Annotated in this window: 52 protein-coding genes and 1 tRNA gene (2 of these 53 running past the window's edge); 34 read left to right on the top strand and 19 right to left on the bottom strand. The window is 67.3% G+C overall.

The genetic code is table 11. The features are described from left to right. The 3 genes from UC32_RS02390 to UC32_RS02400 form a co-directional block, all read right to left on the bottom strand. Positions 1-1447 carry the 5' portion of a formate--tetrahydrofolate ligase gene (locus UC32_RS02390; RefSeq protein WP_045729620.1) on the bottom strand. It extends 230 nt beyond the left edge of the window, so only the first 1447 of its 1677 coding nucleotides appear in the window; its start codon is at positions 1445-1447; the stop codon falls past the left edge of the window. A 4-nt stretch (positions 1448-1451) separates the two neighbouring features. Then, complete coding sequence (mshA, locus tag UC32_RS02395; protein WP_045729621.1) at positions 1452-2714, bottom strand: D-inositol-3-phosphate glycosyltransferase; 1263 nt, start codon at positions 2712-2714, stop codon at positions 1452-1454. An 87-nt stretch (positions 2715-2801) separates the two neighbouring features. Continuing rightward, positions 2802-4199 carry a family 4 glycosyl hydrolase gene (locus UC32_RS02400; protein WP_045729622.1) on the bottom strand — a complete coding sequence of 466 codons (1398 nt, stop codon included), beginning with the start codon at positions 4197-4199 and terminating at the stop codon, positions 2802-2804. A 70-nt stretch (positions 4200-4269) separates the two neighbouring features. On the opposite strand from UC32_RS02400, the gene UC32_RS02405 reads away from it, so the two are divergent. From UC32_RS02405 to tsaD, 6 genes are all read left to right on the top strand, one after another. Then, positions 4270-5361: a carbohydrate kinase family protein gene (locus tag UC32_RS02405; RefSeq protein WP_045729868.1), complete on the top strand. Its 1092-nt coding sequence runs from the start codon at positions 4270-4272 to the stop codon at positions 5359-5361. A gap of 106 nt (positions 5362-5467) precedes the next feature. Next, positions 5468-6700, top strand: a complete 1233-nt coding sequence (gene alr, locus UC32_RS02410; protein WP_045729623.1) for an alanine racemase — start codon at positions 5468-5470, stop codon at positions 6698-6700. Then, positions 6697-7350 (top strand): tRNA (adenosine(37)-N6)-threonylcarbamoyltransferase complex ATPase subunit type 1 TsaE, encoded by a 654-nt coding sequence (tsaE, locus tag UC32_RS02415; RefSeq protein ID WP_045729624.1) that lies wholly within the window; start codon positions 6697-6699, stop codon positions 7348-7350. The genes alr and tsaE overlap by 4 nt, the downstream gene beginning before the upstream one ends. Further along, the gene (gene tsaB / locus UC32_RS02420) at positions 7344-8015 is read left to right on the top strand and encodes a tRNA (adenosine(37)-N6)-threonylcarbamoyltransferase complex dimerization subunit type 1 TsaB (RefSeq protein WP_045729625.1); all 672 of its coding nucleotides are present in this window, start codon (positions 7344-7346) and stop codon (positions 8013-8015) included. The genes tsaE and tsaB overlap by 7 nt, the downstream gene beginning before the upstream one ends. A gap of 68 nt (positions 8016-8083) precedes the next feature. After that, positions 8084-8551, top strand: a complete 468-nt coding sequence (gene rimI / locus UC32_RS02425; RefSeq protein ID WP_045729869.1) for a ribosomal protein S18-alanine N-acetyltransferase — start codon at positions 8084-8086, stop codon at positions 8549-8551. After that, positions 8548-9639 (top strand): tRNA (adenosine(37)-N6)-threonylcarbamoyltransferase complex transferase subunit TsaD, encoded by a 1092-nt coding sequence (tsaD, locus tag UC32_RS02430; RefSeq protein WP_045729626.1) that lies wholly within the window; start codon positions 8548-8550, stop codon positions 9637-9639. The genes rimI and tsaD overlap by 4 nt, the downstream gene beginning before the upstream one ends. Positions 9640-9742: 103 nt before the next feature. Here the strand turns inward: tsaD and UC32_RS02435 are convergent, their stop codons facing one another. Next, complete coding sequence (locus tag UC32_RS02435) at positions 9743-10894, bottom strand: glutamate--cysteine ligase (protein WP_045729627.1); 1152 nt, start codon at positions 10892-10894, stop codon at positions 9743-9745. Positions 10895-11082: 188 nt separating this feature from the next. On the opposite strand from UC32_RS02435, the gene UC32_RS20680 reads away from it, so the two are divergent. From UC32_RS20680 to UC32_RS02445, 3 genes are all read left to right on the top strand, one after another. Continuing rightward, entirely contained in the window at positions 11083-11220 is a 138-nt protein-coding gene (locus UC32_RS20680) for a hypothetical protein (protein ID WP_161797255.1), read from the top strand. Between the two features lie 73 nt (positions 11221-11293). Beyond that, positions 11294-12724 (top strand): glycoside hydrolase family 3 N-terminal domain-containing protein, encoded by a 1431-nt coding sequence (locus tag UC32_RS02440; RefSeq protein ID WP_045729870.1) that lies wholly within the window; start codon positions 11294-11296, stop codon positions 12722-12724. Between the two features lie 27 nt (positions 12725-12751). Continuing rightward, entirely contained in the window at positions 12752-13570 is an 819-nt protein-coding gene (locus tag UC32_RS02445; RefSeq protein WP_268747940.1) for a shikimate 5-dehydrogenase, read from the top strand. 3 nt (positions 13571-13573) lie between these two features. Here the strand turns inward: UC32_RS02445 and UC32_RS02450 are convergent, their stop codons facing one another. Next, on the bottom strand, positions 13574-14809 hold the full coding sequence (locus tag UC32_RS02450; RefSeq protein WP_045729629.1) for a class I SAM-dependent methyltransferase: 1236 nt from the start codon (positions 14807-14809) through the stop codon (positions 13574-13576). Positions 14810-14862: 53 nt separating this feature from the next. Between UC32_RS02450 and UC32_RS02455 the strand changes: the two genes are divergently transcribed. Then, the gene (locus UC32_RS02455) at positions 14863-15240 is read left to right on the top strand and encodes a hypothetical protein (protein ID WP_045729630.1); all 378 of its coding nucleotides are present in this window, start codon (positions 14863-14865) and stop codon (positions 15238-15240) included. Here the strand turns inward: UC32_RS02455 and UC32_RS02460 are convergent. Further along, positions 15168-16097 carry a DMT family transporter gene (locus UC32_RS02460; RefSeq protein ID WP_045729631.1) on the bottom strand — a complete coding sequence of 310 codons (930 nt, stop codon included), beginning with the start codon at positions 16095-16097 and terminating at the stop codon, positions 15168-15170. The two genes, UC32_RS02455 and UC32_RS02460, sit on opposite strands and share 73 nt — an antisense overlap. Before the next feature lie 225 nt (positions 16098-16322). On the opposite strand from UC32_RS02460, the gene groES reads away from it, so the two are divergent. Both groES and groL read left to right on the top strand, forming a co-directional pair. Then, positions 16323-16616 (top strand): co-chaperone GroES, encoded by a 294-nt coding sequence (groES, locus tag UC32_RS02465; RefSeq protein WP_003805290.1) that lies wholly within the window; start codon positions 16323-16325, stop codon positions 16614-16616. A 79-nt stretch (positions 16617-16695) separates the two neighbouring features. Then, positions 16696-18306 (top strand): chaperonin GroEL, encoded by a 1611-nt coding sequence (groL, locus tag UC32_RS02470; RefSeq protein WP_045729632.1) that lies wholly within the window; start codon positions 16696-16698, stop codon positions 18304-18306. 73 nt (positions 18307-18379) lie between these two features. Here groL and UC32_RS02475 read toward each other — a convergent pair whose 3' ends face one another. Continuing rightward, positions 18380-18979, bottom strand: a complete 600-nt coding sequence (locus UC32_RS02475) for a dihydrofolate reductase family protein (protein ID WP_045729633.1) — start codon at positions 18977-18979, stop codon at positions 18380-18382. A 63-nt stretch (positions 18980-19042) separates the two neighbouring features. Between UC32_RS02475 and UC32_RS02480 the strand changes: the two genes are divergently transcribed. The 7 genes from UC32_RS02480 to UC32_RS02510 all read left to right on the top strand — a co-directional run bounded on the left by UC32_RS02480 (position 19043) and on the right by UC32_RS02510 (position 31487). Beyond that, a complete protein-coding gene (locus UC32_RS02480) occupies positions 19043-20566 on the top strand; it encodes an ATP-dependent DNA ligase (RefSeq protein ID WP_045729871.1) in 1524 nt (507 codons plus the stop codon). Positions 20567-20703: 137 nt separating this feature from the next. Continuing rightward, the gene (locus UC32_RS02485) at positions 20704-22350 is read left to right on the top strand and encodes a response regulator transcription factor (RefSeq protein ID WP_045729634.1); all 1647 of its coding nucleotides are present in this window, start codon (positions 20704-20706) and stop codon (positions 22348-22350) included. A 93-nt stretch (positions 22351-22443) separates the two neighbouring features. Continuing rightward, positions 22444-23580: a flavin-containing monooxygenase gene (locus UC32_RS02490; RefSeq protein WP_045729635.1), complete on the top strand. Its 1137-nt coding sequence runs from the start codon at positions 22444-22446 to the stop codon at positions 23578-23580. Between the two features lie 37 nt (positions 23581-23617). Next, positions 23618-25681 (top strand): acyltransferase family protein, encoded by a 2064-nt coding sequence (locus UC32_RS02495; protein ID WP_082071872.1) that lies wholly within the window; start codon positions 23618-23620, stop codon positions 25679-25681. Continuing rightward, positions 25678-27738: an acyltransferase family protein gene (locus UC32_RS02500; protein ID WP_045729636.1), complete on the top strand. Its 2061-nt coding sequence runs from the start codon at positions 25678-25680 to the stop codon at positions 27736-27738. Before UC32_RS02495 ends, UC32_RS02500 begins: the two co-directional genes overlap by 4 nt. 246 nt (positions 27739-27984) lie before the next feature. Next, on the top strand, positions 27985-29496 hold the full coding sequence (guaB, locus tag UC32_RS02505) for an IMP dehydrogenase (RefSeq protein WP_015937762.1): 1512 nt from the start codon (positions 27985-27987) through the stop codon (positions 29494-29496). Between the two features lie 89 nt (positions 29497-29585). Beyond that, entirely contained in the window at positions 29586-31487 is a 1902-nt protein-coding gene (locus UC32_RS02510) for an ABC transporter ATP-binding protein (RefSeq protein ID WP_045729637.1), read from the top strand. A gap of 2 nt (positions 31488-31489) precedes the next feature. Here the strand turns inward: UC32_RS02510 and UC32_RS02515 are convergent, their stop codons facing one another. The 5 genes from UC32_RS02515 to UC32_RS02535 all read right to left on the bottom strand — a co-directional run bounded on the left by UC32_RS02515 (position 31490) and on the right by UC32_RS02535 (position 35051). Then, positions 31490-32014, bottom strand: a complete 525-nt coding sequence (locus tag UC32_RS02515; protein WP_045729638.1) for a hypothetical protein — start codon at positions 32012-32014, stop codon at positions 31490-31492. Continuing rightward, positions 32011-32661 carry a hypothetical protein gene (locus UC32_RS02520; RefSeq protein WP_045729639.1) on the bottom strand — a complete coding sequence of 217 codons (651 nt, stop codon included), beginning with the start codon at positions 32659-32661 and terminating at the stop codon, positions 32011-32013. The genes UC32_RS02515 and UC32_RS02520 overlap by 4 nt, the downstream gene beginning before the upstream one ends. A gap of 50 nt (positions 32662-32711) precedes the next feature. Beyond that, entirely contained in the window at positions 32712-33608 is an 897-nt protein-coding gene (locus tag UC32_RS20005; RefSeq protein ID WP_152642531.1) for a hypothetical protein, read from the bottom strand. 83 nt (positions 33609-33691) lie between these two features. Next, a complete protein-coding gene (locus UC32_RS02530) occupies positions 33692-34309 on the bottom strand; it encodes a hypothetical protein (RefSeq protein ID WP_045729640.1) in 618 nt (205 codons plus the stop codon). Positions 34310-34334: 25 nt separating this feature from the next. Next, positions 34335-35051: a hypothetical protein gene (locus UC32_RS02535; protein ID WP_082071875.1), complete on the bottom strand. Its 717-nt coding sequence runs from the start codon at positions 35049-35051 to the stop codon at positions 34335-34337. 80 nt (positions 35052-35131) lie between these two features. Here UC32_RS02535 and UC32_RS02540 point away from each other — a divergent pair, with 80 nt between their 5' ends. The 7 genes from UC32_RS02540 (at position 35132) to UC32_RS02570 (ending at position 46179) form a co-directional block, all read left to right on the top strand. Beyond that, positions 35132-36268 carry a GuaB3 family IMP dehydrogenase-related protein gene (locus UC32_RS02540; RefSeq protein ID WP_045729641.1) on the top strand — a complete coding sequence of 379 codons (1137 nt, stop codon included), beginning with the start codon at positions 35132-35134 and terminating at the stop codon, positions 36266-36268. Between the two features lie 104 nt (positions 36269-36372). Further along, entirely contained in the window at positions 36373-38112 is a 1740-nt protein-coding gene (locus UC32_RS02545) for a glycerol-3-phosphate dehydrogenase/oxidase (RefSeq protein WP_045729642.1), read from the top strand. A 39-nt stretch (positions 38113-38151) separates the two neighbouring features. Continuing rightward, positions 38152-38640, top strand: a complete 489-nt coding sequence (locus UC32_RS02550) for a PTS sugar transporter subunit IIA (protein WP_015937754.1) — start codon at positions 38152-38154, stop codon at positions 38638-38640. A gap of 70 nt (positions 38641-38710) precedes the next feature. Beyond that, complete coding sequence (locus tag UC32_RS02555) at positions 38711-39574, top strand: SURF1 family protein (RefSeq protein WP_045729643.1); 864 nt, start codon at positions 38711-38713, stop codon at positions 39572-39574. After that, positions 39571-40074 (top strand): DUF3817 domain-containing protein, encoded by a 504-nt coding sequence (locus UC32_RS02560; RefSeq protein ID WP_045729644.1) that lies wholly within the window; start codon positions 39571-39573, stop codon positions 40072-40074. Before UC32_RS02555 ends, UC32_RS02560 begins: the two co-directional genes overlap by 4 nt. A gap of 132 nt (positions 40075-40206) precedes the next feature. Further along, entirely contained in the window at positions 40207-41796 is a 1590-nt protein-coding gene (gene guaA / locus UC32_RS02565; protein ID WP_045729645.1) for a glutamine-hydrolyzing GMP synthase, read from the top strand. A 129-nt stretch (positions 41797-41925) separates the two neighbouring features. Continuing rightward, entirely contained in the window at positions 41926-46179 is a 4254-nt protein-coding gene (locus tag UC32_RS02570) for a DUF4011 domain-containing protein (protein ID WP_045729646.1), read from the top strand. Positions 46180-46235: 56 nt separating this feature from the next. Here the strand turns inward: UC32_RS02570 and cpaB are convergent, their stop codons facing one another. The 3 genes from cpaB to UC32_RS02585 all read right to left on the bottom strand — a co-directional run bounded on the left by cpaB (position 46236) and on the right by UC32_RS02585 (position 48097). Beyond that, positions 46236-46964: a Flp pilus assembly protein CpaB gene (cpaB, locus tag UC32_RS02575; protein WP_045729647.1), complete on the bottom strand. Its 729-nt coding sequence runs from the start codon at positions 46962-46964 to the stop codon at positions 46236-46238. A 129-nt stretch (positions 46965-47093) separates the two neighbouring features. Further along, positions 47094-47354, bottom strand: a complete 261-nt coding sequence (locus tag UC32_RS02580) for an FmdB family zinc ribbon protein (protein WP_015937748.1) — start codon at positions 47352-47354, stop codon at positions 47094-47096. Between the two features lie 122 nt (positions 47355-47476). Continuing rightward, positions 47477-48097, bottom strand: coding sequence for a 5-formyltetrahydrofolate cyclo-ligase (locus UC32_RS02585; RefSeq protein WP_045729648.1), 621 nt, complete (start codon positions 48095-48097; stop codon positions 47477-47479). Between the two features lie 103 nt (positions 48098-48200). Here UC32_RS02585 and galU point away from each other — a divergent pair, with 103 nt between their 5' ends. From galU to UC32_RS02620, 7 genes are all read left to right on the top strand, one after another. Further along, positions 48201-49106, top strand: coding sequence for a UTP--glucose-1-phosphate uridylyltransferase GalU (gene galU / locus UC32_RS02590; RefSeq protein ID WP_045729649.1), 906 nt, complete (start codon positions 48201-48203; stop codon positions 49104-49106). Between the two features lie 4 nt (positions 49107-49110). Then, positions 49111-49731: a GNAT family N-acetyltransferase gene (locus UC32_RS02595; RefSeq protein ID WP_045729650.1), complete on the top strand. Its 621-nt coding sequence runs from the start codon at positions 49111-49113 to the stop codon at positions 49729-49731. Positions 49732-49836: 105 nt separating this feature from the next. Further along, positions 49837-50739 carry a hypothetical protein gene (locus UC32_RS02600; protein WP_045729651.1) on the top strand — a complete coding sequence of 301 codons (903 nt, stop codon included), beginning with the start codon at positions 49837-49839 and terminating at the stop codon, positions 50737-50739. A 135-nt stretch (positions 50740-50874) separates the two neighbouring features. Next, positions 50875-50947 (top strand) — tRNA-Ala (locus tag UC32_RS02605). A gap of 168 nt (positions 50948-51115) precedes the next feature. Next, entirely contained in the window at positions 51116-51778 is a 663-nt protein-coding gene (pnuC, locus tag UC32_RS02610) for a nicotinamide riboside transporter PnuC (RefSeq protein WP_045729652.1), read from the top strand. Positions 51779-51780: 2 nt separating this feature from the next. After that, positions 51781-52887, top strand: a complete 1107-nt coding sequence (locus UC32_RS02615; RefSeq protein WP_045729653.1) for an AAA family ATPase — start codon at positions 51781-51783, stop codon at positions 52885-52887. Beyond that, positions 52884-53639: an NUDIX hydrolase gene (locus tag UC32_RS02620; RefSeq protein ID WP_045729654.1), complete on the top strand. Its 756-nt coding sequence runs from the start codon at positions 52884-52886 to the stop codon at positions 53637-53639. Before UC32_RS02615 ends, UC32_RS02620 begins: the two co-directional genes overlap by 4 nt. Before the next feature lie 39 nt (positions 53640-53678). Here the strand turns inward: UC32_RS02620 and corA are convergent, their stop codons facing one another. Further along, entirely contained in the window at positions 53679-54674 is a 996-nt protein-coding gene (corA, locus tag UC32_RS02625; protein ID WP_045729655.1) for a magnesium/cobalt transporter CorA, read from the bottom strand. A gap of 10 nt (positions 54675-54684) precedes the next feature. Then, entirely contained in the window at positions 54685-55170 is a 486-nt protein-coding gene (locus UC32_RS02630) for an Lrp/AsnC family transcriptional regulator (protein ID WP_235423566.1), read from the bottom strand. 167 nt (positions 55171-55337) lie between these two features. On the opposite strand from UC32_RS02630, the gene UC32_RS02635 reads away from it, so the two are divergent. Then, positions 55338-56576: an MFS transporter gene (locus UC32_RS02635; RefSeq protein ID WP_045729657.1), complete on the top strand. Its 1239-nt coding sequence runs from the start codon at positions 55338-55340 to the stop codon at positions 56574-56576. A gap of 13 nt (positions 56577-56589) precedes the next feature. Here the strand turns inward: UC32_RS02635 and UC32_RS02640 are convergent, their stop codons facing one another. Together UC32_RS02640 and UC32_RS02645 are read right to left on the bottom strand one after the other, a co-directional pair. Further along, a complete protein-coding gene (locus UC32_RS02640) occupies positions 56590-57087 on the bottom strand; it encodes an Lrp/AsnC family transcriptional regulator (protein WP_045729875.1) in 498 nt (165 codons plus the stop codon). Between the two features lie 156 nt (positions 57088-57243). Further along, on the bottom strand, positions 57244-57671 hold the 3' portion of the coding sequence (locus UC32_RS02645) for an MFS transporter (protein ID WP_045729658.1). 817 nt of this gene lie beyond the right edge of the window; the window shows 428 of its 1245 coding nt (coding positions 818-1245); the start codon falls outside the window, past its right edge; the stop codon is at positions 57244-57246.

Genomic DNA, 57671 nt, shown 5'->3' on the forward strand with positions numbered 1-57671 from the left:
CGCCCCAGCCGTTGCGCTCAATATCGGCCAGCCGTTTCAGGGCCGGGACGGAGAAGTCCACGCCGTCGGCCCCGTAGATCTCCTGAGCGATGGTGCGGATCTTGTCCTCCACAGAGAGCTCCAGGGGGTACAGGTGTCGAAACCGGCCGGGCGCCTCCAGAGCGCGGGCCACCAGCGCGGCGAGCTCGTCCCCGCCGTCACCGCCGCCGCCCCGGCCCCACACATCGGCCACGGCAGCTGGAACACCTTCCGCGGCACACCACGCCAGCAGCCAGTCCAGTTCCTCGGCCGTATCAGTGGCAAACCTGTTGATGGCCACCACAGGCGTCACACCGAACTTCTCCACGTTGTGCACGTGCCGGCGCAGGTTTTCAACGCCGGCCTCCAGCGCTGCCACGTCCGGCCGGGTCAGCTGGTCCTTGGCTACGCCACCCTGCATTTTCAGTGCGCGCACGGTGGCCACCACCACGACGGCGGACGGGGCCAGCCCGCCAATCCGCGCCTTGATGTCCATGAACTTTTCGGCACCCAGGTCGGCCCCGAAACCGGCCTCGGTGACCACGATGTCCGCCAGCCGCCGTGCGGTCTGGGTGGCGATGAGGGAGTTGCAGCCGTGGGCGATGTTGGCGAACGGGCCGCCGTGGACCAGCGCGGGTGTGCCGGCGATGGTCTGCACCAGGTTGGGTTTTATTGCTTCCTTGAGCAGCAGGGCCAGCGCTCCCTGTACTCCCAGGTCCGCCACCGTCACCGGGCTGCGTTCATAGGTGTATCCGAAGGTGATCCTGCCCAGGCGCTCGCGGAGGTCGGCCAGGTCCGTGGCCAGGCAGAATACGGCCATGATCTCGGAAGCCACGGTAATGTCGAACCCGTCCTGCCGCGGTACGCCCTGCGCCGGCCCGCCGAGGCCGATCACCACCTCCCGCAGGGCCCGGTCATTCATGTCCAGGACGCGTTTGAACGTCATGCGCCGCGGATCGATGTTCAAGGCGTTGCCCTGGTAGATGTGGTTGTCCACCAGTGCCATCAGGGCGTTGTTGGCAGAGGTAATGGCGTGGAAATCGCCGGTGAAATGCAGGTTGATCTCGTCCATTGGCAGCACCTGCGAGGAGCCTCCGCCGGTGGCGCCGCCCTTCATCCCCAGGACCGGGCCCAGCGAGGGCTCACGCAGGGCGATCATCACTTTGTGGCCCGCCCGCGCCAGGGAATCAGCCAGCCCCACGGTGGTGGTGGACTTTCCTTCCCCGGCCGGCGTGGGGGACATGGCCGAGACCAGCACCAGCTTGCCGTGCGGGGGCGGTGCGTCCAGGCGGGCGGGATCGATCTTGGCTTTGTAACGCCCGTACTGTTCCAGCGCTGCGGCGTTCACCCCTGCGGCAGCGGCAATGTCTTCGATGGGCCTGATGCGTGCTGCCCGTGCTATCTCGAGGTCGCTGGGAACGCCGGTCATGGCGTCAGGTTACAGGAACGGCCGGCACAAGGTGGCCCACGTGCCGGTCGACGGCGGCGTGGTAGCTTTCGAGCGTGATGGCGGCCGTGCGGGACCAGCCGGAGTTCTGGGCGCGGATTGCGGCGGCCCGGCCCATGTCTTCCCGCGTGCCGGGATCGTCGTAGAGGGCCTCGAAGGCGTCCGCCCAGTCTGCCGCGTGGTGGCCGTCCACCAGCAGCCCGGTCCGGCCGTGGAAGATGGCGCGGGAGAGTCCGCCCACCCGGGTGGCCACCACCGGGGTGCCGCAGGCCTGGGCTTCCAGGGCCACCAGGCCGAAGGATTCGCTGAAGGATGGCATCACCACGACGTCGGCCGCGCGGAACCAGGCCGCAAGCTCAGGCGCCGTGACGGGCGGAAGCTGCGTGACGACGTCGTCCATCTCCGCGTCTGCCACGAGCTTGCGAAGGTTGAACTCCTTGTTGCCGCTGAGCTCGCCCAGGACGGTGAGCCGCAGATCGATGTCCGGACGCCGCTGCCGCAGCAGGGCAGCGGCCTTGATCAGCACCTGGGGGCCTTTGAGCCGCTGGATCCGGCCGGCGAACAGGAGATGGAACGTCCCCGGATCGATCCCGTGGTCCTTGCGCGCTTTGGTCCGGAAAGCCGGGGTGAAGGTGGCCAGGTCCACGCCCGGGGGAGCGATGTCGATCCGGTCGTAGTCCGCACCGTAATGCGACACGAGCTCTGCGGCCTCGGAGCTGGTGTTGGCGATCAGGCGTGCCGCGCCGTCCACGATGTGGTGCTCGCCCACCTCGCGCCGCCTCGGCTCGGGCTGTTCGCCGGATTCGAGCAGGAGGTTCTTGACCTTGGCCATGGTGTGCATGGTGTGGACCAGCGGCACGCCCCACAGTTCTGAGAGCTCCAACCCGGCGATGCCGGACACCCAGTAGTGCGAATGGATCACGTCATAGCGGCCGTGCGGCTGGCGGCGGCGGATCTGTTCGATCTCCTCGACCATGCTGTGCAGCAGGCCCGGCAGTTCTTCCTTGGGAATCTTCTTCGGCGGTCCGGCCAGGACGTTGTGCACGCAGACGCCGGGGTCCGGATGTTCGACGGCGGGCTGGCCGGCCGAGGTGGCACGCGTGAAGATCTCGACTTCGACGCCGGCCTCGGCCAGGGCAGAGGCCAGTTCACGGATGTAGACGTTCATGCCACCGGCATCGCCGGAACCCGGCTGTTCCATGGGCGAGGTGTGGAGTGACAGCAGGGCCACCCTGCGGATCAATGCCAAGGGACCTCCTTCCGGCCGCCGGCGCGTGTTTCGGGCGCACCTTTTCCGGGTAGCCGGTCGGTGCGCGCTCGGTAAAACATTACTCCTTCAGGCAACCGGAGCCGCAGCCGCCCCGTCACCGCGCCACAATGCCCGCAGTTCCGGAAATGCTTCCTCATAGCCGGACAGGAGCCGGCCGGCCAGTTCCTCCGATTCCACCAGCGGATGCTGCGCGAAGGCAGCAAGGGCGGCGCCCCGGTCGCCGGCAGTGGCAGCCTGGACCGTGAGCCGCTCCACCTCTTTTACCTGCCGCAGCAACCGGAGCTGTGGCGCGGGGGGAGCCTGCTGCGGAAGCGGCAGCGCGCCGTCGGCCGTCACCCTGCAGGGAAGTTCGACGACGGCGTCCGCGGGCAGTCCCGGAATGGCCGGTTCGTGGGTTCTTGGGTCCAAGGCGTTGCGGGTGTTCAGGATCAGCTGCGTCCCGCCGGCCCCGGAGAGCGCCCGCATGGCGGCGAGCGCCACGCGTTCGTACCCGCCGCCGGCGAGGTCGTCTTCGTCCCGTTGCGCGCCTTCCGGGCGTGCCTCGGCCAGGTAGCCCTCCTCGCGGGAGCGGCGGGCTGCATCCCACAAACCGAATGCGTCCTTCCCGGCGCCCGTGAGGCGTGGATAGAGGTCCTGCTGCTGTTCGTGGATGCTCTCGCCGCGGGTCTGGCGCATTGACTGCATGGCAAGCCGGGCGGCGTCGCGCCGGTAGTAGTAGTACAGGTACTCGTTGGGCAGCATGCCGAGCCTTGCCAGGAACGGCTGGTCGAACAGCCGGCCCTCCTCGAAGGAGGCCAGGGCGGCGGGATCGGCCAGGAGCCCCGGCAGCAGGTTACGGCCGCCGGACTCCAGCCGGTACAGCCAGCCCAGGTGGTTCAGCCCGAAGTAGCCCACGCCGTCGAGCCTTCCCTCCGGCAGGTTAGCTCCTGCGGCGTGTGCTGCGCGCTGTACCAGGGCGCCTGCGGAGTCGCAGATGCCCACCACCCTGTTCCCCAGCACGGGAACGAGGGCCTCGGTGACCATGCCTGCCGGGTTGGTGAAGTTGATCAGGCGGGCTCCGGGGCAGTGCCTGGCCATCAGGCCGGCCAGGTGCACCATGTGCGGAATGGTCCGCAGCGCATAGGAGATACCGCCCGCGCCCGTGGTTTCCTGCCCCAGCAGCCCCAAATCCTGGGCCACCTTCTCGTCCGCGATCCGCCCGGCTGTTCCGCCCGGACGGATGGCAGCAAACACCATGTCCGTTCCGGGAAGGGCGTGGGCCAGATCGGTGGTGGCCCGGACCGTAAGCCGGGGGCCGGGGCCGGCCGGCATGCTGTGCAGCACGGTGGTGACGGCCGCCAGGCGGGCGGGATCGACGTCGTACAGCACCAGTTCGGTGACCAGCCCGGCAAAGCGGCCCGAAACCAGCGCCCGGTAGATGAGCGGCACCCGGAAACCCCCGCCGCCGGCAATCAGAAGCCGCATACCCAGCAGTCTAGGGTGGGCCCGGGCGCTGCTCTACCGGATGTCCGTGGCAGGGCGTAGTGTGCCGGACATGGACGCGATGCCGGCACGCCCTTTTGATCCGCTGGCCTCGGTCCGGAAACACTCCGGGCCCGGGTTCGATCTCCTCCTGGCCGGAACCGTCTTCCAGGACATCATTTTCACCGGGCTGCCGCACGGCCCTGAACCGGGTACGGAAATCTGGAGCGACGGCATGGGCAGCTGCCCGGGCGGGGTGGCGAACCAGGCCATCGCCGCCGCCCGGCTGGGGCTGCGGACCGGCCTGGCCGCGGTCTTCGGCGACGACGGCTACGGGGACTTCAACTGGAAGATCCTCGCCGGCCAAGAACGCGTGGACCTGAGCCTGTCCCGCCGGGTGGAGGGGTGGCACTCGCCGGTGACGGTGTCGCTGTGCGTAGAGAAGGACCGGTCCATGATCACCCACGGGCATGCCGCCCCGGTCACATCCTCTGAGCTCATCGGCGAGCCGCCGCCCACCCTTGCCGGCATCGCGGAGGTGGGCCTGGAAGTGGAACCCTGGGCACGCGCCGCCCACGGTGCCGGCGTCAAGCTCTTCGGTGACGTGGGCTGGGACCCCACCGGCGAATGGGCGCCGGTCCGGCTGGAAAACCTGCAGTACTTCCACGCGTTCCTGCCCAACCAGCGTGAGGCCATGGCGTTGACCGGGAAGGACAACGCCTGGTCTGCCCTGTACGCGCTCGCGGACCGGGTCCCCGTGGCCGTGGTGACCCTGGGGCCCCAGGGGGCGCTCGCTGTCGATTCGGAAACGGGGGAGGAGGAGTGGGTACCGTCCCTGCCCGTCAAGGCGCTCGACCCCACCGGAGCAGGCGACTGCTTTGACGCCGCGTTTATTGTGGGCACGCTGGCCGGCTGGCCGCTGGGCAACCGGCTGAGGTTCGCCAACCTGTGCGCCTCCTTGGCGGTGCAGGAAGTGGGCGGCTCGCTGGCTGCCCCCGGTTGGGGGGACATTGCCGACTGGTGGAAGCGCGCCAACGCCCGGCCGGAGCGCCAAATGAGCCAGTGGCTGCGCCGCTTCGGGTTCCTGGAAGAGATCATCCAGGACGTCCCGCAGGCTGCCCAGCGCAGGGCCTCAGCCACCATCGCCCACCTCTCGGACGCCTGAGCAGCTGCTACGAACAGTCCCTGGCGCTTCAACAGTGCCGTCCGGCATTCCGCGGCGCCGGGCGTCCGATTATTCGGCCGCAGGCACCCCTACTAGAATCACTACCGTGACTTACCCCGCCCCAACCGGTGAAATCAGCGCTGCCTCAGTGAACGATCCCCACTACGAGCGATCTGCCGTGATCGACCTGGACGCCATTCGGCACAATGTCCGCCGGCTCGCGGCCGCTGCCTCACCGGCCAAGGTCATGGCCGTGGTCAAGGCCGACGCCTACGGTCACGGTGCCGTCCCGGTTGCCCGGGCCGCGCTGGAGGCCGGCGCCGCCTGGTTGGGAGTGGCGCACATCTCCGAGGCGCTCGCCCTGCGGGCTGCCGGGATCGACGCGCCGCTGCTGGCATGGCTGCACACCACGGACAGCAACTTCGGCGCGGCAGTGGCGGCCGGCGTCGACATTGGCTGCTCAGGGTGGGAACTCGAACGGATTGTTGCCGCAGCCCGCGAACAGGAACGCCCGGCGAGGATCCACCTCAAGGTGGATACCGGGCTGGGCCGCAACGGTGCCACGCTTGAGTATTGGGACACCCTGGTGGGCGAAGCGATGGAATACCAGGACCAGGGCCTGCTCCGGGTAGTGGGCATCTTCTCCCACCTCGCTGTCGCCGACGAACCCGAACGCCCCGAAACCGACCACCAGCTGGCAGCCTTCCGCGACGCGATTGCGGTGGCCGAGGACGCCGGGGTGGATGCCGAAGTCCGGCACCTGGCCAACACCCCCGCCACCCTGTCCCGGCCGGACACCCACTTCGACCTTGTGCGCGTGGGCCTGGGCGTCTACGGGCTTTCGCCCTTCGACGGGCAGACCTCCGCGGAACTCGGCCTGCGGCCGGCGATGGCGCTGCGGACCAAAGTTTCCCAGTGCAAAGCCGTCCCCGCCGGGCAGGGAGTTTCGTACGGGCTCCATTACCGGACTGCCGGTGCCAGCACCCTGGGCCTGATCCCGCTGGGCTACGCCGACGGCATCCCCCGGGTTGCCACGGGCGGCCCGGTCCGGGTGGCCGGAACCACCTACCCGGTGGTGGGCCGCATCGCCATGGACCAGATGGTCATCGATCTCGGCCCGGGCGTCCAGGCGGCTGTTTTGCTGGGTGCCGAGGCTGAGCTTTTCGGCAGCGGTGCCGACGGCGGTCCCACGGCTGATGACTGGGCGCGCGCCGCCGGGACCATCAACTATGAGATCGTCACCCGGATCAGTCCGCGCGTGCCGCGCCGCTTCATCAACGAACAGGACACATCCGGCGGCGGAAATGCGTCTGCCGCCGGCAAGGAGGGGGCCCTGTGAGCGCCGCGAACCACACGCCCGGCCAGCCGGCGGAGGCCAACTGGGAAAAGATTTATACGGCCACGACGGCGGACCAGACCCATGCGCTTGGCACTGGGCTGGCGCAGATCCTGGACGCCGGGGACCTGGTGGTGCTCTCCGGTGAGCTGGGTGCGGGGAAGACCACGCTGACTCAGGGGCTTGGGGAGGGACTGGGAGTGCGCTCCGGCATCATTTCCCCCACCTTCGTGCTGGTCCGCATCCACCCCAACCTCCCTGACGGTCCCCGCCCCGGCGGACCGGACCTCGTCCACGTGGACGCCTACCGCCTCGGATCCGCGGCTGAAGTGGACGACATCGACCTTGAGAACACCATGGACACTTCCGTGACAGTGGTGGAGTGGGGCCACGACCGGGTGGAACACCTGAGCGAGAACCGGCTGGAGATCGACCTGCACCGTGCCATTGGCCTTGGCGGCGGGTTCGGCCGTGGGTCCGTTGCCACCGGGACAGGTGATGCTTCGAACGCCGGACCGGACGGCGCACCCGAAAGCCTTGATTTCGATACGGACGACACCGACGAGCCACGCACCATCGTGATGCGCGGATACGGCCCACGGTGGGCGGACGCCCCGGAACTGGACGCGGCAGGGGGGATCAACCAATGCTGATCCTCGCCATCGACACCTCGGCCGTGGCCAGCGCAGCCCTGGTCTCCGATGATGCCCCGGAAGGCGTCGTTGCCAACTTCTCCACCGAAGACACCCGCAGCCACGCCGAGGTGCTGGCCCCGGGCATCGCCGGAATGCTGGCCGACGCCGGCGTCGCGGGCGAAGACATCGACGCCCTGGTGGTGGGCGTGGGACCGGGCCCGTTCACCGGCCTGCGGTCCGGCATCGCCACCGCACGCACCCTGGCCTTCGTCTGGGGCAAGCCCCTGCACGGCCTGATGAGCCTCGATGCGGTAGCCCTGGAGGTCGCCGAATCGACGGCGGCTTCCCCCGAGTTCCTGGTGGTTACCGACGCGCGCCGCAAGGAGGTGTACTGGGCCCGCTACAGCCTGGCGGAAGGTCAGTTGCCGGTGCTCGAAGACGGGCCGCATGTCGGTTTCGCCGCGGACCTGCCGGACCTGCCGTCCTACGGTGCAGGCGCCGGACTGTACGCGGACGCCCTCCGGGCGGACCCCGAGTTCGCCGGTGAGCAGCCGGACGCCCTGTACCTGGGGCAGTTTGCCCTGGCCAGGCTGGCTTCCGGCGCGGGGCTCCTGGACTCCACGCCCCTGTACCTTCGGGAATCCGACGCCCAGGTTCCGGGGCCGCGGAAGAGGGCACTGTGAGCGCCGCCGGGCCGGATGGGATTCCGGAGACCCGGCCCGGCTCCCGGGAAGGTATCGCCATCCGGGAGATGACGGAGGCCGACATCCCCGCCGTCAGCGCCCTCGAGCAGGAGTTGTTTCCGGTGGACGCCTGGCCGGTGCAGATGTTCTTCGACGAACTGGCCCAGCCGGAAACCCGCCGCTACCTGGTGGCCGAGGGGCCGGACGGCATCGTCGGTTATGCCGGGCTCATGTGCATTGAACCCATCGCGGACGTCCAGACGATAGCCGTCGTGCCGCACCGCGAGGGGCGTGGCATCGGCAGCACCCTCCTCACCGAACTGATCGAGGAGGCCCGCAGGCGGCGTGCCGCGGACGTCCTGCTGGAAGTGCGCGCCGACAACCCGCGGGCCCAGCGGCTGTACCTCCGCTTTGGTTTCCAACAAATCCATGTCCGCCCCCGGTACTACCGCGACGGCGTGGACGCCCTGATCATGCGGCTGGCGCTGGTGCCGGAGGCAGAAACAGAATCCCCAAGCAAAGGAATCCGGCCATGAACCGCACGCAGCCACTGGTGCTGGGCATCGAATCCTCCTGCGACGAAACCGGCGTCGGCGTTGTCCGGGGAACCACGCTCCTGGCCAACACGGTGTCCTCATCAATGGACGAGCATGTCCGGTTCGGCGGCGTCATCCCCGAAATCGCCTCCCGCGCGCACCTTGATGCCTTCGTCCCCACCCTGGAACAGGCCCTCGCTGAGGCCGGCACAACCCTGGATGACATCGATGCCATCGCCGTGACTTCAGGCCCGGGCCTGGCGGGAGCGCTGATGGTGGGGGTCTGCGCCGCGAAGGCCCTGGCCGTGGCCACCGGCAAACCGCTGTACGCCATCAATCACCTGGTGGCCCACGTGGGCGTGGGGCTCCTGGACGACCGGGCAACCGGGAAACAACAGGCTCTGCCCGAGAATCTCGGCGCCCTCTTGGTCTCCGGCGGCCACACCGAAATCCTCCGGATCAACAGCATCACCAGCGACGTGGAACTGCTGGGCTCCACCATCGATGACGCCGCCGGTGAGGCCTACGACAAGGTGGCCCGCATCCTGGGCCTCGGCTACCCGGGCGGCCCCGCCATCGACAAAGTGGCCCGTACCGGCAACCCGAAGGCAATCCGCTTTCCGCGCGGCCTCAGCCAGCCCAAGTACATGGGAACGGCCGAAGAACCGGGTAAACACCGCTACGACTGGTCCTTCAGCGGGCTGAAGACCGCCGTGGCCCGGTGCGTGGAACAGTTTGAAGCACGAGGGGAAGAAATCCCGGTGGCTGACATCGCCGCGGCCTTCCAGGAAGCTGTGGTGGACGTGATTTCGTCAAAGGCCGTGCTGGCCTGCCGGGAGTACGGCATCAAGGATGTGCTGCTGGGCGGCGGCGTAGCCGCCAACTCAAGGCTGCGGGAACTGACCGGGCAGCGCTGCGCGTCCGCCGGGATCCGGCTGCACGTCCCGCCGCTGGACCTGTGCACGGACAACGGTGCCATGGTGGCCGCGCTGGGGGCACAGCTGGTCATGGCAGGTGCCGAACCCAGTGGGATCGGCTTCGCACCGGACTCCTCGATGCCCGTTACCTCGGTCTCCCTCCCGGCCTGACCACCCGGCAAACCCATTGATGCTCTATCAGATAAGGCTCCTAAACCACTGGTTTAGGAGCCTTATCTGATAGGGCAACTGTGTTTTTGGGTGAAGCTGTCAGTCAGGCGGTGGGGCCGCTGCGCATCTGCTTGACCAGGTCCAGGACCACGGCCTGCAGGTTGCCGCCGTTGTCCTCCGCTACGCGCCGCTGCCTCTGGTACCCGGCGCCGCGGCGGATAATCTTCTCGACGTCGGCCAGCTCATCCTGGCAGCCCAGCTTCGCCGCCACGGGCTCCAGCCGGTTCAGCGTTTCCAGCAGGTGGTCCGTGACCAGCTGCTCCTTGCCCGCGGCGTCCAGGATGATGATGGCGTCCATGCCGTAGCGTGCGGCGCGCCACTTGTTTTCCTGGACGTGCCACGGCGGCATGGTGGGGATAGTGCCGCCGTTGTCCAGGGTGGTGGAGAACTCGTCCACCAGGCACTGGGTAAGGGCCGCGATGGCCCCTACTTCCTCCAGGGTGGCCAGGCCGTCGCAGATGCGCATTTCGATGGTTCCCAGGGCCGGCACCGGCCGGATGTCCCAGCGGATCTCTGAGATGGTGTCGATCACCCCCGTGGTGAACATGTCCTGGACATAGGACTCGTATTCGGACCAGGAGGGGAACTGGAACGGCAGCCCCGCGGTGGGCAGCTGCTGGAACATCAAGGCACGGTGCGAGGCGTAGCCGGTGTCCTCGCCGCCCCAGAACGGGCTGGACGCGGACAGCGCCTGGAAGTGCGGGAAGTAGTTGACCAGCCCGTCGAGCACCGGGAGGGCCTTCTCCCGGCGGTCAAGGCCCACGTGGACGTGCACGCCATAGATGACCATCTGGCGGCCCCACCACTGCGTCCGGTCAATGAGCTTGGCGTAGCGGGCCTTGTCCGTCACGGGCTGCAGCTGCGGCGGACTGAACGGGTGGCTTCCGGCGCAGAAGAGCTCCACGCCCATGGGATCGGTGATCTCCCGGACGGCGGCGACGGAACGGCCGAGGTCTTCCTTCGCTTCGGCTGCGGTCTCGCAGATCCCCGTGACCAGTTCCACCGTGTTCAGCAGCAGTTCCTGCTTGATGTGGGGGTGTTCGTCATCCTCGTTCAGCTCGGGATGGCGGGAGGCAACACCGCGGAGCACCTCATTGGCGACGGACGCGAGTTCGCCGGTGCGGCCGTCCACCAGCGCCAGTTCCCACTCAACACCAAGGGTTGATTGCCTCGATGGTGCGAAGTCGATCTTCACGCATTTCCTCACTGTCCGGGATGCCGCTGGCTGGTGCCGCTTCCGGGACGTGCCGGCAAACGAACGGGTGTTTCAAGTCTATAGCGCAGGGGTAGCATCATAATGATGTCCCCGTTCCAACGCCTGCGTGACAGTACCCACAAAACCCTCCCCCTGATCGCGGCCCTGTCCGTCGTTGCCCTGGCCTCGTGCACGGCTGGGCCGTCCGCTCCTGCGCCCTCAACGCCGGCATCATCGCCGTCGGCTTCCGCGTCGGCGCCGGCCGGCGCGTCCCCGTCAGTACCGCGTACGACGCCGGCACCAACCACGGCGTCTCCGTCACCTGATCCGGGTTCCCGGCCCTTGGGCTGGGGCCCCCAGCAGCGCGACCAGGACGCGGCGGCGGCCGCGGTGGCAGCCATGGCACCCGAGCAAAAGGCCGGCCAGGTCCTGCTCCCGTCCTACGGCGGGCAGCAGGTGGAAGCGCAGGCAGCCGCCATCGAACGGCTGCACCTGGCCGGCAGCATCATCATGGGCGACAACGTTCCCCGCGACCCGCAGGGGAAAGTGGACGTTGCCGCCATGACGGCAGCCAACCAGCGGCTCTCCCGGGCAACCACCGCCGATGGTGACCAATGGCCGGGCATCGTCGGCGTGGACCAGGAAGGTGGGATCGTAGCCAGGCTGGGAACGCCGCTGACCGAATGGCCTACGCCGATGAGCTACGGTGCCGCGGGGAACGCGGCCCTCACGCGGGACGCCGGGCATGGCGTCGCGGGGGAGCTGGCCCCGTTGGGCTTCAACCTGGACTTCGCCCCGGACGCGGATGTCACCATCGGCCCTAAAGACCCCACCATCGGCGCCCGGTCCATGTCCGGTGACCCGTCAGCTGCGGCGACGCAGAGCGTGTCATTCGCCCAGGGCATGCTTGCCGCCGGGGTGCTCCCCACCGTCAAGCACTTTCCCGGCCACGGTTCGGTCACCGCCGATTCGCACCTGAGCCTCCCGCTCCAGAACGCCGGCGTGGAGGAGTTGCGCGGCCGGGACTGGAAGCCCTTCCAGGCTGCCGTCGATTCCGGCTTGCCGATGGTGATGACCGGGCACATCGCCGTGCCTGCGCTGGAACCCGGCGTGCCGGCGTCGCTCTCATCCAAGACTTACGCCGCGCTGCGTGGCCTCGGCTTCAAGGGTGTAGCGGTAACCGATGCCCTGAATATGGGGGCCGTCACCAAGCAGTACCCGGCCGGTTCCGCCGCCGTTTCTGCCCTTGCCGCCGGTGCCGACCTGCTGCTCATGCCGGCCGACGCCGCGCAGGCGCACGCCGCAATAGTCCAGGCTGTGGCCTCCGGGGCCCTGCCGAAGGAACGGCTGGATGAGGCCGCCACACGGGTAGCCACCATGATGATCTGGCAAGGGCGAAGGGGTTCCGCCCCTGCTCCCGCAGGGAGTGGCGCGGCACTGTCCGCCAAGGTCTCCGGCTCCGCCGTCACTATCCTGGCCGGCAGCTGCAGCGGACCGCTGGTCCCCGGAGCTGTCCGGGTAGCCGGCGGGGGACCTGGGGACAAGGAACGGTTCGAAGGGGCGGCCGCCCGGGCAGGCATTGCCGTGGGCTCCGGACCCCTGGTCAGCCTCATCGGATACGGCGGAGCCCCCGCCGGCGGCGACATCGCCGTCACCCTGGATGCCCCCTGGCCGCTGCAGGGTTCCCCGGCGCCGGTCAAGATCGCGCTCTACGGCCGGACCGACGCCGCTTTCGATGCCCTGGCCGCCGTGCTGGCCGGAAAGGCGGCGGCCCCCGGAAAGCTGCCGGCCGCCGTCGGGCCCTATCCTGCCGGCAGCGGCTGCCCCTAACCTCGCCGGGCCGCGTTTAATGGACAGGTGCCTATCCTCAATAAAGACATGACCCTCTGCATCTCCCTCTCGGCCCGGCCCAGCAACAACGGGACGCGCTTCCACAACCACCTGTACGGGCAGCTGGACCTGAACTGGATTTACAAGGCCTTCGCGCCCACCAATCTGGAACAGGCCATCGCCGGTGTCCGGGGCCTCGGTATCCGCGGCTGCGCCGTTTCCATGCCCTATAAGGAGGACGTGATCGCGCTGGTGGACGAGATGGACCCCTCAGCCAAGGCCATCGATTCGGTCAACACCATCGTGAACACGGACGGGCACCTCAAGGCCTACAACACCGACTACACGGCCATCGAGCAGTTGCTGGCCACCAACGCGGTGCCCACGGACTACTCTGTCCTGGTCCAGGGCGCCGGCGGCATGGCTAAAGCAACCGTGGCGGCGCTCCGGGATGCCGGCTTCAGGGACGTCACCGTGATCGCGCGGAATGAGACCACGGGGCGGGCGCTCGCCGAACAGTATGGCTTTAGCTGGCGGGCAGCGCTCGACGGCGGCACGGCGGATTTGATTGTCAACGTCACCCCGGTTGGTATGGCCGGCGGGCCGGAAGCGGATTCGCTGTCCTTCCCGGCGGAGGCGATCGACGCCGCCAGGATGGTTTTCGACGTCGTGGCACTGCCTGCCGAGACCCCGCTGGTCCGGGCGGCGCGCGCCGCCGGCAAGCCGGTGATCACGGGGGCGGAAGTGGCGACCATCCAGGCCCTGGAACAATTCGTCCTCTACACCGGGGTGCGGCCGACGGCCGAGCAGGTGCAGGCCGCCGAGGAATTCACGCGCGCGCAGTAATGCCTACGCGGACTTGACCGGTTCCACCTCGATGGCCACCCGGTCCTCGCCGATGCGCGTGAGGACCAGGGTGGCGGTCCTGCCGCCCTTCCTGCTGCCTGCGCCCTTCCCGCCCAGCAACTGCTTGCGGAGTTCCTCGGGCGTTACGGCGGTGCCGCGTTTCTTGATGTCCAGGACAGTGATGTTTTCCTGCTTCACCCAGGACTTCAGCGCCTTGACGTTGTAGGGCATCACCCGCAGGACCTTGTAGGCGCGGGCGAAGGGGGTGTCGGCGAGGGCGGGCGCGCAGATGTAGGCGATGTGCTCGTCCAGCAGGTGCCCGCGCAGTTCGAGGGCGAGGTCGGCCACCAGGCCGGCCCGGATGACCGCCCCGTCCGGCTCATACAAGTAACCTTCAGCCGGGCCAACCGGAGCCTCGGGGCTTTGCCCGAAATCCTTCCCGCTGGTCAGTTCGGCGGCTCCCTGCGGCCCCAGGAGCAGGGCTGCGCGGCGGATCCCCGGGCGGCTGACGCTGTTGAACCACAGGCCCACTTCGGTGACATCCCCGCCCACGGACACCCACTGCGCCTCGCAGCCCTGCGGCACCGAGTCGTGGGGCATGCCCGGTCCCATTTTGACGCCCACGGCCTTCCCGGACGCGGCAAGGGACTCCACGAAGGACAACGGGGGAGAGAACGCCTCAGGGTCCCAGATGCGCCTGGTGCCCGAGGTGGAGGTGACCCTGCGCGCCGGGTCCAGCCAGACGCCGTCCACCCCGTCCAGGGGGACCGAGGTGGCATCGGCGTGGACAACCGCAGCGTGGGGGAAGGGAATGAGGTTCACTGTGGCGCACGCGGCCGTGGTTTCGTCGAGTTCCACTGCCGTTACGGCGATGTCCAGGGAGGCGAGGGCCAGGGAATCGGCGCCGAGCCCGCAGCCCAGGTCCGCCACGTGGCTGACACCGGCTGCTGCGAACCGCTGGGCGTGCCGGGCGGCAACATTCAGCCGGGTGGCCTGTTCGAGCCCCGCCTGGGTGAAAAGCATCTGGCGGGCGAACTCGCCGAATTTCGCCTCGGCCTTCGTGCGGAGCCTGGACTGGGTAAGCACGGCGGACACCAGTTCGGGGCTGTGGCCGGCCTTCCGCAGTTCACCGTTCAGGGCAAAGGACCCGTCCTCGGTGTAGGCGCCCAGCGACGCCAGCAAATCCCATCCTTCGGGGGTCAGCAGAGGTGCAATCTGGTCCTGGGGAGCGTGAGCCATGCGTTCCAGCCTAGTGCCACGGGCTGCTGCGGGATGCCGATAGTGTTGAACCCATGGTTGACAGCGCAGGTCCCGAACAGTCCGGAGAACGGCAGCCCCCGGTGCAGGGCCTGGCCAGGTACGCGCGGCCCGCGTTGATCGTCGCTGCGGTACTGGCTGTGGTGTGCCTGGCGCTGCTGGTCATCATTTTCTTCCTGGATACGTTCAACGCCACCGTGTATTCGGTGGGCGGCAACAACGTCCAGGACAACACGCAGGAAGCACAGGATATCCGCGGCCTGTATTCCGGTGCGCGGGCGGGAGGGATCGCCCTGTTGGTGGCATCGCTGCTGGTGGTGCTCGCGTCCTCCGTGGTCCTCTACCGGGCCCGTAACGGGGGCAACGCCTCCGACGGCGGCGAGGACGTGGACTTCGACGATTTGGGCCGCTGAGGCCGCTGGCCCGCGCCCGTCAGCAGGACCCCCGAAATCACCAGGACGCCGCCTGCAACCTGGGCCGCTGTGATGGGCTGGCCGAGAACTACGGTGGTGATCGCAGTGAAGACCGCGATGAGGTTGAGGTAGTTGCCGGCATTGGCCGCACTGGTGCGCTTCAGCGCCAGGTTCCACAGCAGGTAGGAGCCCAGCGAGGGGAAGACGGCGATGAATGCCAGGGGCCAGGCCCCGGACTGGGTGGACGGGAAGCCTGCCCCCGTTACGGCGGCCACCGGAGCGAGGGCAACGGCCGCCATGGCCGCCTGCAGGGCCGTGGAGGTGACGGCGGGGACCGCCACGCGCCGGGCCAGGACCGTATAGAGCGCCCAGACGGTGATGGCCGCCAGGATCAGCAGTTCGCCGGCGCCGAGCGAAAAGGTCAGGAGCCGCTGCAACTGCCCGCCGGTGAGGACCAGCAGGACGCCCGCTAAACCAAGGGCCAGGCCGATCCAGCCCAAGGGCCGCGGTTTGTCCTTCAGTAGCACCGCGGCAAGCACCAGGATCAGGACAGGGTTTGCGGAAGTCACCAGGGAAGCATTCAGGGCTGACGTGTGCTGGAGGGCGCTGTAGAGCAGCAGGGTGTAGGCGGTCATGCCCAGTGTGCTGAGCAACAGGAGCGCGGGCCAGCGGCGGAGCACTGCCCGCCAGTCGGGGCGGTCCACCAAGTGCGCGAGGAACAACAGCGGCAGGGCGGCCAAGGTCCAGCGCCAGAACGTCAGCTGCAGCGGGGCCATGGACTGGACGGCGGCCTGGCCCACCACGAAGTTGCCGGCCCAGAACAGGGTGGCAAGGATCAGCAGGAAAGCGGCACGCACCGGTTCAATCTACAGGCGAAGTGTTCTCCGATGACGAAATGGCTGGCACTCGCCTTGACCGAGTGCTAACCCCCGCCTAGAGTTTCCATTAGCACTCTCCCTAGGAGGGTGCTAATACATGAAGAGCTGCCAGCCTGGCTGCTGCCGGCACCGCGACGACGGTTGCCAGCCACGGCAAAACGGCTTTCAAGTCCACGAATTTGCTGACGAAAAGGAGAGGTCCGAGTGTCGGTCTCTATTAAGCCTCTTGAGGATCGTATTGTTGTCCGCCCGCTCGAAGCCGAGCAGACCACGGCTTCCGGCCTGGTAATCCCGGACTCCGCGCAGGAGAAGCCGCAGGAAGGCGAAGTTGTCGCAGTTGGCCCCGGCCGCTTCGAAGACGGCAACCGCGTCCCTGTCGACGTAGCTGTTGGCGACGTAGTCATCTACTCCAAGTACGGCGGAACCGAAGTCAAGACCGGTGGCACCGAGTACCTCGTGCTGTCCGCCCGCGACGTCCTGGCGATCGTCGTAAAGTAATCCTCCGGATCCCCGCGCCGCTGGTCATGCCTTGATGCTGGCCGGCTGCGCGGGGTTTCTGTCTTGAAAGGACACAACCATGGCAAAGCAGCTTGCGTTTAACGACGCTGCCCGCCGGTCCCTCGAAGCCGGCATCGACAAGCTCGCCAACACTGTCAAGGTGACGCTCGGCCCCCGCGGCCGCAACGTCGTCCTGGACAAGAAGTGGGGCGCGCCCACCATCACGAACGACGGCGTCACCATCGCCCGCGAAGTCGAGCTGGACGACCCCTACGAAAACCTTGGCGCACAGCTCGCGAAGGAAGTTGCCACCAAGACCAACGATGTTGCCGGTGACGGCACCACCACCGCAACGGTCCTGGCCCAGGCACTGGTCAAGGAAGGCCTCCGCAACGTGGCCGCCGGCGCTGCTCCCGGACAGATCAAGCGCGGCATCGAGGTTTCGGTTGAGGCCGTGGCCGCCCGCCTGCTCGAGAACGCCCGTCCGGTCGAAGGCACCCAGGTTGCCAACGTGGCATCCATCTCCGCCCAGAGCGACGAGGTGGGCGAACTGCTCGCCGAGGCGTTCGGCAAGGTGGGCAAGGATGGTGTGATCACCATCGAGGAATCCTCCACCACGCAGACCGAGCTGGTCCTGACCGAAGGCATGCAGTTCGACAAGGGCTACCTGTCCCCGTACTTCGTCACCGACGCAGAGCGCCAGGAAGCAGTCCTCGAGGACGCCCTCATCCTGATCAACCAGGGCAAGATCTCCTCCGTGCAGGAATTCCTGCCGCTGCTGGAGAAGGCGCTGCAGAGCTCCAAGCCCCTGTTCATCATCGCCGAGGACATCGACGGCGAAGCCCTGTCCACGCTGATCGTCAACCGCATCCGCGGCACCCTCAACGTCGTGGCCGTCAAGGCTCCCGGCTTTGGCGACCGCCGCAAGGCCATGCTGCAGGACATCGCCACCCTCACCGGTGCGCAGGTTGTTTCCCCCGAGCTGGGCCTGAGCCTGGACACGGTTGGCCTCGAGGTGCTCGGTACTGCCCGCCGCATCACCGTCACCAAGGACAACACCACCATCGTGGACGGCGCCGGCACGGCAGAGGATGTCTCCGCCCGCGTTGCCCAGCTCCGTGCTGAACTGACCCGCACCGATTCCGACTGGGACAAGGAAAAGCTCCAGGAACGCCTGGCCAAGCTGGCCGGCGGCATCGGCGTCATCAAGGTTGGCGCAGCCACCGAAGTTGAGCTGAAGGAAAAGAAGCACCGCATCGAGGACGCCGTTTCCTCCACCCGTGCAGCGCTCGAGGAAGGCATCGTCTCAGGCGGCGGTTCCGCACTCATCCACGCCCTCAAGGCACTGGACGAGGACCCTGCAGTCAAGGCACTCGAAGGTGACGCTGCCGCGGCAGTCGGCATCGTGCGCCGCGCCCTGACCCAGCCGCTGCGCTGGATCGCCCAGAACGCCGGCTTCGATGGCTACGTCATCGTCGCCAAGGTGGGCGAGCTCGAAGCCAACCACGGCTTCAACGCCAAGTCCGGCGAGTACGAGGACCTGATCGCTGCCGGTGTCATCGACCCCGTCAAGGTCACCCGCGCTGCCCTCCGCAACGCTGCCTCCATCGCTGCCCTGGTTCTCACCACCGAGACCCTGGTGGCGGAGAAGCCCGCTGACGAGGACGAGCACGCAGGCCACAGCCACTAGGGCTGTTGTCCCGCGGGTAACGCCGCAAACAGAGAACCGGTCCGGCATCTGCCGGGCCGGTTTTTGCGTGCCGTCAGGGAGACATCTCCCGGGTTTCAACCTCGCCGGCACGCTCATAGACCAGCGACACCGCCCCCTTGGGGAAGGAACGGACCGGCTCGGCGAGGCGGAACGTGGAAGGGGCGGTCCCGGCGTCGAACAACCGCTTTCCCTGCCCAAGCGCCACCGGGTAGAGCCAGAGGTGGAGGCGGTCCAGCACGTCGGCGGCCATCAGTGACCGGATGAGGTCCCCGCTGCCGAACATCTGTACTTCGTCGTACTGCCCGCGGAGCCGTCCCGCCGCCGCAGCGTCCGGGAGCACAGTGGTGCCCGCCCAGCCGGGATCGGTGAGTGACCCGGACACCACGAACTTCGGGACGCGGTTGAGCACGCCGGCGATTTCATCTGACTGGTGCGGCCAATATGAGGCAAAGATGTCGTAGGTTTTCCGGCCCAGGAGCAGGGCATCCATGCGGTCGATAGCCGCAGCGATGTCCGCCCCGACCTCATCATCGGAGACCGGCGCCTGCCAGCCGCCGAACGCGAAACCGTCCGCGGGGTCCTCCTCCCGGCCACCGGGCGCCTGGTACACGCCGTCAAGGGTGATGAACAGGTTCGCAACGATGATGCCCATCCGTCCATTCTGGAACCGGCCGCCGTACGTGTCGAGGGTCCGGTGGCGTGGCAGACTGTTGCCATGCTGCTGGACGAGCTTGTGAGGACCACTGACACCGTCGCGTCCACCCGCTCCCGGCTGGCGAAGGTGGACGCCCTGGCCCAGTTGCTGAAACGCCTCGACCACGCGGACATTCCTGCCGCCGTCGGCCTCCTCACCGCCAAACCCCGCCAAGGGCGGGTGGGCGTCGGGTGGCGCGGCATGTCAGCGGCCATCGGAGAGCCCGCCGCGGAGCCCGGTCTCACCCTCGCCGACCTCGATGCCGCGCTGGACCGGCTCCAGGCCCTCGCCGGGGCAGGTTCGGCAGCCGAACGCGCGGCCGCGCTCCGCGAGCTCACAGCAGCGGCCACCGAACGGGAGCAGGCCTTCATCGGCGGCGTGCTCCTGGGCGAACTGCGGACGGGAGCGCTGGAAGGTGTCCTGACTGATGCCGTGGCCCGTGCGGCGGAGCGCCCGGTCGAGTCCGTCCGCAGGGCGGCAATGCTGTCCGGTGACCTCGGCTCGACGGCCCGGCTGGCGCTGACCGGAACGGCGGCGGAGCTGGACGCGGTGGGCCTGGAAGTGGGCCGGCCCGTGCAGCCCATGCTCGCCGGGACCGGCGCAAGCGTCAGGGCTGCGCTGGAGGCCACGGGTGAAGCGTCCGTGGAATACAAGCTCGACGGCGCCCGCATCCAGGTGCACCGGTCCGGCGATGAGGTACGCATCTTTACCCGCACCCTGGCCGAGGTGACCCACAGGCTCCCCGAAGTGGTGGAGGTGGTGCGCGGGTTTCCCGTGCGCGATGTGATCCTCGACGGCGAGACCCTCGCCCTGGGCGAGGACGGCGCCCCGCGGCCGTTCCAGGAGACCATGTCACGGTTCGGCGCGGATGCTGCACGCACCACCGTGCTGCATCCCTGGTTCTTTGACGTGCTGCACATTGATGGCCGGGACCTGCTCGATGAGCCCTTGTCCGAGCGGATCAAGGTGCTCGAAGCCATTGCCCCCGCCCACCGGATTCCGGGGGAGATCACGGCGGATCCGGAGGTTGCCGGGCGGATCTCGCGGGACGCGCTCGCGGCAGGCCATGAGGGCGTCATGCTGAAATCGGTGGGGTCCCTGTACGCCGCCGGGCGCCGCGGATCCAACTGGATCAAGGTCAAGCCCGTGCTCACCTACGACCTCGTGGTGCTCGCCTGCGAGTGGGGCTCGGGGCGGCGCACCGGGATGCTGTCCAACCTGCACCTTGGTGCCCTCGACCCGGACGGCGAGTTCGGCGAACCCGGCGGGTACGTGATGGTGGGCAAGACCTTCAAAGGCCTCACCGACGCCCTGCTGCAATGGCAGACCGAACGGTTCCAGGAGATCGAGGTGCGCCGCACCGCCGGCACCGTCTGGGTGGAGCCGGTCACCGTCGTCGAAATTGCCATCGACGGCGTGCAGCAGTCCCCGCGGTACCCGGGCCACATCGCCCTCCGCTTCGCACGGGTCAAGGGCTACCGCGAGGACAAGGCCGCCGCTGAGGCCGACACCATCCAGACCCTTCGAGGGCTGTTGCGCTCCTGACCCGGTTGCGGGCTTATTGCTTGTCTGGCGCCGGTGCCCGGCGTACGGTGACGCTTAGGCACCGCCGCGCCCGGTGCAGCAGCAGTTAGCGCACGACGGCGGCGGGCCGGCTCGGCGGGTATCCGGAAGGAGGCCAGGTGTCGGCTGATACAGGACTGGATGACGGCCTGGACCGCGGCCGTGCGGCCTTCCGCGAGCGGCGCTGGACAGATGCCTTCCAAACTTTGCGGGAAGCAGATCAATCGGGCGGACTTCCTGCTGCCGACCTGGAACGCCTTGCCACCGCCGAAATCCTGACCGGCAGTGCCGCTGCGGGGTTTGCGTCGCTGACCCGGGCCCACGAGGAATACCTGGTGGTTGGCGACCTTGCCGGGGCTGCCCGCTGTGCGGGCTGGATGGCAATCCACCTCATGCACTTTGGCGACGGAGAACGCGCCGGCGGCTGGCTTGCCCGGGGGCAGCGGCTGGCAGCAGAGATCCCGCGGCCCGACGCCGTCGAGGGGTTCCTGCTGATCCCGCTGTCCCTGGCACGCCTGCACCAGGGTGATCCCGGGGGAGCGCTTGAGCCCCTCGCCCGGGCCGCCGCCATCGGCCAGGCCTTCCAGGACCGGGACCTCATGGCGCTCGCACTGCTCGGTACGGGCCAGGCGGCTGTGGGGCAGGGCCGGGTCGAAGAGGGCCTGCAGATCTTCGACGAGGTCATGGTGGCCGTGACCGCCGGCGAAGTTTCGGCCATACCATCGGGGATTGCCTACTGCGCCGTCATTGCGTCCTGCCAGCTGGCCTTCGACCTCGGGCGGGCGCTGGAATGGACGGCTGCCCTCGACCGCTGGTGCGCCGACCAGCCGGACATGGCGGCATTCAGCGGCCAGTGCCAGTCCCACCGGGCAGAGCTCTTCCGCTGGCACGGAGCCTGGGAAGAGGCGCTGGCGGCAGCCACCACGGCGGATGCACGCGCTGCGGATAACGACCCCGAGGTGCTGTTCGGAGCCCACTACCAGCGGGGCGAGGTGCAGCGGCTTCGCGGCCAGCTGGACGCCGCCGTCCACTCCTTCAGTGCCGCTGCCAACAGCGGATACGAGCCGCAACCTGGCCTGGCCCTCCTGCTGCTCCAGCGCGGAGACATCCAGCAGGCGCAGGCAATGATCCGCAGGGCAGCCGGAAGCGCGGACGCCGTCATCCGCCGGCACCTGTTGCCCGCACTGGTGGAGATTGAACTGGCAGTTCCGGATGTGGCGGCTGCACGGCAGGGAGCCGATGAACTGGGCCGCTTCGCCGCAGGCTCCGCCACGCCCATGGTGCAGGCCGTCGCGGCCCAGGCCGACGGTGCAGTCAGGCTGGCGGAGGCAGACGCCCTGGGGGCCTGCACAGCGCTGCGGCGGGCATGGCGCCTCTGGTTCGACCTCGGCGTGCCCTACGAGGCCGCCCGGTGCAGGGTGCTGATCGGGCAGGCCTGCCTTGGGCTTGGCGACGAAACTTCGGCCGACATGGAGCTCACTGCAGCCCACGAGGCGCTGACCGGGCTCGGCGCAGCGCCTGCCGCCGCATGGGCGGCCTCACTGATGCCGCGTGGCCGTGGCAAGGATACCGGTCCGCTCACTCCACGCGAGGAACAGGTCCTGCGGCTGGTGGCGTCCGGACAGGGAAACCGTGCCATCGCCGTCGGGCTCTTCCTCAGTGAAAAGACGGTGGCACGCCACGTCAGCAACATCTTCCTCAAGCTGGGCCTCACGTCACGGGCAGCCGCCACGCGTTATGCCTTCGAACACGGGCTCACCGGCTGATGGCTGCTGGGTAGAAATACCCAGTGAAGTGCCCCCCGGATTTGCACACTTTTGCCGACGCACGCCGGGTGCCCCCGGGCATAGCCTCAGGGCATGAACGAGAACACCACCGGTACTGCAGGTACCAACAGCGCTCCGGAAGTGCTGGACACCCTGGTGATCGGCGGCGGGCAGGCAGGGCTGGCAATCGGCCACCATCTGTCCCGCCAGGGCCGGCAATTCCTGATTCTTGATGCCAACCCAAGAATCGGTGACAGCTGGAGGTTGCGCTGGGATTCCCTGCGCCTCTTCACCCCTGCAAAATACAACGGGCTTCCCGGAGTTCCCTTCCCGGCGGATCCACTGTCCTTTCCCGGCAAGGACGCCATGGCCGACTACCTGGAACGCTACGCGGCCGGCCTGGATCTTCCGGTGCTGACGGGAGTCAGGGTGGAGCGTCTCTGGCATGAAGGCGAGCGATACGTTGCCGCCGCGAAGGGGCAACGTTGGGAGGCCCGGAACGTGGTCCTGGCCACGGGGGCGGAACGGCATCCCAAGGTTCCGCCGTATGCCGCGGAAGTGAAGGCCTCAATCGTGCAGTTCCACTCCAGCGCCTACAAGAACCCCGCACAGCTCCAGGACGGCCCCGTCCTGGTGGTGGGACTGGGTAACTCCGGCGCCGAAATCGCCAAGGAGGTTGCCCGCACCCACGCAACTCTTGTTGCCGCGAACGCGCCCCAAGAGATGCCGTTCAAGCACGGCCGGACAGCAGCGCGCTTCGTCCTGCCCCTGGTCCGGTTCGCCGGCCTGCACGTCCTGAGCCTGGGCACTCCCGTGGGACGGAAGGTTGCGCCGGAGTTCACAGCCCACGGGGCACCGCTGATCAGGACCAAGCGCCGCGACCTCGCTGCCGCGGGTGTCCAGTTCGTTCCCAGGGTCAGCGGCGTGGAGGACGGCCTGCCTGTCCTTGCAGACGGGGTGCGCGCCGACGTCGCGAACGTCATCTGGTGCACGGGATACACGGAGGACCTGGACTGGATTGATCCGGCCCTGGCGGGCGCCGGGGCAGGGCCGCGGCAGTACCGCGGGGAAGCACTGGACACTCCCGGCCTCTACTTCCTGGGCCGGAATTTCCAGTATTCGGCGGCGTCCGCCACGGTGACCGGAAGCGTCCGCGATGCCCGGTATCTCGCCGGCAGGCTGCCGGAACGACACGCGGTAGATTCGGGAAGGAGTACCGCCGTCCGCTAAACTCGACGGTTGATTACGCGCTCCGAAGGGTTTGATTGTGCCAACACTGTGGACCAAGGGAGCGACGGCGCCTGCCGCTGACCGCCGGCGGGCGTCCCGAAAGTCGTCATATCGCCCCGAAATCCAGGGCCTTCGATCCCTTGCTGTCCTCATGGTGGTGACCTACCACGTGTGGTTCGGAAGAGTGTCGGGGGGCGTGGATGTCTTCCTCCTGATCTCTGCGTTCCTGATGACCTTCCAGTTCGTGGGGCGCCACGAGCGCAGGGAGCCCTTCGCCCTGCTCAAGCACTGGCTCCACCTGTTCCGGAGGCTTCTTCCCGCCGCCGTCACCGTCATCGTCGCCACTCTGGCCGTCTCCTACCTGGTCCTGCCGCGGACCCGGTGGCTGGACCTCATCGACCAGGGCTGGGCATCACTGTTCTACTCGGAAAACCGGCTTCTGCAGGCCCAGGCCGTGGACTACTACGCCAACGACCACAGCCTTGCCAGCCCCCTGCAGCACTTCTGGTCGCTGTCCATCCAGGGCCAGGTATTCATCCTGTGGCCGCTGATCTTCCTCGCAGCCGCCTGGGCAGCCCGCCGGTTCCGGCTCTCCTACCGGCCGCTGCTGGCTTACGTCTTCTTCCTCGTGTTCCTCGTCTCGCTGGCGTATTCGATCTATTTCACGGCCACCAACCAGGTCCAGGCGTACTTCGACACAGGCGCCCGGCTCTGGGAATTTGCCCTGGGCACGCTGGTGGCCCTCGTCCTACCCGGGCTTCGGCTATCCCGGGCGGTGCGCATCGCCATGGGCTGGGTGGGTGTTATTGCCATGCTCGCCTGCGGCATCCTCCTCAACGTCCAGGCAGCTTTCCCTGGCGTGGCAGCACTGTGGCCAACCGTCGCTGCCGCATTCGTCATTGTGGCCGGCCAGACGCAAAGCGCGGCCGGTGTGGACCGGATCCTCAGCTCCAAGCCCCTGGTCAAACTGGGAGACATCTCCTACGGGCTGTACCTCTGGCACTGGCCGGTGCTGGTGCTTGCCCTGGCATGGACCGGCAAGGAACATGCCGGCTGGTTGTCCGGCACCGTCATCATCCTCTCGGCGCTCGCGCTCGCATACCTGACCACCCGTTTCATCGAAAAGCCCTGGCGGGAATGGAAGTGGCCTGAGGCCAGGAAACGCCGTGCCGTGCTGGCCATCGCACTGGCAGTCTCCGTGGCAGCGGCGCCCCTGGCGCTGTGGCGCAACCAGCTGGACACAGAGCGCCGGGTGGCCCAGGAACAGAAAGTGGCGAACAATCCGGGCTCACGGGTGCTGGATCCTGCGTTCACCGGCACCGTGCCGGCCGGGGACGTCACCCTGCTGCCGACTGCCACCGACCTTCCCCAGAACTGGGTTTCGCTTGACGGGCCCTGCACGGGCGATATCACTCCGCAGGACCAGGCAGCGAAGGACACCTGCTTTGAACAGAAGCCATCCGGTAATCCATCGCGGCGCGTCCTGGTGCTGGGGGACAGCCATGCGCAGCAGTGGTCCGGGGCCGTCAAGCCCATCGCTGCACAGAACAACTGGCTTCTGTACTCCATGCTGAAGGGCGCCTGCAAAGTTGCGCCGGCCGGTAAGGCGGCCAGCGACGATTGCGAGACCTACAACGCTTCCGTCCAAAAGGAGATCGAGCGGCAGCAGCCGGACGCCATCATCCTGCTGGGCACCGCTGCGGCGCCTTCCAGTCCGGCAGAGGAACTGACGCCGGGCTTCGCGGACCTGGTGCGGCCGTGGATGGACAAGGGCATCGACGTGGTGGCACTCCGGGACAATCCCCGGTTTACGTTCAACATGGCCGAATGTGTCGTGACGGACGGCCCGGAAGCCGAGACCTGCCGCCCGGCGGTCCGTGACTCCCTGGCGCCGGAGAACCCCCTGCTCGCCCTCAAGGACAGCCTGCCGGACCTGGCCATCCTGGACCTGACAGACCGTATCTGCACCGCAACGGACTGTCCGGGAGTGGTGGGAAACATCTTCGTGTACCTGGATGACAACCACCTCACCGCCGAATACACGGAAAGCATGGCTGACGAGTTTGGCAGGCGCTTCTTCGAAGCAACGGGGTGGAAATGACAGAAAGTAAAAAGGAACTGCCGTCCGGCGCCAAGACCCGGACGGCCTCTTTCAGGCCAGAGGTCCAGGGACTGCGGGCCCTCGCGGTCCTCATGGTGGTGGCCTACCACGTCTGGCTGGGCAGGGTCTCCGGCGGCGTGGACATCTTCCTGCTGATCTCCGCCTTCCTCCTCACCCTGTCCTTCGTCCGGAAAGCCGAAACGGGCCGCCCCTTCGGTTTGCTGGGGCACTGGCTCCACCTCTTCAAGCGCCTGCTGCCCGCCGCCGTCGTGGTAATCCTCGGTGTCCTGGCCGGCACCTGGCTGATCCTGCCGCAGGGCCGCTGGCCGCAAATCCTGGACCAGGCCTGGGCTTCCCTGCTGTACCGGCAGAACTGGCTGCTCGCCGACACCGCCGTGGACTACTACGCCCAGGACCACGCCGGCGCCAGCCCGCTGCAACACTTCTGGTCGCTGTCCATCCAGGGCCAGGTCTTCATCCTCTGGCCGCTCATCTTCGCGGCCGCCGCCGGCATCCTCGCTGCGCTGCGCCGCCTCCCGGCCTGCGCAGGATTGACCTACCGTGGCCTCCTGGGTGTCGGCTTTGGCGCCATCTTTGCCGTGTCCCTGGCCTACTCCATTGAGCAAACCGCCAGCAACCAGGCCTACGCCTACTTCGATACCAGGGCCAGGCTTTGGGAGTTCGCGCTGGGCTCCCTCCTGGCGCTCGCCCTGCCATACCTCAAACCCGGCAGGGCGCTGCGCGTCGTCCTGGGCTGGGCCGGCCTGGTGGGAATGGTGTCCTGCGGCCTCCTCCTGACGGTGGACAGGTCCTTCCCCGGTTTCGTGGCCCTGTGGCCCACACTGTCTGCCGCCGCGATCATCGTGGCAGGGCAGACCGGAAGCCGGTACGGCGTGGACCGGCTGCTCAGCAGCAAGCCGGCCGTGGCGCTGGGCGACAACTCCTACGCCCTGTACCTGTGGCACTGGCCGGTGCTGGTCCTCGCGCTCGCAGCCACCGGCGTCGAAGCCCCGAACCTCATCCAAGGGCTCGGCATCGTCGGTGCGTCAGTCCTGCTGGCCGTCCTCACCACCCGGTTCGTGGAGAAACCGCTGCGGGACTGGCACTGGCCCAAACGGCGCGCCTGGCGCACCGCCGTCGTCATTGCCGCATGCGGTGCCATCCTCGCAGGGCCCGTTTCCGTCTGGCAGACCTTCCTCACCGCCGAGGAAGCCGCGACGGCGGCGCAGCCGAGGGAACTGACGCCCGGCGCCGCAGCGCTCACCCCGGGGATCGAAGCGGACCCCGCGCCCGCCGCGAGGATCATCCCGGGGCCCTCAGCCCTGGACAACGACTGGGCCGGCATCCAGACCCCCTGCGCCGGCGCCAACGCCACGGACGATCCCATCCTTGAAGGATGCCGCCAGGAGATCCCCGAAGGCGGCGGCACCAAGCGCATCGTGGTCCTGGGCGACTCCCACTCACAGCAGTACCTCGGGGCGCTGGCCCCCATTGCGGCGGCCAGAGGCTGGGAACTGGTCACTCTGCTGATGCCTGCCTGCAGGTTCGGTGCCGAGTCGGACACCAGGACCGCTGAATGCAACGCCTACAACAAAGCCAGCTCGGCCTACGTGCTGGAACACCGGCCTGATGCCGTCTTCACCGTGGCATCGCTGACGCACGAGGAAGCGCCGTTCGAAACGGAGGTCCCCGGCTACCTGGACGGCATCCGCCCGTTCGCTGACGCGGGGATCGAAATCCTGGGCATCCGCGATAACCCCCGGTTCACGTTCAACATGCCGGAGTGCGTCCAGCGCAACGGTGCCGACGCTCCGGAATGCAATCCGCCCGTTGCCGAGTCACTCGTGGAGCCTTCGCCGTTGGAAAACTACCGCGGCAAGGTGGACGGCCTGCACCTGATGGACATGAGCGACTTCATCTGCGCACGGGGGGTCTGTCCCGCGGTGGTGGGAAATGTCTACGTGTACAAGGACGACAACCACCTGAGCAGGACTTACGCCGAGTCCATGATTCCCATGTTCGAGCAACGGCTGCTGGCCGCCACCGGCTGGACCTGAGCCGGGCCCTGCGGGTCGAACGCCCAGGTGCCGGACTGGATGAGTGCGGTTGCTCACATCGTCCGGCTGGAATAGGGGGATTGGCGCGAAGGTTCTAATATTTACTCAACACTTCCTGCTCCGGATGGCCGCCTCCTGCAAGCGGCGTTTCCGGAGTATGTCCTGCACAGGCCAGTTCCGTAATGACGGGCTGGTCATCGGCTGCAACCCCTGCCCGCCCCAGCAACCAAGGTAAGAGGCGCACTCATGACCGAGCCCGAACACAACCCCTTTGGCCTCATCGGCCTGACCTACGACGACGTCCTGCTCCTGCCCGGGCACACGGACGTTATCCCGTCGGACGCCGACACTTCCTCCCGGATCTCCAAGCGGATCACCGTGCAGACTCCGCTGCTGTCCGCCGCAATGGACACCGTGACGGAGTCCCGCATGGCCATCGCCATGGCCCGCCAGGGCGGCCTGGGCGTGGTGCACCGCAACCTGTCCATCGCCGACCAGGCTGATCAGGTTGACCGCGTCAAGCGCAGCGAATCGGGCATGATCACCAACCCGCTGACCATCCGCCCCGAGGCCACCCTCCGCGAGCTGGATGACCTGTGCGCCCAGTACCGCGTATCGGGCCTGCCGGTTGTGGATGAGGCGAACCGCCTGCTGGGCATCGTCACCAACCGCGATACCCGTTTCGTGCCGGAGTCCGACTTCCCGCTGCGGCTGGTCAGCGACGTCATGACCAAGATGCCCCTGGTCACCGGGCACGTGGGGATCAGCCGCGACGAAGCGTCGCACAAGCTGGCCACCAACAAGATCGAGAAGCTCCCCCTTGTTGACGAGCAGGGACGGCTGAAGGGCCTGATCACCACCAAGGACTTCACCAAGGCCGAGCAGTACCCCCTGGCCACGAAGGATGATGAAGGCCGCCTCCGCGTCGGCGCAGCCATCGGTTTCTTCGGGGACGGCTGGGAGCGGGCCATGACGCTGATCGATGCCGGCGTTGACGCCCTGTTCGTGGACACCGCCAACGGCCACTCGCAGGGTGTCCTGGACATGATCCGCCGGCTCAAGTCGGACCCCGTAGCCGCCCACGTGGACGTTATCGGCGGCCAGGCAGCCACCCGCGAAGGCGCGCAGGCGCTGATCGACGCAGGCGCCGACGGCATCAAGGTTGGCGTGGGTCCCGGCTCCATCTGCACCACCCGCGTGGTGGCTGGCGTCGGCGTTCCGCAGATCACCGCCATTTACGAATCCGCCAAAGCCGCCATCCCTGCCGGCGTTCCGCTGATTGCCGACGGCGGCCTGCAGTACTCGGGCGACATCGGAAAGGCCCTCGTTGCCGGTGCTGACACGGTGATGCTCGGATCGCTCTTGGCCGGCTGCGACGAATCGCCGGGCGACCTGATCTTCGTCAACGGCAAGCAGTACAAGTCCTACCGCGGCATGGGCTCCCTCGGTGCCATGCAGTCCCGTGGCAAGAACACGTCATACTCCAAGGACCGCTACTTCCAGGCCGATGTCTCCGGCGACGACAAACTGATCCCGGAAGGCATCGAAGGCCGGGTAGCCTACCGCGGCCCGCTGTCCTCCGTGGCGTACCAGCTGGTCGGCGGCCTGCGCCAGACCATGTTCTACACCGGTGCGCCCACCATTCCCGAGCTCAAGGCCCGCGGCAAGTTTGTCCGGATCACCCCGGCAGGGCTTAAGGAATCGCACCCGCACGACATCCAGATGACGGTCGAGGCGCCGAACTACGGTTCACGCTAACGCTGGCGTTGAAGATGGGATGGGCAGCCTGCCCATCCCATCTTTTTTGCTGCGAAGATCCGTGCTGCATGCGGTAATAGGCTGATGGCATGTCCCAGCCGAGCCATCCGCCCGAACTAAGCCCTAAACGCGAGCCCGCACGCAGGCTTGCCCTGCGGCCTTATGCCCGCGCGGTGGCCCAGGTCCTGAGGGTAAGCTTCCGGGCGTCCCCGGGGGCCGTGGTCATGAAGGTGCTCGGCTCACTCATCTCCGCCGTCCTTCCGCTCGTTACCACCTATTTCGCGGCCCTCACCACCACAGCCCTGGCGGCCGCGTACGCAGGCGACGCCGGGGCGGGGCAACGGGCCATCGTCTACGTCGTCATCACCGCATTGCTCGGCCTTTTCTGGGGAGCCTTCACCAGCGTGGACCGCTACATCCAGCAGCTCATGAGCTTCAAAGTGGGCGCCATCGTCGGCGACCAGATGTATGAGCGGTTCCTGGCGCTGGATTTCTGGCGCTACGACGACAAGGAAACGGTCGATCTGTACGACCGGGCCAAGCGCTTCTCGGATTCCTACGCCCGGGTCCTGGACCGCATCGCAGCGATCTTCACCCAGCTGGTCTCCGTCATCCTTGCGGTGGGGGCCCTGCTGCTGGTCAGCTGGTGGATAGCGGTGATCGTCCTGGTGGCGATCATCCCCAGCGTCTACCTGCAGTTCAAGCTGTCCCGCGAACAAATAGCGCACTGGAACACCCAGGTGGATTCCCGGCGGCAGCGGCGGATGATCGAGACCAACCTGCTCCGCCCCCAGCACATCGCCGAAATGCGGCTCTACGGCGTCGTCGGCTTCCTGATGGGCCTGCGGTCCCGCCTGCGCGACGCGGACGAACGGCGCCGGCTGGACTACCAGCGGCGCTACATTCCCCGCCAACTGGCCGCCGACGCCCTCCAGTACGGTGCGGAGGTGGTTTCGCTGATCTGGGTGGTAGGCCAGATCATTGCGCATGCCCAGCCTGTAGGCCAGTTCCTCTACGTCCAGCAGATCGTCAGCCGGGCGCTGTCCACGGCGAACAACCTCGTCTCCTCGCTCAGCTCCATCGACGAGGACCTCGCCAACCTCAAGGATTACGAGCTCTTCATGGACCTGCCCGTCCACGCCGGGCACGCCCCGCCGCTGCCGGCCGCTCCCCGCGAGGTGGAGCTCCGGGACATCCGCTTCACCTACACGGGCAGCGATGCGGAGGTAATCCGCGGCATCAGCATGACCATCCGGGAGGGCCAGCACATCGCCATCGTAGGGGAGAACGGCGCCGGCAAGTCGACTCTGATCCGCATCCTCGCAGGCCTCTACCGCCCGGACTCCGGGCAGGTGATGCTCGACGGCGTCGACCTCGCCGCGGTGGACGTCACCTCATGGCACCGGCACCTGGCAGTGCTCAGCCAGGAGTTCCTCAAGTACGAGTTCGCCACCGCCGCGGAGAACATCTACTTCGGGGATGTGCAGAGTCCCCGGGACGACGCCAGGATCCGCCGCTCGGCAGCAGACGCGGAGGCACTGGACTTCATCAACAAGCTTCCCAACGGCCTGGAGAACCACGTCAGCAACTGGATGGAGGACCCGCGCGGCCGCAAGGGGAGCGGCCTGTCCGGAGGCCAGTGGCAGCGGCTGGCCATGGCCCGCAACTTCTACCGGGACGCAACCTTCATGGTGATGGACGAACCCACCTCCGCTATCGATGCCCTTGCCGAGCATCGGATCTTCACCAGGCTTTTCGCGGACCGCAGCAGCACCATCATCGCCATCAGCCACAGGCTCGCCACCATCGAGAAGGCGGACGTGGTCTACATGCTGGAGGACGGACAGGTCGTGGAGCAGGGAACGCACAAGGAGCTGGTGGCCCTCCGTGGCCGCTACTTCCGGATGTTCGAATCCCAGCTCACCGTCCCAGACGAATCCCAGACGCCGCAGGTCCAGTCCGGCAAGGCCAAGGGAACCGGATCCGGCTGACCTCAGCTGCCCTGCGGCGGCTGCCGGCGATGCAGCCAGCGTGAGTACATGCTGCCGCTGTTGACCATCAGCGTCCGGGTGTAGGCCAGGCCGCCGGCAACGCCACACGCGAAACTGACCGGCAGGGACAGCAGCGGGGCGGCTTCGGCCGTTGCTCCCTTGGGGGTGAACAGCACGAGGGCCAGGACAATCACGGCCGTCCCGCAAAGGATGGTCCAGATAATCCCGGGGGTAATGCGGACGCCCTGGTCGATTCGTGGGATGTCGGACGCAGGCTTGGGGTCCTTGCGCGTGAACCGCGGTGCGGCCGTCACGGCCCACCCAAGGGCGGAAAGTACAGCACCGATAATGAGGAACACTGTCCCCAGCTCCGGGTCCGCTCCCACCAGCAGCGCAAGGAACACATGCACGACGCCGGCGAGGCCCAGGACGGCCGGGTACCACCAGGCGTAAAACACCCAGCTGCGGCGCTGGGCAAACCCCAGTGCCTCCGCGCGGGGTTCCAGTGGTGGTGCCGAGCCGATCACTGTGCTTCCGCCAGCAGGGCCCGGACCACCGGACCCGGCTGTTCACCGGTGTCCAGGGCGCGGACGGTCAGTTGGCCGTCGGCGTCCAGCGGTTCCGAAGCAAGGTGAAAGGCCCCGTCAGCTGCGATCCTGACGTTGGCGACCTTGGGGGGCTGCCCGGGGGAGTAGCGGCGTGCGCTGACCATGCCGCCGTCGGGGTGCCTGGCGCCCTGCACCGCGTCGTCCACCGTCGCCTCCACCACGTCCAGGACGGAGGCCTCGCGGTTCATCGGCAGGCAGACGTACTCGCTCAGCGGCTGAAGGAACAGGGCCACCCGGCCGGCGGGCGAGTCAGCGATATAGGACGGAGCCACGGCATCAGGCCCGATACGGGTGACGTCGAACCACGCCGTGGCGGTGCTGAAGACGCCAGCCAGGAACTGCGCGGGTCCCCGCAGGCTCACTTGCTCGCCGTCGACGGCGGCCGTGTCCCTTACCCTGAGCGTGCCCACGCCTGCCCGGACAAGATCGTGGTCATCAGGGAGCTGCTCCAGGCCAAGGACCCGCCGGGCAAGGTCTGATCCCTGCCCCGGCGTGAAGGAGAGAAGTGCGAGGATTTCGTGGCTGGTGATCCGGTATGCGGAATCAGGCAGGGAGTGTTCAGTCATGTGCTTTCGGTCTCTTGGTTGTGCAGGGCGGGACGGGGGCAGACTGTGCTTTAGCCGAATCCGAGCTTACCGCCCACCCAACCGATGGCGTCAGCGGCGCCGCCGGCCAAGTCCCGGACACCGCCCACCACGCCGGCACCGAAATCCCAGATCCGTTTGGTCACGGGGACATCCCCGGACACCATGGACGCGAGACCCCACAGCAGTCCGGCCCCGCCGATGGCGGCAGCAACGGGAAGCCCTACTCCGGTGGCGGCTGCAACGCCCGCGGCAACAGCCAGGCCGCCGCCCACCACGCCGTCAGCCACCCGGAACGGATCCCGGTTTTCAACGCCTGAGGCTATGTCGAGGACGCCCAGCAGGCCGCCCAGCACGGCGAGGCCCTTGCCGGCGATCTTCATGCCGTCAAAGAATTTGCTGACCCCGGCCTGGACATCGGCGAGGTCAAGGTTCCAGCTGAACTTGTCCGCAACGAACTTCAGGGCATTGGCGATTCCCGAGGCCCCGCTGCCATCGTCCACGCCAAGGGTCTCCAGCAGCCATTCCACTCCGGAAGGGGCATGGGTGTAATTCGGGTCGGTGAAAGCATCTCCCCAGCCCGGTTCGCCCGGACCCTGGCCGCCGCCGGTACTGCCCGCGGGCGGGGCCGGTGCTGACGGACCTGTGGACGTGCTGCCGGACGAGCTGGCCTGTTCCTGCTCGTCGGCGTGCTTCAACAACGCTGCAGACTGGTCCTGCAAGGAGGCGGACGTCCTGTGGAGCAGCGGAAGGAGGGTGGAGGACCATTCACCGCGGAAGGCCTCACCGTCCCTGCCTTTCCACGCAGCTGACTGGACCAGGGACGTGACCGAGGCTCCAACGCGTTTCAGGCTGGTGCCCGATGAGGCCAGCGACTTTGACAATGTCCGCAGTTCGGCAATGTCTGCTCCATAAATTCCTGGCGCCACGATGTTCCCCCGATTTTCCTGACACTTGGTGTGCTCCAGTCCCACAGCTTACGCACCGGCCGCTGACGCCGCGATGGGGAGTTCTACCGGCCGTCAGTACTGCCCACGATGGTGGTGCGCACGCGGGCGATGCCGGGGCGGGGCGGAACACTGCTGAAGCCGAACGTCACCGGCGGGCGGATCGGTGCCATCGCTCCAGCGTCCTGCCCGTGCCAACTTACGGAGGCAGACTCAATGTGGTGCAGGTCGCTGACGCCGTAAAACTCGGTCCGGCCGCTGCCGGCTGAGCCAAAGGTCCGGGCGCCCGGAACCGCCAGCGCGGCCAGAGGGCTGATGGCCCGGAGCCATCGGGTGCTCACGGCGAGGCTGCGGGGCAAGGCCTTCAACGCCGTCCCGAGCAAGGCCCGCCGGCCGGTTGCTGCGTCGATGCCGAGCGGGCCCGCGCGCACCGTCAAGGACTCCTGACCAAGGTGCGCCCGGACGTCCACCACCTTTGCCTCATCGAAGCTGTATGTGGAGGAGATGAACTCTGCGGTGAGGGGTGTGGGCGCCAGCAGGAGCCGGTGGCCTGAAGCTTCCTGCACCATCACGTCGGCAAAGGCGCCAAAGGGGGACTGCCGCCACAGGCCGATGACGGCGCGCAGGCCTGATATGGTGCCCACGCCGGCTATGTGTCCGTCGAAAACCCAGTGCCCGTTCACCGGATCACTGTATCCACGGTGGGCCTCACAGCGGGCCGTAGGCTGCGTTGCCGAACGGGTCACGCCAGGAAGCCAGGTCCTGTTCCACCGCCTGCCGCAGTGCCGGATCAGCCAGGACACGACGCCGGAAGGAGCGCCGGCCGCGGCCCAGCACTGCCGCCGGCACAGCAATGCACGCCACCAGAAGGGCCAGGAACAGCAGGTAGGCTCCGAGGAGGACTCCGGCCGTTCCCGCCTCCCGGGCGGCGGACGACAGCATCGCGGGAACGAAGGCCGCGCCCGGCACCGCGGCCAGCACCACGACCGTCATCGCCCCGCCGCGGGCACTTCCGGGTCCCCGGACGATCAGCTGCTTGTCCGTATCCGGCAGGGTGCTGCGGACCCGCTTCCAGCGCGCCACCCCGAGGACCACGAGCGCCGCCCCCAGTGCGCCCAGCACCAGTACTGGGACACTGTTCCGGGCCACGACGGAAAACAGCACGCCGCTCAGCGCCAGGACCGGGCCGCCGGCTATGGCGCCGCTCCAGGCGGCCGCGCGGGCCGCCTGGTCATCGGCCAGTTGCCGCAGCCGTGTCGGCGCCTCTGGCGGGGCCACCGCCGCAAGTTCCCGGGACAGCCAGTAGTCGAGGGGATGGTCGGGCAGGCCCGCCCGGGAGGGTTCCGGACCTCTCACCGGCGAGACCGTCCACGGCTGTGTGGTCCGGGCAACGCAGAAGTCATCAACGGCCTTTCGGGTCAGCAATGCCGGAATTCCACTCCCAGCCTAGGTGACAGAGGCTGGCGCGGCAGTTGGGAGCGGAGAGGCTGGGATAACCTAGAGCAGTGACTTACGAGATCGAGATTGGCCGTGGCAAGCGTGGGCGTCGTGCCTACTCCCTGGATGACATAGCTGTTGTCCCCAACCGTCGCACCCGCGATCCCAAGGATGTCTCCGTCTCGTGGCAGATTGACGCTTACCAGTTCAACATGCCGGTCATCGCCGCCCCCATGGATTCAGCCATGTCCCCGCAGACCGCCATTGCACTCGGCAAGCTGGGCGGTCTGGGCGTGCTGGACCTTGAAGGGCTCTGGACCCGGTACGAGGACCCACAGGCGGTCCTGGATGAAATCAGTGCCCTGGAGGACGAGACCAACAGCCCCGCCGTCACCGGCCGGATGCAGGAGCTCTACCAGGCCCCCATCCAGCCTGAACTCATCACGTCCCGACTGGCCGAAATCCGTGAAGCAGGCGTCACCGTTGCCGGCGCCCTCACCCCGCAGCGCACCCAGGAGCACTACAAGACCGTCCTGGCTGCCGGCGTCGATATCTTCGTGATCCGCGGCACCACCGTGTCCGCCGAGCATGTCTCCAAGGACCACGAACCGCTGAACCTCAAGCAGTTTATCTACGAGCTCGACGTCCCCGTGATCGTCGGCGGGGCCGCCGGCTACACGCCCGCCCTGCACCTCATGCGCACGGGCGCCGCAGGTGTCCTGGTCGGCTTCGGCGGCGGGGCAACCACCACCACGCGCCGCGCCCTGGGCATCCACGCGCCGATGGCATCGGCGATTTCCGACGTCGCCGCAGCCCGCCGGGACTACATGGACGAATCCGGCGGCCGGTACGTCCACGTCATTGCCGACGGCGGCATGGGCACCTCCGGCGACATCGTCAAGGCCATCGCCATGGGTGCGGACGCCGTCATGCTGGGCAGTGCGCTGGCCCGCGCCGAAGAAGCGCCCGGCAAGGGCTGGCACTGGGGCCAGGAAGCGCACCACCTGGAACTCCCGCGCGGGGACCGGGCGAACGTGGGAACCGTCGGACCCATGGAGGAAGTCCTCTTCGGACCGGGCCACCACACCAACGGAACGTCCAACCTGATCGGTGCGCTGCGCCGCTCCATGGCGACCACCGGCTACTCGGACCTGAAGGAATTCCAGCGGGTCGACGTCGTGGTTTCGCCTTACGAAGGAAACTGACCCCCACGCACTCCGGCAGGGTGCCCGAACGGCGCCCTGCCCAAGCGTGCCCCAAACAAGTAGGGTAGTTCTACTACCGGCACTTGAGGCACTGGAGGCGTTCAATGAAGACTGATCCTGCAGGCGGCGGGGCCCTGGGCCCGGAAGCCAGGGAAGCATCCATCCAGCGGCTGCGCGCCACGACGGAACCCGGCCAGGAGCTGGACATCCTGATTGTTGGCGGCGGGATCGTGGGAACCGGAGCGGCGCTGGACGCCGTCACCCGCGGCCTGAGCGTGGGCATCGTCGAGGCCAGCGACTGGGCGGCCGGAACGTCCTCCCGCTCATCCAAGCTCATCCACGGCGGCCTCCGCTACCTTGAAATGCTGGACTTCGCCCTGGTCAAGGAGGCGCTGCAGGAACGCGGTCTGCTGCTCTCCGAACTGGCGCCCCACCTGGCCCGGCCCGTTCCCTTCCTCTACCCGCTGACCAAGCCCTTCCTGGAACGGCCCTACGTGGGGGCGGGCATCGCCCTGTACGACGCCATGTCCGTCTCCAGCGGCCACAGCCGCGGCGTGCCCTTCCACAAGCACCTGTCCAGGCGCGGCACCCTGCGGGCTGCGCCGAGCCTGAAGGATGACGCGTTCGTGGGTTCCATCCGCTACTACGACGGGCAGGTGGATGACGCCAAGTACGTCGCCAACCTGGTCCGAACTGCTGCGCACTACGGAGCCCATGCCGTCAACCAGATGGCGGTGGTGGACTTCCTCCGCGAAGGCGAGCGGGTGGTAGGCGCCAAGGTGGAAAACCGCGAGGACGGCTCCCGGTTCAACATCCGTGCCAAGCAGGTCATCAACGCCACGGGCGTCTGGACCGACGAAACCCAGGCCATGGTCACGGACCGCGGACAGCTGAAGGTCCGCGCGTCCAAGGGCATCCACCTGGTGGTGCCGAGGGACCGCTTCCAGTCGACCGTCGGACTGATCCTGCGCACCGAAAAATCCGTGCTGTTCGTCATCCCCTGGGGCAGGCACTGGATCATCGGCACCACTGACACGGACTGGCACCTGGACAAGGCCCACCCCGCCGCAACCAGCAAGGACATCGATTACATCCTTGAGCACGTCAATAAGGTCTTGAAGCGGCCGCTGACCCGGGAAGACGTTGAAGGCGTGTACGCCGGGCTCCGGCCCCTCCTGGCCGGCGAGAATGACTCCACCGCGAAGCTCTCCCGCGAGCACGTCGTGGCGCACCCCGTGCCGGGGCTGGTGGTGGTGGCCGGCGGCAAATGGACCACCTACCGCGTGATGGCCAAGGACGCGGTGGACGAGGCCACCCGCACCATGGACGAACGGGTGCCGCCGAGCTGCACCGAGACCATCCCGCTGCTGGGCGCCAGCGGTTTCCGGGCAGCCTGGAACCGCCGCAACCGGACGGCCGAGGAAACAGGCGTGCACGTTGCCCGCATCGAGCACCTGCTGAACCGCTACGGCTCCATGACCCCGGAAGTGCTTGCCCTCATCGCTGAAAATCCTGAACTGGCCGAGCCCCTGCCGGGAGCGGACGACTACCTGCAGGCCGAAGCGGTCTACGCAGCCACACACGAAGGCGCACGGCACGTCCACGATGTCCTGACCCGGCGGACGCGCATTTCCATCGAGGCCTGGGACCGCGGAGTGTCCGCTGTTCCGGTTGTCGCTAAACTGATGGGTGACGTCCTCGGCTGGAGCGACGCTCAGCGCGAAAATGAAGTCCGGCACTACATTGCCAGGGTTGAGGCGGAACGGCTCAGCCAGGAACAGCCGGATGACGAATCCGCAGACGCCGCCCGCCTGGGCGTGGAAGACATCGTGCCCTTGCGCTGAGGGGAGGATGGCCGGCGCTGCTGACTGAAGGGACACGCCTTGGCGGAACCGCTTGACCCGTACGACGCCGAACTTACCACCCCGGACATGGTCATCCTGGAGTTGGAGGCCACGGACAAGGACGACGCCGCCGCCCAGCTGTCCGAGCGGCTGTTCGCAGCCGGCCGGGTGTCCGACCTCGACGGGTTCCTCCGGCACGTCAATGCCCGGGAACACCAACTCGCCACCGGACTCCCCGGCGGCATCGGCCTGCCGCACGCCCGCAGCGAGTTCGTCGCCCGCACCTCCATCGCCGTGGGCATCACCAAGTATGGCCATGCCCTGGACTTCGGCGCTGCCGACGGCCCAGCCACCGTGATCCTGCTCATCGCCACCCCCGCCAGTTCCTTTTCAGACCACCTCGAGGTCCTGGCCACGCTGGCGCGGTCGCTGTCCAAGGAATCGTTCCGCGAATCGCTGCGCCGCGCCTACGACGCCGAAGTGATCGCCGAACTCATCAACTCCAGCCTGGTGTTCTTCGACCACTGACGGAGCTGGCGGGCGTGCCCGCAGCTCAGGCGTTTAGTTGTTCTACAGAACTACGAAGTACGGTTAAGACGTGTGGAAAACAGCCCTTAAGCCCCGATGGATTGCGGGATTCATCTTTGCGATCGCCGTGTCCGGGGTCTTCGTGCTGCTGAGCCAGTGGCAGTTCGGCCGATCCACCAGCCCGGAAATGCCCGTGAACCCGGACACCGAGAAGGTCCAGCCGCTGACGGACACCCTCCAGCCGGGCGAGTTCTTCCACGGGTCCGACGCCGACCAGATGGTCAGTGCCACAGGAACCTATGATCCCGCCAAGCAGGTCCTGGTCCCGGGCCGCCTGCACGACGGGAAGACCGGCTACTGGGTTGTTTCCGCTTTCGCCGTGGACGGCGCGCCCGCCCTGACCGGTTCCGCTGCGTCGCCCCGGACGTGGATCCCGGTGGCCCGCGGCTGGGTGGCCGACTCCGCTGAGGCGACCGCGCCGCCGTCGGGCTCCGTGCAGGTAACCGGACGGCTCCTGCCCTCCGAAGCGCCCCTGGCCGGTAAAGCCGCCAACCCCGGCGAAGCCACAGCGGTTTCCGTGGCCGAACTCATCAACGACTGGGAAATCAGCAGCTACCCGGGCTTCGTGGCTGCCACCGCCGAGGTTGTCGGGGGGACGGACGTGAGCGCCGCCGCCGTCCCGGGGGACCTCCTCCCGCTGGAGATCGGCCCGCAGCCGCCCGCACAGCAGATTAACTGGCTCAACCTCTTCTACTCCCTTGAGTGGGTGGTCTTCGCCGGGTTCGCCTTCTTCATCTGGTGGCGCCTGGTTAAGGACGACTACCACCGGGACCTCGAAGATGCCCTCGACGGCCACGCCGAACCGCATGAACCAGAACAGCAGCCAGGGACCACCCGGCAGCCTGAACACACCGAGCAAAAGGTACAGCCATGATTGATCCGAAGCCGGCCACCGGAAACGACACGGCCGGGAAAGCCGCCCCCAGGAAGCGCCGGTTCGGCGGCACCGAGGCACAGATCCGGTCGGCCCTGAAGTTCTACAAGGTGCTGGCCTACCTGACCGGCGCCATGCTGCTGCTCCTGTGCGCCGAGCTGGTAGCGCGGTACGGCTTCGGGCAGTACCTCTTTGCCGGCGGCACCAACGCCACCACCGGGCAGCCCTTCGGTTTCGGTTTTGCCGACGCCGAGCCGCCGGGGGTCCTTAACGGCGTCAACCTGTCCATCACGGTGCTGATCGTCCACGGCTGGATGTACGTGGTGTACCTGATTTCGAACTTCCGGCTCTGGTCGCTCATGCGCTGGCCGTTCCTCAAGCTGATCCTGCTGGCCCTGGGCGGCGTGGTCCCTTTCCTCTCCTTCATCGTCGAGAAGAAGTTCCATGCCGATGTGGAAGCCGAGCTCGCCGCGAACCCGCAGGCGCCGCAGCGGTACTGAACCCCGGCGGTACCGAACCCCGGCGCTGGCTGCGTTCGCAGCCGTGCCGTCCACCCGCCGTCGGACGTTTGCTCCGTCACAGCGCGGCGTCTCAAGGTGCGCCGGTGCAACGCCGCAACGTAGGCTAGTACGGTGACTACTCCCACTGCATCCCAGACTTCCCAGAAGCCGGTGCTGGTTGTTGACTATGGAGCCCAGTACGCGCAGCTGATTGCCCGCCGCGTCCGGGAAGCGAATGTGTATTCGGAAGTGGTTCCGCATACCTACACCACCGAACAGCTCCTCGCCAAGAACCCCGCCGCGATCATCCTTTCCGGCGGACCTTCCAGCGTTTATGCCGACGGCGCCCCCAGCGTGGGTGCCGATCTCTTCGAAGCAGGCGTACCCGTCTTCGGCATCTGCTACGGCTTCCAGGCCATGGCCAACGCACTGGGCGGCAAGGTGGACAAGACCGGCCTCCGGGAGTACGGCTCCACCCAGACCACCATCCTGGGCGAGGGGCGCTCCGTGCTCGAGGGCATGCCCCAGCACCAGAACACCTGGATGAGCCACGGCGACTCCGTGCACGCGGCTCCGGAGGGCTTTGAGGTCCTGGCCACGACTGCCGGCGCCGAGGTTGCAGCCTTCGCCAACGAAGAAAAGTGCCTCTACGGCGTGCAGTGGCACCCCGAGGTCAAGCACTCGGCCTACGGCCAGCAGGTGCTGGAAAACTTCCTCTTCAAGGGCGCCAAGATCGAGCCCAACTGGACCACGGGGAACATCCTCGAAGAGCAGGTTGAGCGCATCCGCAACCAGATCGGCGACGCCAGGGTCATCTGCGGCCTCTCCGGCGGCGTCGATTCCGCCGTCGCAGCGGCCCTGGTCCAGCGCGCCGTGGGCGACCAGCTCACCTGTGTGTTCGTTGACCACGGCCTGCTCCGCGAAGGCGAAGCGGAACAGGTGGAGCGCGACTTCGTCGCCGCCACCGGCGTCAAGCTCTACATCGCGAACGAGCAGGAGCGCTTCCTCTCGGCCCTGGCCGGAGTGAGCGATCCCGAAACCAAGCGCAAGATCATCGGCCGCGAATTCATCCGCGCCTTCGAAGAAGCCGAACTGGCCATCATCGCCGAGGCCGCCGCGCACGGCGAGAAGATCAAGTTCCTGGTCCAGGGCACCCTGTACCCGGACGTCGTCGAATCCGGCGGCGGCGAAGGTGCAGCAAACATCAAGAGCCACCACAACGTGGGCGGCCTCCCCGAGGACCTGCAGTTTGAGCTCGTTGAGCCGTTGCGGGCCCTGTTTAAGGACGAGGTCCGTGCCGTGGGCGCCCAGCTGGGACTGCCCCAGGAGATCGTGGGACGCCAGCCGTTCCCCGGCCCCGGCCTTGGAATCCGGATCGTCGGCGACGTCACCAAGGAGCGCCTGGACCTGCTGCGCAAGGCCGACGCCATCGCCCGCGCCGAGCTCACCGCCGCAGGCCTGGACAACGAAGTGTGGCAGATGCCCGTCGTGCTGCTGGCGGACGTCCGCAGCGTCGGCGTCATGGGCGATGGCCGCACCTACGGCCACCCCATCGTCCTGCGCCCGGTCTCTTCGGAGGACGCCATGACGGCTGACTGGTCACGCCTGCCCTATGACCTCCTGGCCCGGATCTCCAACCGGATCACCAACGAGGTGGACGGCGTTAACCGCGTCGTGCTCGATGTCACCAGCAAGCCGCCGGGAACCATCGAGTGGGAATAGCATCCTGAAGTGGCCGGCCTCCGTTGACGGAGGCCGGCCATTTCTGTCTTGCTGTGAAAAACCCCTAATTTCGCTGCTCCAGTGTTGCGGTCTCTCAGTCCGGGCGCGGAAGCGGCTACTCTCGAACCTATGCCGGTATGGTCCAGGGCGTCACGTGCAAACGCAGAAAAGAAGGCAGAAGTGTCAGTAGGTCAAGGCCACCCGGAAGGCTCGGAAGAGCTTCGTAAATGGCTGTCCGGGCTCAAACCCGTCACCGGGGCAGACACAATGCTGCGCTTCACCAAGACGCCCGAAGGTTCCATAGACCTCACCTCTGCCCACCCCTCTGGCCTGGCCCAGCTCATGGCCGGGCGCCGCACCCGCCTGTCCACGCTGATCCGCGATCAGCAGCAGTACGTGGTGGCTGCCAGGGCATCCCGCAACATCCGGTCCAAGATCTTCGAACTGTCCAACGACCGCGGCATCGACGCAGGGTACCTCTCCGCGGGCACCGTGGTGTGGACATCCGCCGTCGGAGGCAAACCGCAACGGGTGTCCGCGCCCGTCATGCTCACGGCGATCTCCCTCACCGTCCGGCCCGGGGAAGACGACTACGAGCTCCAGCTGACAGAGCAGGCACACATCAACCCCGCGTTGGTCCGCCACCTGAAGTCCGTCCACGGCATTGTCTTCGACGTCAACGCCGTCACCCGGCTCGCGTACAGCACAGCGCGTTTCGATCCCCAGCCCGTCCTGGACCGGCTGGGTACGCTCATCCGCCCCATCCACGGCGCCGAAGCGCAGCACAACCTGCTGGTGTCAACGTTTGCGGACCTTTCCGGGAACCTTGACGACCCATGGATCAACGACTCCAACCCGATCGTCTCCGCCCTGGCCACGGCCGGCGGCGGCGAAGTGGTGGATGTCGAAGCCCCGGATCCCTCCCGCTTCCCCCCGCTGGACAGCCGGCATCCCCAGGACGAACTGCTCCTTTTGGACGCTGACACGGACCAGCAGTATGTGGTGGACGCCGCCCGTGCCGGCGACTCGCTGGTGGTCAGCAGCCCGCCCGGAACCGGGCAGACGCAGACGGCCATCAACACCATCGGCGCCCTGGTGGACGCGGGCCGGACCGTCCTGGTGGTAGGGGACCGGCGCGCCAGCCTGAACGAGGTTTCCGGCCAGCTCGAAGCCCTGGGCCTCGAATCGATCCTGTTCCAGTTGTCCGGGAATGTCACCGCGCAGCAGCTGAAGTCACAGCTGGTCCGCGCCATTGTCCGGAACGAGAAGTCCCTCAAGCCACAGCTGGGGAACCTGCACAGCACGTTGACCGAGCACCGCCACGCGCTGATGGACCACGTGGCGTCCCTGCACAATGTCCGCGACCGGTGGGGTTGCTCGCCCTACCAGGCCATGCAGTCGCTGGCCGAGCTGACCTCCATTTATCCCGCACCCGCCACCACCGTGCGGCTGAAGCGAAGCGTCCTTGACAGCATCCGAGACCGGGAGGAACTCGCGGGCCGGCTCCAGCGGGCAGCGGAGCTGGGCAGCTTCAGCAAGGCCTCCACCACCAGCCCGTGGCATGGCGCCCGGCTCCTGACACGCAAGGAAACGGAAGAAGCCCAGGACCTGGTCCGGGCCATTGCAAAGAGCCTTCCCGTGCTCCGGGAGCGGATGAATGCCGTGGCCGAGCACGCGGAAATCCGGCTTGGCAAATCCTTCGCCGAATGGGGCGAGCAGCTGGAGCTGCTGGTCGCCGTGCGCGAAAGCCTGGACAAGTTCACACCGGATATCTTCGACCGGCCGGTCACCGACCTCATTTCCGCCACCGCACCCTCGGCCTGGCGGCGGGAACGCGGGATCGAAATGACCTCCATGCAGCGGTCGCGGCTCCGCCGCGTGGCCAAGGAGTACGTCCGGCCGGGCGTCCACATCGCAGACCTGCACACGTCCCTGGTCCTGGTCCAGGAACAGCGTGCCCGCTGGGCAGGCTACGCCACCACCCAACGGCACCCTGCCGTCCCCTCCGGGCTGGCGGAGATGAACGCCCTGTACCGCGAACTTGACCAGGAGCTGGCCAGCCTTGGTGAGTGCCTGAAGCACACGGCAGGGGGCGGGGCGCTGTCCACTGTCCGCTACGAAGAGCTCCTGGAGCGGCTGGAGCGGCTGGTTGCGGACACAGACACGCTCAAGACGCTCCCCGAGCGGACGCTCCTCATCGAGAACATGCGGGAGCACGGCCTGGGCGAGCTCCTGGCCGACCTCGCCGAACGTGAAGTTCCTGCCGGATCGGTGGCTGCCGAACTTGAACTGGCCTGGTGGCAGTCAGCCCTTGAGGCCATGATCAGCGGAGACGACTACCTCGCCATGTCCGACGGCGATGCCCTGCGCCAGCTGGAAGCCGAGTACCGGCTCGCGGACAACGCCCACATCGCCAGCGGTGCAGCACGCCTGCGCTGGGACCTGGCGGAGCGTTGGCGGGCAGCCATCGGGGACCAGCCCCGGCAGGCCGGCCTCCTGCGCAGCCTGCTCAAGGACGGCCGGGTTTCACTGCCCGCGCTGACCGCCCAGGCGCCGGACCTGATCGGCACGCTGGTTCCGGTCTGGTCGGTGAGCCCCTACCTCATGAGCGGACTCCTTCCTGCGGAACAGCACTTCGACGCCGTAGTGATCCTCGACGCCGAAGCCACAAGCCTGCAGGCGGTCCTGCCTTCCATCGCCCGCGCCCGGCAAGTCATTGCCTTCGGCGACGCCCGCATCGCCAGTCCCCGCAGCTTCACGGTGGGAGTGGAGCGGCTCGCGCCCGGCGAGTCCGCGCACCAGCGGGTCGAGAGCGCCTTCAAAGCCCTCTCCGCCGTGCTGCCGGTGTGGCAGCTCACCAACGTCTACCGCGGCGTGGACGAGGACCTGGTGCTGCAGCTGAGCAGGAACTTCTACGACGGCGGACTCCGCCGCCTTCCCGAGGGACAGTCGGCCACTGGGCTGGACCGGTCCTTGCTCGTGGAGTACTTGCCGGACGGCACCGGCCTGCCCAGCGCCGACCACGAGGGCGTGGAGTCCGTGGTAGCCGAGGTCAACCGCGTGGTGGAGCTGGTGTTCGAGCACGCTCGGCTGCGGCCCAGGACGTCCCTGGCGGTTGTCACAGCAAGCCTGCGGCATGCCGCGAGGATCGGCGAGTCCATCCGGCTCCAGTTGCCCAACTACCCCGGGCTGGCCAGCTTCTTCGGCGCGGGTCCGGAGTCCTTCCGGGTTGTCGACCTCGAACGGGCGCAGGGGCTGGTGCGGGACCATGTCATTTTCTCGCCCGGCTACGGGCGCACGCCCCACGGGCGTGCCCTTCACAACTTCGGCCCGCTCTCCGCCGAGGGCGGCCGGGAGAAGTTTGCGCTGGCCATGACACGTGCCCGCCGTTCCATCCACGTTCTGACGTGCTTCCGCCCGGAGGACCTGGACCACACCAGGCTGTCCCACGGTGCCCAGGACCTGTACGCGCTCCTTGACCGCGAAATTTCGGGCAACACGGACCTCGGCACTCCGGCGTCCCGGGCGGCTGCCAGCGAGCAGGCGCTCGGCGCCGACCCGCTCGTTGCCGACCTCGGCGACAGGCTTCGTGCACGGGGCGCCCGGGTGTGGCACCAGTACGACGGCGTCATCGACGTGGTGGCGGCAGCGGACCCACTGGGCACCATGGGCCAGGATGAGGCCGACCTTCCCTGGCCGGTGGCCATCGAATCCGACGGTACCGAGCAGTACCGCACCATGAGCGTGCGTGAGCGCAGCCGGCTGCGCCCGCAGATGCTGGAGCGGCTGGGCTGGCGGTACATGCCGCTGTGGACCATTGAAGTGTTCACCGATCCTTCGGCCTGCGCAGACCGCATTGCAGGGTACCTGGGGCTGGAACGGGTGGTCTTTCCAGGCCGCACGGCCGAGTCCGCCGGTTTCCTTGACGATGACGTCCACCAGGCGCTGAATGGAATCGACGCCGCGCAGCCTGCGTCGCTTCCGCATCCGGACACTATCGGGCCGGGGTTCAGGCGTGGCGCCGCGCGGGGTGAAGAACGTCATGAAGCCCAGGACGATCCAGCATCAACCGGCGCCGACGACGCCGCTGCAGCACCAGAGAATGAGAAGGCTGACACCGTGACCCCGAAAGATGCCGTGACGCCGCAGGACGCAGTAAATCCGGAGGACGCGGAGAGCACAGCGGACGCGGCCGACACCGAACGCGCCACAAGTTCCGGCGATGCCGCGCCTGCGGAAGAGGCCGGCCCGCCGGCAGCGCACGGCCGGGTGGAGGGCGTACTGCCCAAGACCGCCGCGGAAGATGACCCGCGGGCATGGGGCGATCGCGACGACGACCATGATGCATGGTTGAAGGAGCAGAAGCCCCCGCACTGGGGCTGACGGCACGTAGGCCCATGGGCGTGATTGTCATGCCCTGCCGGACACGGCAGGGCCGGTCACGACGGCGGTCCTACCAGGACGAAAAACAGTTTGCCCTGCGTGGACGCCCCCGCCAGCCGCGCTGACTGCTCAGCGGTGGCCGCCACCACGATCAGGCCGTCGGTTTCTGCGGTGCCCAGCCATTGTCCGCCATGGCCACCTTTGGCCGCGGTCCAGAGGACGGGGACCCCCGAGGCGAGGACTTCCGAGGGTCCCTGCTGGTCGAACCCGTTTCCGGATGTCAGGACGACGTTCACCAGTTGCCCGGGCGAAACCAGTTGAACGGATGAGGCATCGGCCATCCGCAAGGGAACGGCGGCCGACCCCGGGGGAGTGCCGGTAAGCAGCCCCGGGCCCAGGAGCTGGACGTCAGTGACCAGCTGCCCTTTCCGCAGCGGCGCTGCCAACTGCTTGCCTGCCGCCTGAGCCTGCTCAGCCAGCATGCCCTCGGACAGCAGCCCGGGCGGTACCCGCACCGGAACAAGGTCCGTGGCCGTGACAGCTGTTCCGGCGGGCAGGTCCCTCGCCGCGGACAGGGCTGTGACAGTGCTCGCCGGCGCGGGGGTGAGCTGGTGGACCGTCATGGACGCCGCTGCGCAGAGAAGCAGGGCCACCGCGAGGCGCCGGTTGCGGTTGAGCCATCCGGCCACGCGGGTCAGCGGGCTGCCGCGCCGTGACGCGGCAGCGCCCTTTTGGGCTTGGAGGACTGACGGTCTGCGGTGGGCACGAAGGGGATGTGCAGGCATGCCTTCACGCTAGGTGGGCAGGCATGGCAGACGACAGCGGCCCCGGTCCTATGTGGACAACGTGGTGCTGTCCTCAGGTCCGGGGCCGCTGGCAGTCCAAAGTGCGTGGGTGACCGGTGCGGACCGGTGTCAGCTCGCGGCAGCCGCCGGGGCGGGCGCCGGAGCAGGGGCTGCCGGGGCAGCAGGTGCTGCGGAGACGGTGCTGCCCTTGGAGTCGCGGGAGTCAGTGCGGTAGAAGCCCGATCCCTTGAACACGACGCCCACGCTGTTGAACTTCTTGCGCAGCGTCCCTTCGCATTCCGGGCAGGACGTCAGTGAACTGTCCGAGAATGACTGGACGATGTCAAAAGCATGGCCGCAATCCTTGCAGGCGTAAGCATATGTTGGCACTGGTGCTCCTCCTCTGGGGCAAACGAGAGGTCCCGTGCTGCCACCCGTTCCACTGGTGGTCCGTTAGCAGTCGCAGGGCCTGAGTGCTAATTCTATCATCCCCGTCCACCGGCCGTCCGGGTTCAGGGAGCGCCTGCCAGGACCCGCAGTCCGCCCGGAGTCAGGACGGCCGGAACGGGGCGGTCGAACTCCTCGGCGGGGATCCGCCCGGCAGGCAGGAGTTCTTCGTCGTAGATAACAGCGGCGAGCGGAATATGCTTCCCGGCAGTGTCCAGATGGCCCAGGAACTTGTCGTAGTAGCCGCCGCCCTGGCCGATCCGGTTTCCGGAAAGATCAACAGCAGTGGCCGGAATGAACAGCCCGGACGCCCCGCCGGCCACATCCGGCCCGTGACGCGGCCCGTCAGGTTCCATGACGGGCGCGTAGCGGCTGCGGGCAAATGGCATGCCGGGAGACCAAAATACCCAGCTCAGTTCCCGCGCGGGTTCGCACACCGGCAGCAGCACCCGGTGTCCGCGGGCGTGGAGGGCCTGGATCAGCGGCAGGGTGGGGGGTTCGACGCCGACGCCCAGGTAGACGCAGAAGGTTGCGGTCCTGCCGTCCGCAAGGGAGCCGGCCCAGGCTGTGCCATGTTCGGCGAGGGCGAGGCCGGCCTCCTCCAAGGCCGACGGCGGGAGTCCGGCGCGGCGGGCGCGGTGGGCGGTCCGGATGCCGTCCTTGGCGCCGTTCTGATGTTCGGTCATGGGTTTTCCCTCCATTGCCGCGGGCGGCGGGTTCATGTGCAGGTCCGCGCCGGGACCGGACGGCTGATTACTTAATGCTTGCCGCTGACGCTAGATTAGTCCGGTGACTACCAGTAACCCGAGAGTTCGCAAAGCCGTCATCCCCGCTGCGGGGCTGGGCACCCGATTCCTTCCCGCCACCAAGGCTATGCCCAAAGAGATGCTTCCTGTGGTGGACAAGCCTGCCATCCAGTACGTCGTGGAGGAAGCCGTTGGAGTCGGACTGAACGATGTCCTGATGATTACGGGACGCAACAAGCGGGCACTCGAGGACCACTTTGACCGTGTCCCATCGCTCGAGTCCACCCTCTCGGACAAGGGTGACACCAAGAAGCTGGAGTCCATCCAGGCCGCCAGCAACCTTGGCGACATCCACTACGTCCGCCAGGGCGACCCCAACGGCCTCGGCCACGCCGTGCTGCGTGCCCGCCAGCACGTGGGCAACGAGCCCTTTGCGGTGCTCCTGGGTGATGACCTGATTGATGCCAGGGACGAGCTCCTGGGAACCATGATCGACGTGCAGGCCAAGACCGGCGGTTCGGTGGTTGCCCTTATCGAAGTGGATCCGTCCCAGATCAGCGCCTACGGCTGCGCGGACATCGAAGAGATCGACGGCGAAGGCTACGTCCGGATCAACAGGCTCGTTGAGAAGCCTGCAGCGGACGAGGCACCGTCCAACCTGGCAGTCATCGGCCGCTATGTGCTGCACCCCGCTGTCTTCGACGTGCTGGAGGAAACCGGCCCCGGCCGTGGTGGCGAGATCCAGCTGACCGACGCCCTGCAGGAGCTTGCCACCGGCGAGGGTGAAGGCTATGGCGTTTATGGTGTGGTGTTCCGCGGACGCCGCTACGACACCGGTGACAAACTGAGCTACCTGAAGGCCTGCGTGCAGCTGGCCGTCGACAGTGATGACCTGGGCCCGGGCCTGCGGGAGTGGTTGCCGGGCTTCGCCGCCCAACTTTCCAAGTAACACCGTGCGCTACGGTCCCATCTGGCCGGTCACGCTGGAATGCGGTGACCTGGTCCTGCGGCCCATCCGCTACCGCGACCGGAAAGAATGGACCGACGTGCGGTCACGGAACAGCCAGTGGCTTGCGCCGTGGGAGGCGTCCAACCCCGATCCGCGCGGAGGGTTGCCGGACTACCGGCAGATGGTACGTTCGCTGAACTCCCAGGCGGCCCAGTCCACGGCGTTGCCGTTCCTCATTACGGAGCGCGTGGCCGGCAGCCGGAGCCCGCACATCGTGGGCCAATTGACGGTGTCATCCATTCTCTGGGGCTCGGCAATGATGGCCACGCTGGGTTACTGGGTGGACCAGGCACGGGCGGGCCACGGGATCGCTCCGACGGCGGTTGCCCTGGTGACCGACCACTGCTTCCAGACCCTGGGGCTGCACCGGATGGAAATCAACATCCGGCCCGAAAACCGGCCCAGCCTGCGGGTCGTGGAAAAGCTGGGATTCCGCGACGAAGGGTACCGGCCCCGGTACCTGCACATCAATGGTGAATGGGCGGACCACCGGTCGTTTGCATTGACCTCCGAAGAAGTCCCGGACGGCCTGTTGCCGCGTTGGCTGGCGTCCCGGACGTCTTAATTCCACTCATTTGGCAACCGCCCGGCGACACACCGCAACCAATGCCACTGTGGCAGTGGTGATGCTCATACGGTTTTGAGTGTGGACTTCCCCCTTAGCAGCTCTGTGATCCTTGTGGTTGCTGTCGTGCTCTGGATTGTGTGGGTTGCCCCCTACGTCCTCCGGAACCGCAGGCACCAGCTCCAGCCCGCCGGCGATGCCATGGCGGCCGCACCCGCGGAGGAGAAACCGGAGCGGCCGCAAGGCATGGTCCTGAACGTCGCCGCCAAGCAGGAGAAAACGATGCATACGAGGAAGAGCGGCGCACCCGCTGCCGGGCCCACCGCTGCAGCCAACGGTCGGCTGCGCATCCACTACGGGCGCACATCCATCGCACTCGTTGGATTCCTCTCGCTCATCACTGCATTCGTCTCCGGCGTCCTGCTGCCCTTCGGCCTTGGTTCCGCCATCCTGCCGCTGTCCTGCCTGGCGCTCACTGCGGCGTGCGTCATCCTTCTGCGCACCCTCGCCGTCCGGAGCCGCAAGGCGAAGGTCAACGCAGCGTTCCGCTCGGCCATGAGCGCGCCGTCCCGGACGGCCACACCGCTCGACCGGATTCCGCCCAAGCCGGAAACGGCACCGCTGCCTGCCCGCCCGGAAAGCCCGCTCTTCGACGCTGAGGCCCACAAGCCCCAGGCCAAGCCACTGACCGCCGTGGAACTGCGTGAAGCAGCCATTGCCGTAGCCGTGGCCGCGGGCGATACCAGCGCGGCAGCACCGGCGTCGGACGTTCCGTCCAATACGCCCTGGCAGCCTGTCGAAGTCCCCAAACCTGTGTACGTGGAGGCTGCCAAGGCCGAGCGGCCGGAGCCCAAGCCGCTTGAGCTTCCCGAGGCACCGAAGGCCGTCGGCAAGCCGTCCCTGAAGCAGGGCGCTACCGGCGCGGCACCTGTTGACGCCCAGCAGCTCACCAAGGCGCAGAGCGCCCTCAGCAACCTCGACGACGTCCTGCAGCGCCGCAGGGCCTAGCCTCCGGCCGCGGGGCCCGATACCGGCCGCCGGGCAGGCATGAGCGATGCCGGGAATGTCGGTTGGCATTGGGGCAGGAAAAATGTGTAGCCTAGGGGCACCGGTACAGACCGTGCCAAAAGGTCGCACCGTTCCGGGGCTATAGCTCAGTTGGTAGAGCGCTTCGTTCGCATCGAAGAGGTCAGGAGTTCGAATCTCCTTAGCTCCACAGTTTTCGTTTCACAAAGGCCATCCTGCCGGGATGGCCTTCGTTGTTTTGCGGGAACATCATCCCAGCGTGAACGGACGCACAGATCTTCGACCCCCTTAGTTGTCAGTTTGATAATTAACGGCTAGGTTGTAATTATCTACTTGATAATTACGGAAGGAAGCGGCGATGACGGTCATACTCGACTGGATGAACTCCGCAGCAGTGCCAAATCTCCTCGGTTCTCCCGTCAGCTGGATCGAGGTCATCGGATTCGTCACAGGTGCGGCATGCGTCTATGGCGTCGCGAAGCAAAAGCTCTGGAACTGGCCGGTGGGAATCGTGAATAACGTTGCGTTCATCATCCTGTTCCTGGGTGCCGGCCTCTATGGGGAAACGGTCCTTCAGGTCATCTTCGCTGCCGTGGCCGTCTACGGCTGGTTCAACTGGGTCCGCGGAAGCTCTGCCACCGAGGCCAGCAATGATCTGCCCATCCGGGACGCCACGGGCAAGGAAACCCTGCTCGGCGCCGGTGCCACCCTGGCCGGTACTGCCGCCGTGGCCATGATCCTGACGCACGGCACAGACTCCCAGGTGCCATGGCCGGATGCCTTTGTCCTGACTGCCTCCCTGGTTGCCACCTACTGGCAGGCGAGAAAGATCTTCCAGCACTGGTACGTCTGGATCCTCATCGATGTGGTCTCCATTCCGCTGTACTTCACCCGGGGGCTGGCCCTGACAGCGATCCTTTACATCGGATTCCTTGCCCTCTGCATTTACGGGCTCAGCGGCTGGAAGCGTACCCGGGCCGCCGGGAAGGCCCCCGTGATCACCGTCCCGGCAGGAGCCTGACAATGTTCACCCAGTCCATGGTCATCGGCAAGTTCTACCCTCCCCACGCCGGTCACGCCCACCTCATTGCCACAGCCGCCTCGCAGTCCGAAAAGGTGGCGGTCCTGGTGCTGGGCACCCGCTTTGAGTCCATCACCGTCGCCGATCGTGCCAGTTGGCTGGCCGCCGAATTTGAAGACACCAACGTCCAGGTCATCGCGATGCCGAACGACTGCCCGGAGGACTACCACGCCGACGCCATCTGGAAAGCCCAGAACGAGCTCATGCGCCTGGCTCTGAAGTCCCACGGAATCACCGCCGTCGACGCCGTCTTTAGCTCCGAGGCCTACGGCGCCCGGCTTGCGGGCTATTTCGGCGCCGAACACGTTCTCGTCGACCAGTCCCGGACCACATATCCGATCAGCGGCACTATCTGCCGTGACGATCCCGCAGCGGCGTGGCCTTATGTACTGGCCCCGGCACGGCAGGACTTGGCCACCAGGATCATCGTTGTGGGCGCGGAGTCCACTGGCACCACCACGCTCGCCCGGGCCCTGATGGACCACTACCGGGCACGGTTCCCGCTGATCGCCGACGTGCCCGAATACGGCCGCGACTACACCTATGGGAAGTTCGACGCCCTGCGGGCCGTGAAGCCGGATGCCGAACTGGCCGACATGGTGTGGACCGCGCGGGACTTCAGCGTCATCGGTGCCCGGCAAAACCAGCTGGAAAACGCGGCGGCCGATACCTGCCCGCTGGTCATCGCCGACACCGACGCCTTGGCCACCACCTTGTGGGAACGGTATTACCTGGGGGAGCGCAGCTACGGCTCCTATCACGCAATGGATACACTGCCGCGCCGGGATCTCTACCTGGTCACCGACGATGAAGGTGTGCCGTTCGAGGACGACGGCTGGCGGGAGGGCGAGCACAGCCGTGCCGAGATGACCGAGTGGTTCAAGGAGACCCTGACCGCGGAGGGACACTCCTGGATCCTGGTCACCGGCAGCCACGAACGGCGCATGAAAACCGCAACTGACGTCATTGACCTGATCCTGGCCCAGCGGAACGGCTTCGCCTCCCCGCCCTGGGCCACCCGGACCGTCCTGGAAGGCGCGCCGGCATGAACGACTCCAACGCCGAGCGGGACTATCTTGAGTCCTACCGGCCCGGTGACTACCCGTCCTTCGCCCTGACTGCAGACCTTGTGGTTTTCGCCGTCACCGGCGGGGTCCTCCACACAGCCCTGGTCCGCCGCGGCGCCCACCCCTTCAAGGGCAGGCTGGCCCTGCCGGGGGGATTCGTCGGGCCCCGGGAATCAGCGGAGACAGCCGCCGGCCGCGAGCTTTCCGAGGAAACCGGGCTGGACCTGGGTACGCTGCCGGTCCACCTCGAACAGCTGGCGACATACAGCGCCCCTGGCCGCGACCCCCGGATGCGGGTTGTTTCCGTTGCCCACCTGGTCCTGCTGGCAACGGACGGCACAAGCCTTCCCGCCGTCTCGGCCGGGACCGACGCCGCCGGCGCCGATTGGTACCCGGTCCACGAAATGCTCGCCGGCAGCACCGGGGAATCCCTGGCTTTCGACCATTCGCAGATCCTAGCGGAGGGCTTGCAGCGGCTGGCCGGCAAGATGGAATACACCACAGTCGCAGCCCGGCTCCTCCCCGGAGAGTTCACGCTCACCCAGCTGCGCACCGTTTACGAGGCAGTGTGGAATGCTCCGCTGGCGGCAGGAAACTTCACCCGCAAAATGACACCCCAGCTGGAAGACACCGGAAGGAAGGTCCGTGCTGCAACCGGGGGAGCGCCCGCTGCGATGTTTACGGCAAGCGACCGGTACATCCACCCGCCGCTGTCCCGGCCCGGGCAGGAGTGACGCCCACGTACCGCCCGAGGCTGTTGAGGTACCGCCCTGCTACAGCCAGCCCTTGCGTTTGAAGATTCCGTACATGAGTCCTGCGGCGGCCACCATCAGGACAAGCGCCATGGGGTAGCCGAAACCCCAATGGAGTTCGGGCATATGGTCAAAGTTCATGCCGTAGACCCCTGCCACGAAGGACGGGGCGAACAGGATCGCGGCCCAGGAGGAAATCTTCTTCACCTGTTCGTTCTGTTCGGCGCTTGCTTCGTTCTGCCGGTTGGCGGTGAGGGTCCCGTCCAGGGTCAGGGCGTTCTGCAGCAGGTCCCGGAACGAATCGGCCCGGGAAATGACCCGCTCGGCGTGGTCCTCCACGTCCCGCAAGCTGTGTTGGAGTTCGGTTTCCACTCCGTACTTCGCAAATCCCCGCTTGAGCTGGTGCATCATGTCCGGCAGCGGGTGGATGGCGCGCTGGAACTGGATAACCTCACGGGCCAGTTCGTAGATCCGGCGCGAAACGCTGCTATCGCCGCTGAAGAGCTGGTCCTCGATCTCGTCGATGTCGTTTTCCAGGCCGGCCACCACCGGGGCATAGTCGTCCACCACCCTGTCCAGCAAGGCATAAAGCACCGCTTCGGGCCCATGCCGCAGGAGTTCGGGACGGGCCTCAAGCCGCTGCCGGACACGGGCCACGCCGGCCATCTCAGCGTGCCGGACCGTCACCACGAAATTCTTTCCGGTGAAGATGTGGAGTTCGCCGAACTCCACCGTCTCGCTCGCATCGAGGTAGCGCGCGGGCCGCAGGACGGTGAAGAGGTTGTCGTCGTAGCGTTCCATCTTGGGGCGCTGGTGTGCCGAGATGGCGTCCTCGACAGCCAGTTCATGGAGGCCGAACTCGGCAGCTACGGCAGCCATCTCCTCTGCGGTGGGCCTGTACAGGCCGATCCACGCCATGCCGCCATGCCGGGCCAGGGTTTCGAACGTCTGCTCAAGGCTTTCCGGCTCCGCATGGCGGGCGCCGTCCACGTACACGGCGTTATCGATGATGGTCATTCAGGAAAGCCTAGCGTCCGGCGGATGCCGAATTGCTCAGTCCGCTGATGAGGGGTTCGGTGCGGTAGGGGATGTGCGTGTGCAGGGCCAACACCGTTTCGGTACGGATGACGCCTTTGATCCTCAGTACCTGGCGCAGCGAAGACTGGAGGTTGTGGGTATCCGTGGCCACCACCCGGCACCAGACGTCGCCGCGTCCGGAAATTTCGTGGACTTCAAGCACCTGCGGAATCAGCCTGAGGGCTCCCACAACGCCGTCCAGTTCCCGGTGTGACACTTCGATGGTCACGAAGGCCACAACGTCGTAGCCCACGGCCTCCAGGTCCACTTCCCGCCCGCCGGGCCGGAGGACGCCAGTCCTGATGAGGCGCCGCACCCGCGTCTGTGCCGTGTTCCGGGCAACCCCCACTGCGTCGCTGAGTTCCCCCACCTGGATCCGGGGGTCCCGGATGAGGGCCAGCAGGATCCTCAGGTCGGTGGCATCCAGATTGTTCAAATGCTCATTCTCCGTCATTCGCTCGCGGCATCTTTGATGATTGTGCTCAATTCTTGCACTTGTTTCGGATCAAGGGGCCAGCAGTGCCGCACTCTGGAGCCACACCTGTATTTCCCCGCACGGCACCCCACAAGGGCCACCCGTGCGGCCAACCCGGAGGCGGCACCATGACGGTCTTCAGCGAACTGCGGATGCGCCCCGCCACGGCGTCCGGCTGGAACGCCTCAACCACTGCCCGGCTGGTGATCTCCGGCGCCGTGATCTTCGCTCTGCTGGTGGGGGCCAACCTCGCCACGCCGCTGTACCCGCTGCTGCAGGCATCGCTGGGACTTTCGGCGCTGGACGTCACGGCAGCGTTCGCCAGCTACGTCCTGGCACTCGTGGCCACCCTGATGCTGGCCGGGCACTGGTCGGACCACATCGGCCGCAGGGCCGCGCTGCTCCTGGCTGTGCTGGGCGGCCTCGCCGGCAACCTTGTCTTTGCCGAGGCCCACACCCTGGCAGGGCTGTGCGCGGGCCGTGCCCTGCAGGGGATCGCCGTCGCGCTGGCAACGGGCGCCAGCGCCGCCGCCCTGCGCGAACTGCTGCCCTCCCGCCCGGAGTGGGCGTCGCGCTTCACGCTGCTGGCTTCCTCCGGGGGAGTCGCTGCGGGGCCGGCCATCGGCGGCTTGCTGTCCCTGCTGCCGGGTGCCACCACGGCACCCTACGGCGTGCATTCTGTGGTCCTCGCCGGCTTGCTGGTACCGCTCTTCCTCATCCGCGCACGCCCGGCAATTGCTATTCCGGCCGTGTCCCGTCCGCTCCAGGTTCTTGCCCCCCGCCGTCCGGCGGTGTCCCGGAATGCGCGGGGAGCTTTCTGGCTGGCCTCCGGCGTGGGGTTCCTGAGTTTCGCCGTGTTTGGGTTTTCCCTATCCCTGGCGCCGGGGTACTTCGCTGGGGTCCTGGGGACTGACTCCCGGCCCCTGATCGGTGTCCTCGCCGGGTTGCCGCTGGCGGCCTCGGCCTTCAGCCAGTTGCTCACGGTGCGTGGCCGGTTTGTTGTTCCGGCGGGCCTGGCCGTCCTGGGCGCCTCCGTTGTCCTGCTGGGGACGGCCGGGGCCATGCACAGCCCGCTGCTGCTGGTGGCCGCCTGCGTGGCCGCAGGGATGGGGCAGGGGCTGGCTTTCCGCATGGTCTTCAATGACGTTGCGGGCAAGGTAGAGCCCGCCCGCCATGCCCAGGTGATCAGCACGGTTTACGTCATCACGTATCTGGGCAGCGCTGTCCCGGTCCTGGGCCTGGGATGGGCGTCGGGAGTGGTGGGACAGCCCGCGGCGGTGCTCGGCTTCGTTGTGGTGTGCGGCGCAGCGGCGCTGGCGCTGGCCGGCCTTACGCTGGAGCGGGCGTTGCGCGGCCGGCACGCCTGACGGCTGTGACCCGTCAGGCGGGCAGCGGCCCGTGGTTGCCCTGAATGTGTTCAAAAACCAGGGTGGTTTCGGTGTGGCCCACCACGGGGTCGGTGGCCAGGTTGTCGAGGACCCAGTCACGGAGGTCCTCGGTGCTGCCGACGGCGATATGCAGCAGGTAATCCACCGAACCTGAGGTGTGGAAGGTGGACAGTACGGCCGGCAGGTGCGGGACGCGTGCGGTAAAACGGTCGATCTGGTCCCGGTCGTGGGCGCGTAACCGGACAGCCACCAGTGCCTGCACGGACCTGCCGATGGCCGAAAGGCTCAGCTTGGCTTCATAGCCCTGGACGATACCGCGTTCGGAAAGCGCCCGGGTGCGCATCAGGGCAGTGGACGGTGCGATGCCCACCATTTCGGCGAGCTGCTTGTTCGAGATCCGCGCGTCAGCCACCAGCGCTGCAAGGAGGCGCTCGTCGATGGCATCCAGCGGTTCCAGGTGTGCTCCGGGCCTGGGCTGCCGGGGATTCATGCTCACTACGGGTTCCTTCCAACGGTCCTGCATTCATCCTAGACCGCCGGAACCGCCCTCCCGGGCCGTACAGGGCCCGTCAGGCCGAATTTGTGCACTCCCATCAGTTCATGCAGATGACTTAATTCGTTGCCCAGTCAGGCGCCCGGAGTGCGCTCAGGACGTCCCGGGCTCGCGCCGGGGATGGACGACGGCGACAATCGCCGCCGTGAAGCAGGCCAGCAGCATGACGGCCGCTGCCAGGGCGTTCCAGCCCAGGGACTGGAACAGCAGGCCGCCGGCCCAGCCGAGCACGCTGGAGCCCAGGTAGTAGGCCAGGTTGTACAACGATGCCGCCTGGGCCCGGCCCGATATGGCAATGGCCCCCGTCCACCCGGCGCCGATGCTGTGGGCCGCGAAGAAGCCGCCGGTGAAGACCACCAGGCCGGCCAGGATCAGGGCCAGGGACTGCGTCAGTGTCAGGGCAAGCCCGCCCACAGCCAGCGCCAGGCCCGCTAAGAGGACGGACCGGCGGCCGAAGCGCATGGTCAACCCGGCTGCCCAGCGGGAAGTGACGGTTCCGGACAGGTAGGCAAGGAAAATCA

Source organism: Pseudarthrobacter chlorophenolicus, from assembly GCF_000962805.1.
Taxonomy (GTDB): Bacteria; Actinomycetota; Actinomycetes; order Actinomycetales; family Micrococcaceae; genus Arthrobacter; species Arthrobacter chlorophenolicus_A.

Excerpts from the sequence above, each read along its gene's own strand:
- UC32_RS02400 (WP_045729622.1), bottom strand. The coding sequence starts at position 4,199 with ATGCGGCTTCTGATTGCCGGCGGCGGGGGTTTCCGGGTGCCGCTCATC.
- UC32_RS02405 (WP_045729868.1), top strand. The coding sequence starts at position 4,270 with ATGGACGCGATGCCGGCACGCCCTTTTGATCCGCTGGCCTCGGTCCGG.
- tsaB (WP_045729625.1), top strand. The coding sequence starts at position 7,344 with ATGCTGATCCTCGCCATCGACACCTCGGCCGTGGCCAGCGCAGCCCTG.
- rimI (WP_045729869.1), top strand. The coding sequence starts at position 8,084 with ATGACGGAGGCCGACATCCCCGCCGTCAGCGCCCTCGAGCAGGAGTTG.
- tsaD (WP_045729626.1), top strand. The coding sequence starts at position 8,548 with ATGAACCGCACGCAGCCACTGGTGCTGGGCATCGAATCCTCCTGCGAC.
- UC32_RS02440 (WP_045729870.1), top strand. The coding sequence starts at position 11,294 with ATGGCACCCGAGCAAAAGGCCGGCCAGGTCCTGCTCCCGTCCTACGGC.
- UC32_RS02450 (WP_045729629.1), bottom strand. The coding sequence starts at position 14,809 with ATGGCTCACGCTCCCCAGGACCAGATTGCACCTCTGCTGACCCCCGAA.
- UC32_RS02455 (WP_045729630.1), top strand. The coding sequence starts at position 14,863 with ATGGTTGACAGCGCAGGTCCCGAACAGTCCGGAGAACGGCAGCCCCCG.
- groL (WP_045729632.1), top strand. The coding sequence starts at position 16,696 with ATGGCAAAGCAGCTTGCGTTTAACGACGCTGCCCGCCGGTCCCTCGAA.
- UC32_RS02475 (WP_045729633.1), bottom strand. The coding sequence starts at position 18,979 with ATGGGCATCATCGTTGCGAACCTGTTCATCACCCTTGACGGCGTGTAC.
- UC32_RS02480 (WP_045729871.1), top strand. The coding sequence starts at position 19,043 with ATGCTGCTGGACGAGCTTGTGAGGACCACTGACACCGTCGCGTCCACC.
- UC32_RS02490 (WP_045729635.1), top strand. The coding sequence starts at position 22,444 with ATGAACGAGAACACCACCGGTACTGCAGGTACCAACAGCGCTCCGGAA.
- UC32_RS02500 (WP_045729636.1), top strand. The coding sequence starts at position 25,678 with ATGACAGAAAGTAAAAAGGAACTGCCGTCCGGCGCCAAGACCCGGACG.
- guaB (WP_015937762.1), top strand. The coding sequence starts at position 27,985 with ATGACCGAGCCCGAACACAACCCCTTTGGCCTCATCGGCCTGACCTAC.
- UC32_RS02510 (WP_045729637.1), top strand. The coding sequence starts at position 29,586 with ATGTCCCAGCCGAGCCATCCGCCCGAACTAAGCCCTAAACGCGAGCCC.
- UC32_RS02520 (WP_045729639.1), bottom strand. The coding sequence starts at position 32,661 with ATGACTGAACACTCCCTGCCTGATTCCGCATACCGGATCACCAGCCAC.
- UC32_RS02545 (WP_045729642.1), top strand. The coding sequence starts at position 36,373 with ATGAAGACTGATCCTGCAGGCGGCGGGGCCCTGGGCCCGGAAGCCAGG.
- UC32_RS02560 (WP_045729644.1), top strand. The coding sequence starts at position 39,571 with ATGATTGATCCGAAGCCGGCCACCGGAAACGACACGGCCGGGAAAGCC.
- UC32_RS02570 (WP_045729646.1), top strand. The coding sequence starts at position 41,926 with ATGCCGGTATGGTCCAGGGCGTCACGTGCAAACGCAGAAAAGAAGGCA.
- cpaB (WP_045729647.1), bottom strand. The coding sequence starts at position 46,964 with ATGCCTGCACATCCCCTTCGTGCCCACCGCAGACCGTCAGTCCTCCAA.
- UC32_RS02585 (WP_045729648.1), bottom strand. The coding sequence starts at position 48,097 with ATGACCGAACATCAGAACGGCGCCAAGGACGGCATCCGGACCGCCCAC.
- pnuC (WP_045729652.1), top strand. The coding sequence starts at position 51,116 with ATGACGGTCATACTCGACTGGATGAACTCCGCAGCAGTGCCAAATCTC.
- UC32_RS02615 (WP_045729653.1), top strand. The coding sequence starts at position 51,781 with ATGTTCACCCAGTCCATGGTCATCGGCAAGTTCTACCCTCCCCACGCC.
- UC32_RS02620 (WP_045729654.1), top strand. The coding sequence starts at position 52,884 with ATGAACGACTCCAACGCCGAGCGGGACTATCTTGAGTCCTACCGGCCC.
- corA (WP_045729655.1), bottom strand. The coding sequence starts at position 54,674 with ATGACCATCATCGATAACGCCGTGTACGTGGACGGCGCCCGCCATGCG.
- UC32_RS02635 (WP_045729657.1), top strand. The coding sequence starts at position 55,338 with ATGACGGTCTTCAGCGAACTGCGGATGCGCCCCGCCACGGCGTCCGGC.
- UC32_RS02640 (WP_045729875.1), bottom strand. The coding sequence starts at position 57,087 with ATGAATCCCCGGCAGCCCAGGCCCGGAGCACACCTGGAACCGCTGGAT.